General features: G+C 43.9%; 50 protein-coding genes, 2 tRNA genes and 1 pseudogene (1 of these 53 running past the window's edge). 10 read left to right on the top strand and 43 right to left on the bottom strand.

The window, feature by feature from the left end:
• From JAO78_RS15305 to JAO78_RS15260, 10 genes are all read right to left on the bottom strand, one after another.
• A protein-coding gene (locus JAO78_RS15305; RefSeq protein ID WP_226752238.1) for a hypothetical protein crosses the window boundary here: on the bottom strand, positions 1-168 show its 5' portion. 105 nt of this gene lie to the left of the window's left edge; 168 of the gene's 273 nt are visible here — the first part of the coding sequence; its start codon is at positions 166-168; the stop codon falls past the left edge of the window.
• Between the two features lie 127 nt (positions 169-295).
• Complete coding sequence (locus JAO78_RS15300; protein ID WP_226752237.1) at positions 296-841, bottom strand: hypothetical protein; 546 nt, start codon at positions 839-841, stop codon at positions 296-298.
• A 116-nt stretch (positions 842-957) separates the two neighbouring features.
• Entirely contained in the window at positions 958-1,257 is a 300-nt protein-coding gene (locus JAO78_RS15295) for a hypothetical protein (RefSeq protein WP_226752236.1), read from the bottom strand.
• A gap of 1,553 nt (positions 1,258-2,810) precedes the next feature.
• Entirely contained in the window at positions 2,811-3,329 is a 519-nt protein-coding gene (locus tag JAO78_RS15290) for a hypothetical protein (RefSeq protein ID WP_226752235.1), read from the bottom strand.
• 19 nt (positions 3,330-3,348) lie between these two features.
• Entirely contained in the window at positions 3,349-3,765 is a 417-nt protein-coding gene (locus JAO78_RS15285; RefSeq protein ID WP_226752234.1) for a hypothetical protein, read from the bottom strand.
• Positions 3,766-3,871: 106 nt separating this feature from the next.
• Complete coding sequence (locus JAO78_RS15280; RefSeq protein WP_226752233.1) at positions 3,872-4,228, bottom strand: hypothetical protein; 357 nt, start codon at positions 4,226-4,228, stop codon at positions 3,872-3,874.
• Positions 4,229-4,304: 76 nt separating this feature from the next.
• Positions 4,305-4,691, bottom strand: coding sequence for a hypothetical protein (locus JAO78_RS15275; RefSeq protein WP_226752232.1), 387 nt, complete (start codon positions 4,689-4,691; stop codon positions 4,305-4,307).
• Between the two features lie 1,218 nt (positions 4,692-5,909).
• Entirely contained in the window at positions 5,910-6,356 is a 447-nt protein-coding gene (locus JAO78_RS15270) for a hypothetical protein (protein ID WP_226752231.1), read from the bottom strand.
• A 194-nt stretch (positions 6,357-6,550) separates the two neighbouring features.
• The gene (locus JAO78_RS15265; RefSeq protein ID WP_226752230.1) at positions 6,551-6,952 is read right to left on the bottom strand and encodes a hypothetical protein; all 402 of its coding nucleotides are present in this window, start codon (positions 6,950-6,952) and stop codon (positions 6,551-6,553) included.
• Positions 6,953-7,434: 482 nt separating this feature from the next.
• Positions 7,435-7,863 carry a hypothetical protein gene (locus JAO78_RS15260; protein ID WP_226752229.1) on the bottom strand — a complete coding sequence of 143 codons (429 nt, stop codon included), beginning with the start codon at positions 7,861-7,863 and terminating at the stop codon, positions 7,435-7,437.
• A 323-nt stretch (positions 7,864-8,186) separates the two neighbouring features.
• Between JAO78_RS15260 and JAO78_RS15255 the strand changes: the two genes are divergently transcribed.
• Complete coding sequence (locus JAO78_RS15255) at positions 8,187-8,804, top strand: DUF938 domain-containing protein (protein WP_226752228.1); 618 nt, start codon at positions 8,187-8,189, stop codon at positions 8,802-8,804.
• On the opposite strand, the gene kynU is transcribed toward JAO78_RS15255, so the two are convergent.
• The 6 genes from kynU to JAO78_RS15225 form a co-directional block, all read right to left on the bottom strand.
• Positions 8,797-10,032, bottom strand: a complete 1,236-nt coding sequence (gene kynU / locus JAO78_RS15250; protein WP_226752227.1) for a kynureninase — start codon at positions 10,030-10,032, stop codon at positions 8,797-8,799. The genes JAO78_RS15255 and kynU overlap by 8 nt on opposite strands.
• Positions 10,029-10,925 carry an alpha/beta hydrolase family protein gene (locus JAO78_RS15245; protein WP_226752226.1) on the bottom strand — a complete coding sequence of 299 codons (897 nt, stop codon included), beginning with the start codon at positions 10,923-10,925 and terminating at the stop codon, positions 10,029-10,031. The genes kynU and JAO78_RS15245 overlap by 4 nt, the downstream gene beginning before the upstream one ends.
• Before the next feature lie 121 nt (positions 10,926-11,046).
• Complete coding sequence (locus JAO78_RS15240) at positions 11,047-12,132, bottom strand: AI-2E family transporter (protein WP_226752225.1); 1,086 nt, start codon at positions 12,130-12,132, stop codon at positions 11,047-11,049.
• A 64-nt stretch (positions 12,133-12,196) separates the two neighbouring features.
• Complete coding sequence (locus tag JAO78_RS15235) at positions 12,197-13,927, bottom strand: potassium/proton antiporter (protein ID WP_226752224.1); 1,731 nt, start codon at positions 13,925-13,927, stop codon at positions 12,197-12,199.
• A 6-nt stretch (positions 13,928-13,933) separates the two neighbouring features.
• Positions 13,934-15,106 (bottom strand): GNAT family N-acetyltransferase, encoded by a 1,173-nt coding sequence (locus JAO78_RS15230; RefSeq protein WP_226752223.1) that lies wholly within the window; start codon positions 15,104-15,106, stop codon positions 13,934-13,936.
• 17 nt (positions 15,107-15,123) lie between these two features.
• Positions 15,124-16,173: a phospholipase A gene (locus tag JAO78_RS15225; RefSeq protein ID WP_226752222.1), complete on the bottom strand. Its 1,050-nt coding sequence runs from the start codon at positions 16,171-16,173 to the stop codon at positions 15,124-15,126.
• Between the two features lie 400 nt (positions 16,174-16,573).
• Between JAO78_RS15225 and yghU the strand changes: the two genes are divergently transcribed.
• A complete protein-coding gene (yghU, locus tag JAO78_RS15220) occupies positions 16,574-17,422 on the top strand; it encodes a glutathione-dependent disulfide-bond oxidoreductase (RefSeq protein ID WP_226752221.1) in 849 nt (282 codons plus the stop codon).
• Positions 17,423-17,495: 73 nt separating this feature from the next.
• Here the strand turns inward: yghU and JAO78_RS15215 are convergent, their stop codons facing one another.
• Together JAO78_RS15215 and JAO78_RS15210 are read right to left on the bottom strand one after the other, a co-directional pair.
• Positions 17,496-18,176 carry a tellurite resistance TerB family protein gene (locus tag JAO78_RS15215; protein WP_226752242.1) on the bottom strand — a complete coding sequence of 227 codons (681 nt, stop codon included), beginning with the start codon at positions 18,174-18,176 and terminating at the stop codon, positions 17,496-17,498.
• A 62-nt stretch (positions 18,177-18,238) separates the two neighbouring features.
• Positions 18,239-19,207, bottom strand: a complete 969-nt coding sequence (locus JAO78_RS15210; protein WP_226752220.1) for an endonuclease — start codon at positions 19,205-19,207, stop codon at positions 18,239-18,241.
• 364 nt (positions 19,208-19,571) lie between these two features.
• Here JAO78_RS15210 and JAO78_RS15205 point away from each other — a divergent pair, with 364 nt between their 5' ends.
• Positions 19,572-22,574 (top strand): ligand-binding sensor domain-containing diguanylate cyclase, encoded by a 3,003-nt coding sequence (locus tag JAO78_RS15205; protein WP_226752219.1) that lies wholly within the window; start codon positions 19,572-19,574, stop codon positions 22,572-22,574.
• A 151-nt stretch (positions 22,575-22,725) separates the two neighbouring features.
• Here the strand turns inward: JAO78_RS15205 and JAO78_RS15200 are convergent, their stop codons facing one another.
• From JAO78_RS15200 to zwf, 10 genes are all read right to left on the bottom strand, one after another.
• Positions 22,726-24,423, bottom strand: a complete 1,698-nt coding sequence (locus JAO78_RS15200; protein WP_226752218.1) for an NAD-dependent malic enzyme — start codon at positions 24,421-24,423, stop codon at positions 22,726-22,728.
• Positions 24,424-24,473: 50 nt separating this feature from the next.
• Entirely contained in the window at positions 24,474-25,319 is an 846-nt protein-coding gene (locus JAO78_RS15195; protein WP_226752217.1) for an HDOD domain-containing protein, read from the bottom strand.
• A 190-nt stretch (positions 25,320-25,509) separates the two neighbouring features.
• A complete protein-coding gene (gene nhaD / locus JAO78_RS15190) occupies positions 25,510-26,955 on the bottom strand; it encodes a sodium:proton antiporter NhaD (RefSeq protein ID WP_226752216.1) in 1,446 nt (481 codons plus the stop codon).
• A 207-nt stretch (positions 26,956-27,162) separates the two neighbouring features.
• Positions 27,163-27,630 (bottom strand): Dps family protein, encoded by a 468-nt coding sequence (locus JAO78_RS15185; protein WP_226752215.1) that lies wholly within the window; start codon positions 27,628-27,630, stop codon positions 27,163-27,165.
• A gap of 124 nt (positions 27,631-27,754) precedes the next feature.
• Positions 27,755-29,350 carry an ABC-F family ATPase gene (locus JAO78_RS15180; RefSeq protein ID WP_226752214.1) on the bottom strand — a complete coding sequence of 532 codons (1,596 nt, stop codon included), beginning with the start codon at positions 29,348-29,350 and terminating at the stop codon, positions 27,755-27,757.
• Positions 29,351-29,487: 137 nt separating this feature from the next.
• Positions 29,488-30,132 carry a bifunctional 4-hydroxy-2-oxoglutarate aldolase/2-dehydro-3-deoxy-phosphogluconate aldolase gene (locus JAO78_RS15175; RefSeq protein WP_226752213.1) on the bottom strand — a complete coding sequence of 215 codons (645 nt, stop codon included), beginning with the start codon at positions 30,130-30,132 and terminating at the stop codon, positions 29,488-29,490.
• Positions 30,133-30,135: 3 nt separating this feature from the next.
• Positions 30,136-31,107, bottom strand: a complete 972-nt coding sequence (locus JAO78_RS15170) for a glucokinase (RefSeq protein WP_226752212.1) — start codon at positions 31,105-31,107, stop codon at positions 30,136-30,138.
• Entirely contained in the window at positions 31,100-32,932 is a 1,833-nt protein-coding gene (gene edd, locus JAO78_RS15165; RefSeq protein ID WP_226752211.1) for a phosphogluconate dehydratase, read from the bottom strand. Before edd ends, JAO78_RS15170 begins: the two co-directional genes overlap by 8 nt.
• Before the next feature lie 11 nt (positions 32,933-32,943).
• Positions 32,944-33,633, bottom strand: a complete 690-nt coding sequence (gene pgl, locus JAO78_RS15160) for a 6-phosphogluconolactonase (protein ID WP_226752210.1) — start codon at positions 33,631-33,633, stop codon at positions 32,944-32,946.
• A gap of 2 nt (positions 33,634-33,635) precedes the next feature.
• The gene (gene zwf, locus JAO78_RS15155) at positions 33,636-35,108 is read right to left on the bottom strand and encodes a glucose-6-phosphate dehydrogenase (RefSeq protein ID WP_226752209.1); all 1,473 of its coding nucleotides are present in this window, start codon (positions 35,106-35,108) and stop codon (positions 33,636-33,638) included.
• Between the two features lie 279 nt (positions 35,109-35,387).
• Between zwf and JAO78_RS15150 the strand changes: the two genes are divergently transcribed.
• Together JAO78_RS15150 and pyk are read left to right on the top strand one after the other, a co-directional pair.
• Positions 35,388-36,245, top strand: coding sequence for a MurR/RpiR family transcriptional regulator (locus JAO78_RS15150; RefSeq protein ID WP_226752208.1), 858 nt, complete (start codon positions 35,388-35,390; stop codon positions 36,243-36,245).
• A 115-nt stretch (positions 36,246-36,360) separates the two neighbouring features.
• Positions 36,361-37,797 (top strand): pyruvate kinase, encoded by a 1,437-nt coding sequence (pyk, locus tag JAO78_RS15145; protein WP_226752207.1) that lies wholly within the window; start codon positions 36,361-36,363, stop codon positions 37,795-37,797.
• Between the two features lie 80 nt (positions 37,798-37,877).
• On the opposite strand, the gene JAO78_RS15140 is transcribed toward pyk, so the two are convergent.
• Positions 37,878-38,849 (bottom strand): DMT family transporter, encoded by a 972-nt coding sequence (locus JAO78_RS15140; protein WP_226752206.1) that lies wholly within the window; start codon positions 38,847-38,849, stop codon positions 37,878-37,880.
• Between the two features lie 163 nt (positions 38,850-39,012).
• On the opposite strand from JAO78_RS15140, the gene JAO78_RS15135 reads away from it, so the two are divergent.
• A complete protein-coding gene (locus tag JAO78_RS15135) occupies positions 39,013-40,008 on the top strand; it encodes a 6-phosphofructokinase (RefSeq protein ID WP_226752205.1) in 996 nt (331 codons plus the stop codon).
• An 8-nt stretch (positions 40,009-40,016) separates the two neighbouring features.
• Here JAO78_RS15135 and JAO78_RS15130 read toward each other — a convergent pair whose 3' ends face one another.
• The 4 genes from JAO78_RS15130 to JAO78_RS15115 all read right to left on the bottom strand — a co-directional run bounded on the left by JAO78_RS15130 (position 40,017) and on the right by JAO78_RS15115 (position 42,992).
• Positions 40,017-40,835 (bottom strand): LytR/AlgR family response regulator transcription factor, encoded by an 819-nt coding sequence (locus tag JAO78_RS15130; RefSeq protein ID WP_226752204.1) that lies wholly within the window; start codon positions 40,833-40,835, stop codon positions 40,017-40,019.
• The gene (locus JAO78_RS15125) at positions 40,828-41,919 is read right to left on the bottom strand and encodes a sensor histidine kinase (protein ID WP_226752203.1); all 1,092 of its coding nucleotides are present in this window, start codon (positions 41,917-41,919) and stop codon (positions 40,828-40,830) included. The genes JAO78_RS15130 and JAO78_RS15125 overlap by 8 nt, the downstream gene beginning before the upstream one ends.
• Before the next feature lie 135 nt (positions 41,920-42,054).
• Entirely contained in the window at positions 42,055-42,522 is a 468-nt protein-coding gene (locus JAO78_RS15120; RefSeq protein WP_226752202.1) for an Mpo1 family 2-hydroxy fatty acid dioxygenase, read from the bottom strand.
• Between the two features lie 71 nt (positions 42,523-42,593).
• Positions 42,594-42,992 (bottom strand): acyl-CoA thioesterase, encoded by a 399-nt coding sequence (locus JAO78_RS15115; RefSeq protein ID WP_226752201.1) that lies wholly within the window; start codon positions 42,990-42,992, stop codon positions 42,594-42,596.
• A gap of 144 nt (positions 42,993-43,136) precedes the next feature.
• Here JAO78_RS15115 and JAO78_RS15110 point away from each other — a divergent pair, with 144 nt between their 5' ends.
• Positions 43,137-44,903: a M61 family metallopeptidase gene (locus JAO78_RS15110; protein WP_226752200.1), complete on the top strand. Its 1,767-nt coding sequence runs from the start codon at positions 43,137-43,139 to the stop codon at positions 44,901-44,903.
• A 23-nt stretch (positions 44,904-44,926) separates the two neighbouring features.
• Here the strand turns inward: JAO78_RS15110 and JAO78_RS15105 are convergent, their stop codons facing one another.
• The 3 genes from JAO78_RS15105 to JAO78_RS15095 form a co-directional block, all read right to left on the bottom strand.
• Positions 44,927-45,763, bottom strand: a complete 837-nt coding sequence (locus JAO78_RS15105; RefSeq protein WP_226752199.1) for a M23 family metallopeptidase — start codon at positions 45,761-45,763, stop codon at positions 44,927-44,929.
• Positions 45,723-46,583 carry a 6-pyruvoyl trahydropterin synthase family protein gene (locus JAO78_RS15100; protein WP_226752198.1) on the bottom strand — a complete coding sequence of 287 codons (861 nt, stop codon included), beginning with the start codon at positions 46,581-46,583 and terminating at the stop codon, positions 45,723-45,725. The genes JAO78_RS15105 and JAO78_RS15100 overlap by 41 nt, the downstream gene beginning before the upstream one ends.
• Positions 46,584-46,655: 72 nt before the next feature.
• Complete coding sequence (locus JAO78_RS15095) at positions 46,656-46,913, bottom strand: hypothetical protein (protein WP_226752197.1); 258 nt, start codon at positions 46,911-46,913, stop codon at positions 46,656-46,658.
• Between the two features lie 189 nt (positions 46,914-47,102).
• Between JAO78_RS15095 and fabA the strand changes: the two genes are divergently transcribed.
• Complete coding sequence (fabA, locus tag JAO78_RS15090; protein ID WP_226752196.1) at positions 47,103-47,615, top strand: bifunctional 3-hydroxydecanoyl-ACP dehydratase/trans-2-decenoyl-ACP isomerase; 513 nt, start codon at positions 47,103-47,105, stop codon at positions 47,613-47,615.
• 70 nt (positions 47,616-47,685) lie between these two features.
• On the opposite strand, the gene rmf is transcribed toward fabA, so the two are convergent.
• From rmf to rlmKL, 5 genes are all read right to left on the bottom strand, one after another.
• Complete coding sequence (gene rmf / locus JAO78_RS15085; protein WP_226752195.1) at positions 47,686-47,868, bottom strand: ribosome modulation factor; 183 nt, start codon at positions 47,866-47,868, stop codon at positions 47,686-47,688.
• A gap of 298 nt (positions 47,869-48,166) precedes the next feature.
• Positions 48,167-49,981: a DUF3466 family protein gene (locus tag JAO78_RS15080; RefSeq protein ID WP_226752194.1), complete on the bottom strand. Its 1,815-nt coding sequence runs from the start codon at positions 49,979-49,981 to the stop codon at positions 48,167-48,169.
• A 17-nt stretch (positions 49,982-49,998) separates the two neighbouring features.
• Positions 49,999-51,915, bottom strand: coding sequence for an ATP-binding cassette ATPase Uup (uup, locus tag JAO78_RS15075; protein ID WP_226752193.1), 1,917 nt, complete (start codon positions 51,913-51,915; stop codon positions 49,999-50,001).
• Positions 51,915-52,163, bottom strand: coding sequence for a glutaredoxin family protein (locus JAO78_RS15070; RefSeq protein WP_226752192.1), 249 nt, complete (start codon positions 52,161-52,163; stop codon positions 51,915-51,917). The genes uup and JAO78_RS15070 overlap by 1 nt, the downstream gene beginning before the upstream one ends.
• Entirely contained in the window at positions 52,163-54,277 is a 2,115-nt protein-coding gene (gene rlmKL / locus JAO78_RS15065; protein WP_226752191.1) for a bifunctional 23S rRNA (guanine(2069)-N(7))-methyltransferase RlmK/23S rRNA (guanine(2445)-N(2))-methyltransferase RlmL, read from the bottom strand. Before rlmKL ends, JAO78_RS15070 begins: the two co-directional genes overlap by 1 nt.
• Before the next feature lie 206 nt (positions 54,278-54,483).
• On the opposite strand from rlmKL, the gene JAO78_RS15060 reads away from it, so the two are divergent.
• Both JAO78_RS15060 and JAO78_RS15055 read left to right on the top strand, forming a co-directional pair.
• Positions 54,484-54,560, top strand: a tRNA-Met gene (locus tag JAO78_RS15060).
• Positions 54,561-54,644: 84 nt separating this feature from the next.
• Positions 54,645-54,721 (top strand) — tRNA-Met (locus JAO78_RS15055).
• Between the two features lie 353 nt (positions 54,722-55,074).
• Here JAO78_RS15055 and JAO78_RS15050 read toward each other — a convergent pair.
• Both JAO78_RS15050 and JAO78_RS15045 read right to left on the bottom strand, forming a co-directional pair.
• Positions 55,075-56,244, bottom strand: a complete 1,170-nt coding sequence (locus JAO78_RS15050) for a hypothetical protein (protein ID WP_226752190.1) — start codon at positions 56,242-56,244, stop codon at positions 55,075-55,077.
• A gap of 149 nt (positions 56,245-56,393) precedes the next feature.
• Positions 56,394-57,515: pseudogene (locus JAO78_RS15045) on the bottom strand (EH signature domain-containing protein); the annotation flags it as partial.
• Between the last annotated feature and the right edge of the window lie 156 nt (positions 57,516-57,671).

Raw genomic sequence — 57,671 nt, 5'->3', positions numbered from 1 at the left:
ATAAAGAAACTTCATTGCCTTCTTTTGATGTTGCCAATTAGAACTAAACACAACTCCGTCAAATAGCTCAGTGGCAAGATCTGGATCTGCTTTTTTAACTTGATACAAAACATAAACTTGTAACAGCACTGACCAAAGTGCCAAACCCAGCAGTAGCAATGGATCCATGAATTACACCCTAAAATATCAGTGCATATAACGCTCGGCTCACCGAGCAGATTTTGGATGGCGACTTTTTTGCCACGCAAAAAAGGTGACAGCGGAAATATGTCCGGTGCAGCCGCTTGTTAAGCCTTTATTGCAATAACGAACGTAACAAAGCTGCACGGTAATCATTGTCCTTTTCATTGAACTCTAGCTTTTTAGCTGCAAGATCAATGTTAATGAAAACCTCAGAATACAAACCTTCATCGCCATCGGGACTGAAGAAGAACTTCATCTTGCAGGCTGACACCTCAAGCTGCCCGGGGTTACAGCCTAGCCCAACTACTTGGGCATACACTTTATTTGGGACAGATGCATCAGTTACAGTTGCGCCGTATAGAAGAGCCAGTGCTCTTATAAAAGAGTCTGAATCCGCCCCCGTGTTTTTAAAGAATGCTTCGCCCCAGTAAAAAGCATCATCAGTACCTTCTATAGCTTTCGGGTTCCACGAAGGCAATAACTCGATTGCAAACCCAACTTGATCGCCTTTTAGGTTGCCTTTAACTACAACTTCATGTGCACCAGATTCGAACTTCTTGGAGTTTGAAATTGTAAACGTCAGATCAACAAAACCCTCTTCCTCACCGACAACCACTTCTGGATAGTCTTTTGCGGAAGAAAAAATACTCCAAATCATTATTAGGATTCCTAAAACGTACTTCATATGTGCGCCTAGAGGCTTAACGCCCGCCACAAACGCGAGCAACGTGTTGCGAGTCGAGCGCCCAAAGGGCGCGTTTTTGATGGCGATTGTTAGGCATAATTACGATCCGATTGCTGTTTAACCGTTTGCCATAACCAATTAATTGCCAGAATTAGCCACACAAATATGGCTTTACAAGCAAAAGTCTTTACATAAATATCAGGTAGCGAAACACCTAAAAGCAAAGCAAAACAGAAGCTTAGCAGTAAAAACCCAACAGCTAGTCCAGCAGCAACAGAAAACGCAGAAAGGTATGAATTACGCTGCCTGATTAAGCGATACTTCTTCACCAGCAAATACGCTGAAACAAAGAAAAACACAGTAATTACATTAGCCAGAAATAAATCCATTACTAATTAATTACTCCATTAGGCCTAACGCTCAAAGCAGCTGCGCGGTACGCGTCAGATGCCTTTGCTTGTTAGCAGCCTACACCGGACTTTCGCGGCTTGCCGCACTGGCAAACCCGAGCAATAGCACGGCTGCTTTTATTAAAAACTAAACCAGTCAGATGCGATACGGCGAGCCAACCGGAACCTTTAAAACTGTTGAGCGAAGCCAAAAAGAACAACGCTACCGCCCTCACCGTCAGCGACTAACCCACAAACTGGCGTACTTTATGTTTTGGCTTTGTCGCTAAGAAAACCAGACGCGAGCAAAGCCAGGATAGAAAACCTATACAGCCACAACAACCCGAAAGCTGCTAACGCATTGCTCACCGGAAAATTGGGAGCGCCAGCGAGTAATTTTTCCGGTGCAGTAACTTGTTAGCAGCAAACACCGCACTTTCGCGGCTTGCCGCCACGCGATGTTGACCGAAGCCACTGCACTCATAAATTAAAAAACTAACCAGCCAAGTGCGATACAACGACATAGCTGGAACCTTAAAACTTGCCGCAAGCGGAGCAAATGAACCAAAGGAGCAACGCTACCGCCCTCGCCGCCAGGACTAACACACAAACTGGCGGACTGTACGTTTTGGCTTTACCGCTATGTAAACCGGACGCGAGCAGAGCCGGAAAAGAAAACCTATACAGCCACAACAACCCGAAAGCTGCTAACGCCGCAATAAACGGCTAAGTAATAGTTGGCTAAAATGTGAAGCGAAGCGGAACCGAGCCAACTGTTACGTGTCCGTTATTTAATTGCCTTGTTAGGTGTTTCATACACCACTAGCCCGCAATCTGTACAACACCGTATTTTTACAAATGAAACTTTTTGATTAGCCATAAAAGGTGACGAACACTGCGGACATGGAAATCGCGTAATTCGAAGTGCTAACCAACCTAAAATCAAAGGCCACAATAATAGCGCAGATATCGGAATTATCGCATTTTCCGCAATCAGGTATAGTAAATACGCGACCGTAAAATTTAGCGGCAAGCCAAATAATAGGTACAGCAACGCCACCCAATTCCGTTTTTTATATTCTCTCCATTCCTGCGGTACACTATTAAACACAAGAAGCACCTAACGCATTGCTCACCGGAAAATGACGAGCGCCAGCGAGTTATTTTTCCGGTGCAGTAACTTGTTAGCAGCAAACACCACACGTTCGCGGCTTTGCCGCCACGCGATGTTGACCAAAGCAACTGCATCCATAAATTAAAAACCTAACCAGCCAAGTGCGATACAGAGAAATAGCTGGAACCTTAAAACTTGCTGCAAGCGGAGCAAACGAACCGAAGGAACAACGCTACCGCCCTCGCCGCCAGCGACTAACCAAAGAACTGGCGTACTATACGTTTTGGCTTTACCTATAAGAAAACCAAGCGCGAGCAAAGCCAAAGCAAAAAACCTTAACAGCCCTAAACACACTGAAAGCTGCTAACGCAAAGCTTTGGGGCGGCTGAAGCGCAGCGTAAGCCGTCCCAGCCACGATAGTGGCGACAACAGCGCCTTGTTATGCCTGATTTGCAAGCCAAGCCTCCGCCTCTTCCTTAAGGTGAATTAGAAATTTAACTTCCGCTTCATCTCTAGGTAAATCAGTGTAATAGAGAATTCTTGAACCATCACGACAATCCCATACTTCTCTGAGCCAACAAAATATATGCTCAAAACCGAGATTACTTCCTAGATACTTTCCATCTGGTAGTTCGTCAGTGATTTCGTGGTGAACGTCCCAATACAAGAAATTAGCACCAACCATTAAATCTATCTCTCCCGATACCATTTTTTCTATAGTATCTCTCGCTAACTGTTTTGCAGCTTCAATTTTTGAAGGAACAGTTAAACTCAATTCAACAATTGCTTTTTCGAACATTGGCCCTACGGTTGCCATAACCGGATATAACTCCATTGCAAGGAAGTTTAGTGAGTCCGTAAAAATACCTTGTGTTAGCCACAAGTCAGCAAGCTGGACAATATCTTCGCTTGAAAGTAACCCAAGCTTATATTTCGAAATAGCAATTTCAGGCTTCATAATTCAAAAGGCATAACGCTCAAAGCAGCTGCGCGGTACGCGTCGGCTGGCTTTGCTTGTTATATTTTTTTGAAATTACAGCTGCAAGTGAATAAAACACACCTGACAACGCCAGCCAAAATAGCACTTGCATGGTTAGTGAATCTAAAAGCTCAATCGAAAGCACAAACCAATGTGCTGTTCCGAGTAGCATTGTTACCAACACTGCAAGCACGTTGAGCATGTTAACTTTGGATACCAACTGAACCGTGATTAATGCAACTAGAGATATAAAGCAGTACGCTGAGCCAATTAAAAAGCTAAGTTCGAAGGTGCCCCAACAGCCAAACTTTGGATCGCAGCTACCAATAAGCAATATTTTGTATGCCTGATAAGCGGTTATCGGCAACATAAATAAAAGTAGTGACGTTATTACAGTTCTAATTATTGTGCTCATGACTACTCAAAAAATATAACGCATTACTAATGGGCTGCCGCAGCGCAGCGTAGGCAGTCCCGTGGAGGCCACGCTGTTTGTGGCCGGAACGAAATTTAGTAACTTGTTAGGTATTGTTTGAAACATAGCGGATAAACTTATTTTTGAACAATAGCCATATAAGGCAAGTAAACGCCGCAGCGGCACAGACGGCCTGAACTGCCGTAAAGTGGTTGCCATACGAGCTTATGAAAAACACAATAGGCATCACCGTCAAAAAGCCACCTAACCAATCATTATTCCTACGCCAAAAAAACGGTAATACAAGAGCGGTATAAAGACCATAAGGAATACTTAAAAATAGTAAGAAGTAAATTGGCCTCTCAAAAAAGCTCAAAACCAAAAAAATGACTGTAAATATCGCCAAAAACCACGGTGAATAATCAATCGTTTGGATGAATTCTTTTTTACTAGATGACTGCATTATACTTACCTAACGCCGCCCACAACGGCGAGCGTAGCGAGTCCGGCAGCCAACGGCTGCGAATTGCTGGGCCTTGTTAGGTAACATCCACGAGCCTTGGTTCTGCACTGGTTATTACGTGTACGAATTCGTTTGTTGTCATTAATGAATAGTGCTCAATTAGGCCAACTTCTGTATCGAAAATAACAGTGTCATTTTTTACGTGTTCAAGCAATCGAGACGCACGATATTTAGCTAATACACCTACTTCCCGATCAATATGAAAGTCTTCACGATGATCGCATTCATCATAAACTTGGAAACATATCGCGTTGGTAAAGATGACTAAGTATCTCTTGGGCTCCCGAAGACGTTCTTTATCTGAAAGCATCTCCTCGACTGTTAACGTTAACAGCCGATCCCTGTATTGAAAGTTCTCCAAAGACCATTTTTGGTAATTGTGGATATCGAGTTCCGTCTTCATGGATTTACCTAACGCAAAGCACACGGGTGACGACCGCGCAGCGGTTGGCATCCCAGCGGCTGCAGGCCGTGAGTGCTGCGCCTTGTTAGTTGTTAATTTTAATTAAGAAGAGCTTTTTGGGCTTTTGCGAAATAAACCAAACCAAAATAGCCCCTCAAAAACAAAACCCAAAATTATAAATACAAATACACCCGCTGAACTGCCATAACTGTAGGAGCTAAGAGCAGCAATGACGAGTACAGCGAGAATTAAGAACCTATAAATTTTATTCACAATCTGCCCTTCATGTTTGATAGCAACTAACGCAAAGCACATGGGCGACGGCCGCGCAGCGGTTGGCGTCCCAGCGACCGAAGGGAGCGAATGGTGCGCCTTGTTAGCGGCGACAAACACACTACCCACGCGGCACTGCCGCCAAGCGATGCCGAACAACGGCAACCCTGTGCAAAATTAAAAACGAAACCAGCCAAGTGCGATACAACGAAATGACTGGAACTTGAAAACTTAAAATCTAGCGGAGCAAATGAGTCAAAAGGAACAACGCTACCGCACCATCAGAGATTGCACCTTGCCAACAAACTGGTGAACCTGACGGAATAAATTAATAACTGAGATACAACCTAACGCAAGCAGAACCGAAAAGTAAAACAGATTTTGTACCTAAACCGTCTCGACAGCCGGCTAACGCTTATTCGACGGAAACATCCGTATTTAAACACGGACTTTTCCGTATTTGTAAATTTCATGTTGATAACATTACATTGATTTTGACTTATTTACAATGAGTTATGGGTACAGAAACTTTACTATTAGTGATAAATGCGGAAATATCCGTCTAACAAAACACGATGCACTTTCGATAGTGGCTGTATGTAAATACAGGTGTTAAGGCTTGGTCAATATCACAAAAAATATTGTATTTCGCACAAAGCTAAAAATTAGAAATATCGTTCTTTTATTTCAAGTGAATAATTAATAATTAACCAGTAGGTGTTAACAAGCCGGTTGAAGTGAACAGTATTTAAATTGAAATGGACTAATAAGAAATACTTCACCTATCCTCTCTGAAATTTTGTCTTACTCATCGGTGCATCATCATCCCGCAAAGTATTGAAAAAAAGACAATAATCGGTCTTTTTGAGTATTTCGTGATTTACATCGGAAGATGGCTGAATGCCGAAATCTATCGGCATTCAGTTAGTCGCTAAATGGCCAGCTTTACGCACCGACTTTGACACACACTTGTTTAATCAAATTAAGTGTTAAGCCGGGTTCTGCGAGCTCAAGAACCTGATCCGCATTACCGATAGCATTGAAAAGTTGAACAGAATTCGCACCAGCCCAAGTATGAGTAAGCTCTTTCGGACGATCCGTATTCATATCATAAAAAGTGATTTTAACGAGTTCAGGTACATACTCATCCTGCCCAAACCTTTTTGCATAATATTCTGCAGATGCCTCTTCTACTTTAACTCCAATAGCAAAATGATTATTTAGCGTGAGTTTGTGAATACCGGCACCGGGTTTCCAAGATGAAATTTGCTCACTTGCAGCTGAAGCATAAACAACCTGCTCTCTGCTTCCATCAGACTTGCAATCCAGCGCCGCCATCGCTGTTTGCGTATAGGAAAAAAACACAATTGTTAAGATCATTCTATAAGGCATTTATAATTCCTTTTTAAAAGTCATCCCTTGCTGGACAGAGAAACAGTTCAGTTCGTGCGCTGTTAATTTGTTTGGCTAGCCATAGCCATTAACGGTTAATTTAGAACAAAAAAGGCTTCACTGAAGAATATTACTCCAATAAGGCCTTTATAATTTTTCTCTATGGTTTATGAAACAGACTAAACCAGTGAATTTTATTTAACGAAAATTGCGATACCATTAGCTTTAGTGATGAATCTATCTTCAGTGGTCAAACCGACAATTCCGTTATTCGTTGCGCTTGTTGTAGCGACCCTTTTAGTGGAACCTTCATTATCAAGATACGTTATGATAACGCCGTTTGCACCTAAGGCTGCAGCTTCAGATTTTAACAGATCCACTACTTCTTCTTTGCTTGAGGGATCATAAGGTACGTTGTATTCTCGACTACTGGCACTGACCGTGGCTATTTCTGTGTAGGCCTGTGGCGCGTCGTCATAAACAACAACATTTGAGGATGCAATAACAGGTTTAACTTGGCCAGTAATATTATGAGACGATTTTGCACAACCCATAATTAGCATAGAAAATATGATAGCAGCTGATAATTTGATCATTTTTAACACGCTCCAATTGCTTAAACAATTTACAATAATTGCTGGGGTTGAATGTTAATGTTGCATATTTTTGTAAATATATTGTTTTTAAAACTACACTGTTTTTTGCTCAAAAACAATTCAAATTAGTCAATAAAGCAACCTAAATACGTAATTTGTTCAGCATATTGCTACATTAATAGGGCTAAAAGCGCTGGAGTTACGTGCGCCGAGTTCTTGATTATCGCCAAGTAAATATAAAATTCTTCTCTGCTAATCTAGGTTTTAACCAGAGGTGCTTATTAGAGCTTGTCGCTGAAGAATCGTTGGCAATAACGGTGAAGATTAAACGTGAGTTAACTATGCTGGGGCAGCTAAAAAGCTATAGCAAATGGTGTGATTGAACGGAATAGTCATTAACATTATTTATCATGTCAGTTTGAGAGAGCATTTTCAAACAACAAGCAATACATCCCTGTATCTGTTTAATAGGTATTTCGCTATTAGTTACAATGCTTGTTATCTGCAGGTCTGATGCCAGGGATCTGTAGAAACTCATGAAACTGTTTTAACTTCTGTTTTTTAATATCGTTATCCGCCACTAATAAGTACAGTGTACCCATATGTCTGTTGAATTGATTTTGGTCGGTCACTTGTAAAAAACAGGTGGTATTCATTTCTAACTCAACTAATAGCGCTAAGGCGGCCTCGCGGTCAGTGCCGTTAAAGTAAATAACCTTCTCTAACGATTCCGCAGACTGTTCAAACCAGTGCTTTTCTTCAGCAGAAAAGGTCATATGATTCAAAAAAGTGGCTAATGTTGCTCTTGCTTGATGAAAAGAAGCGCTCGCGGTGGGTGCTGAGCCTACTTCCACAGCTTGAGTCATAGGTATCATGAACAACAATGGTACTAACAATTTTGATAATTTCATAATGGCGACCCTCTTTAACGACTTGCTACAAACTCATAATAGCAGCTAATAATTTATCAACCTGCTACTGTTTTTTCTTAAAAAAATGAAATTATTTTAAGGTTATGATTTTATTCAATATAAAGACTATTTTTTAGGGTTTTTTATAGCGAGTTCAGCACTCAGTATAACCCATTTGGGTTATATAGGATGCTTAACATTTACGCGATACTTATGCTCATTCGCCGTAGTATGGCCTAACATAAAAACCTCTGTTGCATTAAAACCGCTAGGGTTTTAATGATATGCTTTGTTTTATTGCACACAGAGTATGACTTTACGTTATGAGCCGAGATAATAAATACACCGATTTACCTTTTTCACAGGCCTGTGAAAACAATAAAGCCCCTATTCTCAGTCATTTACAGCAATTGTTTGCAAAACATCAGCGAGTTTTGGAAATTGGTAGTGGTACGGGCCAACATGCGCTTTACTTTGCCGAACATTTACCCCATTTAGTTTGGCAAGCATCCGATCAATCGCAGTATTTACCCACATTAACTGAGCGTATTCGTCGTGCTAACTTGGCTAATTTACCCTTGCCTTTAGCATTAGATATCTGTGCAGATGCTGCGCCGGTCACGCGGGCCGATGCGCTCTTTACCGCAAATACTTTACATATTATGCCTTGGCCTGTGGTGCAGCATTTTTTTAGTCGTCTTAATGAATTAACCCAGCCAGAAGCCATCTTGTGTATCTATGGCCCTTTTAATTACCAAGGGCACTTTACCAGCACAAGCAATCAGGCCTTTGATCTAAGTTTAAAAACTCGGGATCCAGCAATGGGTATTCGTGACCACGAGCAGGTTTTAGTGCTGGCACAACAACAAGGTTTTCACCTAACGCATGATCACGCCATGCCAGCAAATAATCGTTTATTATGCTTTAGCAAAGTTAGGTAACTTTTTGCTTTACAGCATATTCTGCTTTTAAATATTCGGCTGTTTTTACCACGTCACTTAATATTTCTACGGCGATCCACATATCGATATAACGTAAATATAACGGGGTAAAACCTAATCTTAAAATATCGGGAGCGCGAAAATCAGCGATTACGCCGCGCTTGATTAACGCCTGACATAACGCATATGCCTGAGGATGACGATAAGCTAACTGACTGCCCCGCTCGGCTTCTGTTAATGGCGTTAACAGGGTTAATTCGTGAAGTTCAGCATGACTTGTCAATAATTGATGAAAGGTATTTGCCAATGCTAAGGATTTAGCACGCACAGTCTGCATATTAACGTTAGCAAACACATCAAGTGCGGCATCAAGTACACTCATGGAAATGACGGGCGGTGTGCCTGTTAAAAAATGCTCGATGCCGGCAGGTTTTTCATATTGAATAGTGAAAGCAAAAGGCGCTTTATGCCCCATCCAGCCACTTAAAGGTTGTGATACTTTAGATAAATGCCGCTTCGCCACGTATAAAAAAGCCGGTGCGCCAGGGCCACCATTCAGATATTTATAACCGCATCCCACTGCGAAATCGACCTGGCAGTCATCTAAGGCGACGGGTAAAGCTCCGGCACTGTGGGCTAAATCCCAGATCACTAAAATGCCTTGTTGCTGCGCAAGTTTTGTCATGCGCGCCATATCAAGCAATTTGCCAGAACGAAAATCGACATGCGACAGTAATAACACCGCAATTTGGTCAGTTAATGCTTGCTCAAGTTCCGCTTCTTCCACTAATTGCATTTCACAGCGATCTTCGCCAATTAAGCTGCTTAAGCCTTGAACCATATAAAGATCGGTTGGAAAGTTGCCATTAAGTGACAACACAATACGGCGTTTGGGTTGCAACAGTAAGGCACTGCTTAGTACCTTAAATAAATTAATAGAGGTAGAGTCGCAACACATCACTTGCTCTGGTGCCGCACCAATTAAGGCGGCAATTTTGCTACCTACTTTGCTGGGCAGTTCAATCCATTGATGCGTGTTCCAGCTTTTAATTAAGTCTTGTGACCATTGCTGATGTAACACCTCTTGCGCACGTTCAGCACACACTTTCGGCATTGGACCAAGAGAATTACCATCGAGATAAATGGTGTCGTCTGGTAACACAAAAGCTTCACGCAGTTTGTGTAACGGGTCTTGTTGATCTAATTGCAGCAGTTCTTGATAATTCACGGCGAAATCAGCTCATTTAAAGAAAGTAAAAATTGGTTATACGCAGCGCTTTGTGGATGGATCCAATCAAAATGCCCCGCGTCGTGTACCAACAACATCGGTAAACCACTGTCACTGGCCTGCTCAATCGGAACGATACTGTCTGCACTGCCGTGTAACAGTAAGGTTGATTGAGGTAGCGGTTGTTCTACCGGGTTAGCTTGTTGGTAAGCCTCTGCTTGGCTTTGTAGATCACCGGCAAAGAAGCCTTGCGTCGCTTTTTGACAGCCATTTTCACCTTGGCTGTAGCGTTTTACATCGGTAATCGCGGCCAGCCCAATGACGCCTTTTAATGCAGGTGTCATAGTGACTTCACTGGCGGCCAAGAGCGCCAAATGCCCGCCAGCGGAATGCCCGGCTAGCACAACACGACTAAGATCCAGTTGCTTGCGGGGCAAGTAAGGAATGTAGCGTAAAGCTTGCATAATATCTTGATAACTGCCTGGCCAACCGCCGCCGTCATCTCCGGTTCGCCGATACTCAATAGACCAAACCGCATATCCTTGTTGGGCTAAGGCATAGCTAAAGGCCTGGCTGTGTGTAATATCATAGGCATTTAACCAACAACCACCATGCACAAAGACTAGCAGCGGTGCCGGCGTGTTCGAGCCATTAGCCGGTAAAAACAACTGGCCATATTGCAGCGCGCCTGTACCGTAGTTAATGCGTTGGCTGGCCGATTCTGGAACAGCCGCGGCGAGGGGTAATAAGCTGCTATAAGAAACTTGTGATAACAGCGCAGGCTGAGTTAACGACCTGTCATCAACAACAGTGGCTAGGTCAGGTTCTAAGTCAGGTTGCTGTGCACAGGCACTGAGTAGCAATGTTAAGCTAATAGGAATAAGTAGGCGCATTTAAACAAATATTAAAGAATAATTGCCGCAGTTATAACATAAAGTCGCGCAGATGTAAGGCCTAAACTCGCCAAAAAAAGTGTAGTTTAAGCCTAGGTACAAACCACGCGAGTTAGCGCTGTTAGCTATTGTCTTGTTTTTCTAAAAAGGATTTAAACTCAATGGTATAAAGCCGCAACAACACCAAGGTTAACGCAAAAATAATCGGCCCATAAATGACGCCTATTAAGCCAAACAATTGGATCCCACCAATCAATGACAAGAAAATCAATAAGGTGCTCATGTTTGAGCTACCTTGCATCAAGATCGGCCGTAGCACATTATCAATAGAGCCCACCACGATAATCCCCCAAGCGGCTAAAAAAATAGCCCAAGGCCAGTCACCGGTGAGTAGCAAATAAAGCGTTGCCGGCAACCAGATCAGCGCCGTACCAATGGCAGGAATAAACGACGCAAAAGCCATCATGGTTCCCCAAAATAAACCGGGAAAGCCGACAATGGCCATGGCAATGCCCCCTGCAATACCTTGAGCAATGGCAGTTAAGACCGATCCTAAAACAGCTGAGCGAGCCACCGTTTTTGCTTCAGTTAATAACGCTTCTTCTTGTGAGCGTGATAGCGGGATCACCCAATGCAAGGTATCGACAATTTTGTCGTGATCACGTAACAAGAAAAACAGAATAAAAAGCATTAACACAAAACCAAATAAGAAACCGGTGATATCGCCTACCAATTTTGTGCTGAGATCTAACAATTCACGACTAAAACCAGAAGCAAACTCAGTCATTTTTTCAACTATTGATTTGGCAGTAAAGCCATCGCCTGGTAAGTATTCAGCCGCCAGGGTTTGTGCTTGTAATAAATATGGATGTTGCAGCAATTGCTCTGCCCCGCCGCCATTTAACCAAGAGTAGCTTTGCTTGGTAAACATGACGCCCTGTTGCACTATTGCCATAAACACAATCGTAATAGGCACGATGATCACCACCACTAACAATAAGCAGGACAAGCTTGCAGCCAAATTGGGTTTACCGGGACATTTTTGTTCAATCCATTGATGCAGCGGGAAACACAGTAACGATAAAACAAAAGCTAACACCAAAGCACCCACATAGGGCGCAATCAGCAAATAACTGCCATAAAGCGCCAATAACAGCGCGGCAATTAAAATATAGTGCCGCGATTCGGCGTTAAACTTTTTAGCCATGACGGTTGTTCCTATAACAAGTAAAAGCGCTGCACCTTAAGTGCTTCGCAAAGGCAAAATACGATTATTCAGCGCTGCTAACGCTAGGTAAAGGTTTAATCCGCACCGTGACAATACGATCGCCGACCATTTCAACGATCTGAAAATGACGCTCGGCAAACTCAAATTCGGCTTGATCGGCAACATTGTCGCCAAGCTGAGCAATACACAAGGCTTCTAAGGTTAGATCGTCACGGCCTTGATTTAAAGCAACGCCATAGCCATAACACCAATCAATATCACTCAGCTTAGTCGCCCCTTTCATGCGCAGCTCACCTATAGGCCTAGCTAACTGAAAGCCTTTGTCGGCAAAGGCTTGCTCAACAAAATGTTTGTAATCAACATGCAGTACGACAAACAAATGATCACCCGGGTGTAAAATCGTGGAGCCCCGTGGTGGTATCACTTTATCACCTCGGCTAATCATCGCAACGACCACGCTTTCAGGTAATGCCATGCGGGATAAGCGTCGATAAGCGGCTCGCGAGTTTTCAGACAAACTGTACTCTACAATCTCGGCATCAACATCACCTAAAGCGGTAATTTCTAACGTAACGGGCGCTTGAGCCGTGGGTTGCTCAATCAGTTTTAAGCGCCGTGCCACCCAAGCTAAGGTTGAACCTTGTAAGGTGGCAGAGATTAGTACCACGAAAAACACCACGTTAAAGATCAATTCTGCATCGGCTAAACCAAACATCAACGGAAAAATAGCTAAAATAATCGGTACTGAACCGCGTAAACCTACCCAAGAGACTAAGGTCATTTCACGCCGATTAAAGCCAAATAAGGTTAAAATAGGCACTATGGTAATGGGCCTTGCCAGAAACACTAATACCGCAGCAATTAAAATACCTTGCCACCAAACGTCTAATAACGAGCTGGGGTTAATTAACAAACCCAGTACAACGAACATGGTAATTTGACTAAGCCAGGCTAACCCGTCATGGAATAAAAAGGTCGTTCGTTGAAAAGCGAATTGGGTATTACCAATTAACACACCACAAATAAAGATGGCTAAAAACCCACTGCCGCCGGTGTTTGCTGCAACGCCAAAAGATAATAAACCTGCTGCGGTAACCAGCACAGGATACAAACCGCTGGCTTGTAAGTGAATACGATTAATGACCTTTAATACCGCATAACCTACTGCTATGCCGACAAGCGCACCTACACCCATTTGCATGACAAACAGTTGCAGTAAAGGCCAACCCGGTTGCATATCATTCACTAAAATTTCTAGCAACCCTACGGTTAAAAATATCGCCATTGGATCGTTCGAGGCGCTTTCAATTTCCAGTGTAGATTTTAAACGTGGATTTAAATGAATACCGGCATTACGCAATAAAGAAAAAACGGCCGCGGCATCGGTAGAGCCCACAATAGCCCCCAATAACATACCGGTAAGTAAACTGATATCTAAGATATAACTGGCGGCTGCGCCGGTGATCACGGCCGTGCCCAATACGCCAAAGGTGGCTAACATGGACGCCGGTTTCCAGACTTGCTTAATCGACTTCAGGGGTGTTTGTAAGCCGCCGTCAAATAAGATCAATGCCAAGGCTAAGGTGCCTAAGGCATGCGCGGCCTGCGGGTTGTCAAACGCAATACGACCAATGCCGTCTTCGCCAGCCAACATGCCAACCAGTAAAAACAGTACCAGCATAGGTAAACCTAAGCGGGCAGAGATTTTACTGGAGAAAATACCCAACAAAATTAATACGGCGGCCAAAAGGATCAGCTGATCAATCAAAAACATAAGGTATTATTTTCCTGAAAAAGCCGCGAGGCTATTAGCCTGACTATATGGCAACAACTCACTGGCTGCAGCTAACATATGTTGGCAATGTTGTTGTTCTTTTTGGCAATATTGCTCAATAGCCGAACTTAATATATTGGGTCGATACCAGCATGCACCGTAACGTAAAACCGGGCTAAACCCCCTTCTGAGTTTTTGCTCCCCTTGCGCGCCACCATCAAAGTAGCGTAAACCGTGTTCAATACAATACTGGATACCTTGATAATAACAGCATTCAAAGTGCAGTAATGCATAATCCGCTAACGCACCCCAATAACGGCCATACAAGGTATCGCCGAGCTGAAAACACAAAGCTGCAGCAACCAATTGCGCAGGTTCATCCTGCGTGAAAGCCGCAAATACCACGATCTGCGCTCGCATACTGCTGAGTAATTGCCACCAACTTTCGGCGCTAATGTAGCCATTATGCCCTGAGCGCTCTTGGTAGGTTTGCTGATAACAGGCGATCACGCTTTGCCATTGTGCTGGGGTAATATCGATGCCTTGCAACGTTTTAAACTGCAGCGGTAATTGCTGCGTTTTTTTTCGTTCTTGTCGAATTTGTTTCCGCTTACGTGAAGACAATGCCGCTAAAAAATCTGAAAAGTCAGCATATTGCTGGTTCTGCCATAAAAATTGCACCTCGTGTCGAGGTAAGCATTGTTGGCCGAGTAAAAGCTGTTGCAGTGGCAAATGGCAATAAAACCAATGCGCGCTATGCCAGCCCTGCTGCGCAATGTCAGCTAAAACGGTTTGTATTAATAGACTGGCAATACTTTGCCAATCTAAACAGGGTAATACCGCCAGCCGCGAGCCAGTAACGGGCGTAAAGGGAATGGCTGATACCCATTTAGGATAATAAGGCAATTGATAATGCTCATAGGCACGCACCATGGGCCAATCAAATAGATACTCACCGTAAGAATGAGTTTTTAGATAACCAGGGATCACCGCTATCAGCTGATCGTCTTGCCATAAACTAGCATGACGGCTAAACCAGCCGCTGTTGCCATCCACACTGCCCCCCTTCTCTAAAGCAAGCAAAAAGGCATGTTTAGCAAACAACTCGGTTGGCTCAAATAAGGCATCCCAAGCACCCGCCGGGATACTGTTAAGTGATGTTAGCCAACGAAACTGCATAATGGCTGAGGGCTTCGTTAAAAGTTAAACAGCATAAAGCCTAAACCGATGCTATTTTGCCGATGATTATAATCCAGTAAGGTTTCGGCATAACCTGAAAACAACTGCAAGTGTACCCGTAAACCATCGGCTTTTGATTTATCAATTGGGTAAGTTAAGTCTAATTGCCATGAGCCATTCGAAAAGTCATTCCAACTCATTTTGCGCGTTAAAGAAGCGGTCGCGCTGCCCGGTAACCAGCTGAGTTGTAATTCAGTAGTCCCCAAAAAAGAGGTCAGATCAGGGTTGTCATCATCATCGGCTTGCTCTGGAATACGCCGATTCACTTTAACGCTAAAACCCACTTGGTCACGTTCGAAAGCCGCTGCAGCATAAATACGATTCCAACTGCGCGACATGGGTTCGCTTTGTCCGTTAGATTGGTGTACAAAGCCAAGTTGGAGCATTTGCATACTCCAACCTAGCGGCAGATTACCCAGATATTTTGCAGTAGGAATAACGTAAATGACTTCAGGCTGATAATCGGTGCTACGAAAGGGGGCGGAGTCTTGCGAGTTCCAAAGTTGCCACATCGACGTTTGAGTGTAAGCAAACCATAAATCTGCATTAGGCAATAATACATCTTCTAACATCTTCGCGCGTAAAGACACCTGCAATTTTGCTTCAATTGGTTTGTAATTCTCTTGTAAATCAGCCAAACCTAAAGTTGGGCTTTGCGGTTGCCGATTAATCGACGACGTGTAATGTGCGGGTAATAAGAAGTTTGGCTGATAAGTACGCACCACAAAAGGCCCGCGTTTTTCATTATCACCCAGCTCCCAAAGGCTTTGCAAAATAGTCGCTACCGGAATGGGTGCTGCCTCTTCAACTTGAGTCACCTTTATCGAAGGCGTGGTTTCAATTTTAGCTTCAGCAACTAAGCGAGCTTTTTGTTGCGCTTCCACTAAGCGGTCGTAACAAGCCAACCTTTGTAGATCATCTTGACCAAGACATTGTTCCATCGGCGAAATATCTGCCGACGCTGCACTTGAGCTTAATAATAAAATTCCGGTTAATGGTGTGAGCACGGCCTATTTCCTTTAGCGTCAATCTACTTATATTAATAGCTTAACATGACAAAACGCTGAACATGACAAATTTGTTAGCTCATGTTATCTAATTAGCTGATTAACATAGCGAAGCGCTATTTGTCACTGGCTTATTCCTTGGTTATTCAGCAGCGTAAACCGCTAATTTTTACTTTGCTAAGACGTTTAGTTATTTTGGCCAGTTATAGGGTGTTGGTGTTTAACTTTGTCGATATCAAGCCCATTTAGCTGATTTCGTTAAACCCGCACTTTAAATTTTTTAGCCGCACCCTCAGATAGACCGTTATATGAAAACCCGAGCATAAGATATTTCATGGCAATGCCCTGTTTTATTTTATGCAGCAAGGCAGAGCCATTATCACCCAATAAGGAAAGCTTTATGAGTCAATCCACTTATCAACCCCCCAAAGTTTGGCAATGGCAGCAAGCTAATGGAGGCGCCTTTGCTAATGTCAATCGCCCTATCGCGGGGGCGACGCATGATAAAGCTTTGCCCAAGGGAGAACATGCTTTACAGCTATATTCACTGGCCACACCGAATGGGGTTAAAGTCAGTATTTTATTAGAAGAGTTGTTGGCCGCAGGCTTTGAACAAGCAGATTATGATGCTTGGTTAGTGAATATTCGCGAGGGCGATCAATTTAGCAGTGGCTTTGTTGACGTTAACCCCAATTCTAAAATCCCTGCGCTGATGGATTATTCAACTACTCCGCCAACACGATTGTTTGAATCTGCATCCATCATGCTGTATTTGGCAGAAAAATTTCAGGCATTTATACCAAAAGACACCGCTGCCCGTGCGCAAATGTTTAATTGGTTATTTTGGCAAATGGGCAGTACGCCCTTCTTAGGAGGTGGCTTTGGGCATTTTTATGTTTATGCTCCCGAGAAAATTGAATATGCCATAGATCGCTATGCTATGGAGACAAAACGGCAATTAGACGTGTTAGATAAGCAGTTGGCCAACAATCAGTTTATTGCCGGTGAAGAATACACGATTGCGGATATGGCCATTTGGCCATGGTACGGTGCTTTAGTGTTAGGCCGTTTGTATGATGCGGCAGAGTTTTTAAGTGTTGATAGCTACACTCATGTACGACGCTGGGCCAAGCAGATTGACGCGCGACCTGCAGTAAAGCGTGGTTATATTGTTAATCGTACTTTTGGACCTGAGCCGCATTTGGCTGAAAGACACAGCCAAGAAGATTTTAAAGTTTTTGGTTTGTAACAATAAGGCGCGTTAAGCGTGAAACCCTCTAGGTTTAGCGTTTAGCGCCTTTTTTAGGTTGCTTGATACCTTATTAAGTTTGAGCCGCGGTCAGCTGCTGCGCTTGTCTTGCTTGGTGCTGCAATTCATTTTGTAAACTTTCGGGTAAGGCTAACTGTTTGGCAAGTTCATTTAGGTAACTGCGCTCCATAAAGCTTTCTTCGTCAATTACCAATACGCTGGCAAGATACATTTCTACGGCGATGTCTCTGTTGGTCGCATATTTCGCCACATTGGCAGGATCTAAAGGTTGTTGTAATTGCTGATCAATAAAAGACAGTAACGCCTGATCGGCGGTTAGTTTAGCCACTTCGGTATCAATGATGTGTCGTTCACGATCATCAATATGACCATCTGCTTTGGCCGCGGCAATTAACGCAATTAAAATAGCTTTGCTGTGCTCATCGGCTTCTGCAGCACTCAGATTTTCTAACGATTGTGCCGCAGGTGCTGTTTGCGTCGGCTCCGATTGCTGCCAATTTGTATAAGCTTTGTAAGCGAGTACACCAACCGCGGCTAAACCACCGTAAGTTAACACTTTACCGCCAAGCTTTCGGCCTTTTTTATTCCCTAATAGCAACCCTAAAGCACCACCAGCCAAGGCGGCACCGCCCTTACCTTTTAGCATGTCACTCACACCACCACTTGTTGCAGAACGGCTGTTATTACCAAGCCCAGATTGCAGCAGCTTTTCTAAAAAGTTTTTATTAATCATCACAACATTCCCCCTCTATGAGACACTTATTAGAGTGTTTAATGGTTAAAAGTTCCAGTGGGTTACTTTGGGCAATTGTTTGCTTGTCGATAGCCTTGCGCTTCAGCTTCCGAGGCCGTGTCAAAACTCACGCGATTGCTTACCGCCATACTTAAATAATTAGGACAATCAGGTCGGTGATAGATTTTTGAGCGACGATTACCATAAATCGGCGTAACTGCCATGCTGGCACTAGGTGCTGCTGCAGCGACTTGTTCTTTGACTACTAAACCATCCCCTCTCGTTTTATAACCCAGCGACCATTGCTCTGCCCCCGAAATAAAGGGATTGCTTCTGCCGGTTAACGCAGCGGTACGAGCATGTCGCTGTTGTTCAATTGCCGATACCGGATCTTGTAAATGCCACGCCATATACAATTGTTGATCCTGGCGACTGAGTGTCAGGTTGTAACGGTCTGCCATATAAAATGCGACTCTGGCAATATCGCCACGAATAGTCATTTTCGGTTGAACTTTACGGTTTTGGGTATCGATTTTAATGTCGCATTGGCCAAATTGCGCGGTTAGTGTTGTGCTAACCATACCAAATGGTAGATCCGAGCGCAGACCATTAATTTGGCCAACCGCATAAGTTAAATTAAATAAATCCGCTTCAATACGATTAAACAGCGGATCGTTTTGTTGGCAGTTTTTTCTGCCCCCCTTTTGCCAACACTGTAATTGTTTACCCACCCATGAGATTGGGATGATATGTTCTACTTCAGAGCGCGCCGCGCGAGCTAAGGTGGCGGCACTAGGTAAACCTTTTGGTGAATAAACCGCAAAACCACAAGCAGCATGATCAACTCTGCCGCCACTGCGTCCTACCCAGCTGATAGGGCAATCGCAATAAAATGTTTGAGGTTTATCTTGATATACCTGTTTTAATAACACTTTCGCTTGTTCAAAATTGGTCGGTTCTGCGGCAAAGGCGAAAACACTGAGCAACCCGCTTGCTAACAAGCCACTTGCGAAAAACCATCTTGTTCTCATACTGACAACGACTCTACTGCGCGGGCCGAACGCGCAAAGCTGACTACCTATTTTGTGACGGCCAGCACAAAACAGCGTTACGTTGTACTTAGAGAACCCTTCAGAGAGCGAAGACAACTTAGAGAATGTTAACAGTTTTAGTGTTTAAAACGAAGCGAGTTAAATTGCGCGCGAAATATTGCAAATTAGCGTTTGGCTTGCCTTTTAAAACACGATATGCTGATTGAAATTGATACTTAAACACTTACTATCAGTGATAATTTTTGTTTTTTTCAGTCTGGGTTAATTGCTACATTAGAGATCAGTGATGATTCTTAAATTGTCTGAACGGTATACTTATAGTATGAACAACGGGTCGAATTAAATGGATGTATTCCCCTGCATGCAGCATATTTTAAAAAGAGGGTTTCTATGCCTGATGCTGCTCTGCTCCCCAACTGTCTTAAGCCTTGATTATCAATTTAGTCCAATCGATGATCCCCTGTTAGCACGACAAGCTTCTGTTTATGATATTAAAGCGGATAAACAAGGCCTTCTGTGGTTTTCCAGCGATACCGATGGTTTGATTCGCTTTGATGGTTACAGAAGCACCAATTGGTTGGTACCCGATTCAAACGAATATAACCGCCTAAATATCAACCGCATGGTGTTTACTGAACGAGGAGACATGTGGCTGGGTGGCTGGGGTGAAGGTTTACTCTTACTCAAACAGCAATCTAAAGAGCGCATTAATTTTAAAGCCGATAGCACTGATGACAATGCGTTAGCCTCTGATCGTGTTCAAGAAATATTTTCAGATAGCCAAGATCGTATTTGGATTGGCTCCGTAGGTGGTGTCAATATTATTTACCCTGATCAACCTTATCGCCTCACGCGTTTTGCGCTAAACCAGACCAATCATCCCTTAAATGGCCAGCGCATTTGGGGTATTACCGAATTTGATAATGCGATTTGGTTTGCCACTTCCAACGGTATCGTTAAACTCAATTCAGATCTGTCAACTTATACACAGCTCGATTTGCCTGCTTTAAATAAGTTGGTAGCCGATCGCGCTAGAGAAGTGCGAAATATTGCGAATATCAATAATCAGCTATGGGCACTTTCCTCTCAAGGCTTATTTCTTTACCAGGCAGCTTGCCAGTGTTTTACTGAAATAGAAACGCCAGAAGATTTGCCGACCCCTCGCGGTAATGTTTTAGCCGAATTAAGCCCTGGAAGATTGTGGGTGGGTGCCTCAGATGGCTTATATTTACTTGATATCCCATCACTGACTTGGCTAAAAAACAATAACAATTACAACTTTTTACCTAATGCCGATGTACGCAGCTTACATCAGAACAGCATTAAGCAATTATGGGTAGGCACGCGTGATCGCGGAATCTTTGTTGGTTTGGCACAACACTCGGTTTTTAAACCATTAGCTCTCACTATGCCAGCTACCTTGCAAGAAGCGGCGTTAAAACGCATAAGTGCGGTTTACCATGACAAAACGGGTAATCTTTGGCTTGCAACGCCCAATCAATTATTACGCCGTGATCCAAAACTGCAATGGCAAATATTTGATTTTGGCTGGCAAACTGGGATCCGTAAAGTTTTTAAGCTCTACAGCGATGCAAATGATGTGCTTTGGCTCGCTACCGATGTTGGTTTGTTCCATTTCAAAGATGAACAATTGACCCAAGAAACGCGTCCCTTTGATTTAGCTAATATTAATAGTACTGCCGTAACCGACCTCTTTATCAGTACTACCGGTACCTTCTATTTTAGTTTGTGGCAGCAAGGGATGTTAATCTGGCAATCTGATAAACAAGACGTAAAAATGGTTATCCGTGATATTCACGGTATCAATGGGGATTTAATTCATCAAATAAGTGTGCAAGACGGTTTACCACTCTATGCTGCCAGTCGCTACTCAGGCTTATTTGTTAACAATGCTGCGCAGGAGCGTTGGTCTCGGCTTACTCTGCCGATCCAAGATGATATTGATGGCTTTGGCTGTGCCTTACCCGAAGATAACGGCATCTTGTGGTTATGCTCTGAATACGGCTTGTGGCAATTTGATAAAACCAATAACAATTTGCTGCATTACATGCCAGAGCAGGGGTTACCTAGCCCATATATAAATAGTGCCTTTTTTGATGCACACGGCCAGCTTTGGGCTCTTACCAACAATGGTCCAGCTCGTTTTGATTCTCAACTCCAGCGTTTTGTTAGTTATGGTGTAGCCGATGGCTTACCCGATCTTACTATGCAGCGTAATGCCTATTCTATTTCTGCCGATGGCGAAATGGTGCTTGGGACCGCCATTGGTGCTGTGGTGCTGAATAACGAGCAAGAACAAGAAGTGTTTCAACCGCCGCGCCTGGTGCTTACCGAGTTGATTGTTGATGGTGTTGATTTAACGCGTGAGTTTGACGTCCTGAATGAAAATTTAGAATTACCCTATGCGTTTAACGAGCTGATTATTCGTTTTGCGGTATTGGATTATTGGGAGCCTGAGCTGAATAGCGCGCGTAGTCGACTCATTGGCTTATCTGATCAGTGGTCAGCACTGAATAACAGTCGTGAAATTCGCTATGTCAATTTGAAGCCAGGCAAATTTCAATTAGAAATTGAAGGTCAAAACAGCCGTGGTTTTAACACCATAGCGCCATTACGCTTAACATTTAGTGTTGCGGCACCTTGGTACTATTCTGTGTGGATCTGGCTGTTGTTGATTGTGTCTTTACTGGCCTTGTTTGTGCTAATTGTTTGGTTACGCGAAGCCAGTTTACGCCGACAAAATGTTCGCTTACACGACTTAGTTAAACAGCGCACGCAAGAGTTAGAGTCGTTGGCAACACAATTGAAAAATCGGGCCGACCACGATCCATTAACTAATCTCTTAAATCGAGATGGGTTTGCTGAGAATTTCTCTCGCCTTTTAGCCCATGCTGCCCGTGAAAATCAAGCCGTCAGCCTGGTATTAATTGATATTGACTACTTCAAAATGCTCAATGACCAATACGGTCATAATGCGGGCGATGTGGTGCTGCAGCATTTTGCCAAGTTATTAAGCCAGCGAATTCGTGGTACTGATATCGTTGGACGCTGGGGTGGCGAAGAGTTTGTCCTCGCCTTAGCGAATTGTAATGCTATGGATGCTAAGGTTTTTTGCCAGCAGTTTTTACAGCTCTTACAGCATGACGGTTGTAAGTATCAGGGCACACAACTCACCATCAGTGCCACTATGGGTATTGCCAGCTTGCCCTTATCTGTAAACTCGCTGCAGCAATGGGTAAAGTATGCTGATGAGGCATTATATATCGGCAAAAATAATGGTCGCAACCAGGCGGTGATCGCCACTATACCAACTAATTTAACTTAAACCTGACGTGCAGCATTATGCGATCAGTTCGGATAAAGCGTAACTTTTACCTACGTAAACCTGCAAAACGCGCTTTCGTAGCCAATTAACACTGTCTTTAGCTCACCATCACACCGCTAACGTTAACTTTAACGGCGTGATGGTGAGCAGATTAGTTACTTACACGACGGTAGGAACGATACTGTGGCTGCCAAAAATTTTGTTCAATTTTTTGCTGTAGCACGTTATCGTCTATCTCTAGCGCTAAACCCTGCTGGATCGCCACTTTGGCAACCGCAAAAGCAATTTTCTTACTTAATTCTGCCAGCGCAGTGAAATTTGGTAATAACCCGCCCTGCCCGGTATTGGCCAGCGGTGAGTTCGCCGCTAAGGTTTCGCTGGCCGCTCGTAGCATGTCATCACTGATCAAACGGGCTTTTACAGCCAGCACGCCTAAGCCAATACCAGGGAAAATATAGCTGTTATTACATTGGGTGATCAGATGTTGCTTACCCTGATAAGTCACGGGAGCAAAAGGACTCCCCGTAGCAATAATCACGTCGCCGTCAGTCCAATGAATCACTTGCTCTGGTGTGGCTTCGACCTGACGTGACGGATTACTCAATGGGAAAATAATCGGTGTGTCACAGCCTTTTTTCATGGCGCGGATCACTTGCTCGGTAAATAAGCCCGCTTGGCCAGACACCCCAATCAGGATAGTGGGCTTTGCACAGTGCATGACATCCAGTAAGCTTGGGTAATCGCCACTGAAGCTCCAATCACTGATCGCTTCGCTGCGTTGTACTAAGGCTTGTTGAAAATCACGTAAATCGGGCATCGTTTCGGTTAATAAACCAAAACGGTCGACCATGTAAATCTGGCTACGCGCTTGTGGCTCCGTTGCACCTTCTGCAACCATTTGGCTAATAATTTGTTCTGCAATACCACAACCCGCAGAGCCCGCACCGACAAACACCACTTTTTGCTGATGCAACGACACGCCTTTAGAGCGGCAAGCGGCAAGTAAGGTTCCCACGGTAACGGCTGCTGTACCTTGAATATCATCATTAAAACAACATACCTGATCACGGTAACGCTGCAAAATCGGCATGGCATTAGGCTGCGCAAAATCTTCAAATTGAATAATCGCATCAGGCCAACGTCGATTAACGGCAGTCATAAATAAATCAATAAATTCGTTATACTGTTCTTGCGCAACCCGTTTTTGCCGCAGGCCCATGTACATCGGATCATTTAACAGCTTTTCGTTATTGGTCCCGACATCCAGCATCACCGGCAACGTATAAGCCGGGCTAATACCACCACAAGCGGTATACAGCGATAGCTTACCGATGGAAATACCCATGCCGCCGATACCTTGGTCACCTAAACCTAGCACTCGCTCACCATCCGTTACGACAATAACTTTAACTTTCGCTTTAGTGGCATTGCGCAGCACATCGTCCAAATTGTAGCGATCGTCATAACTGATAAATAAGCCGCGCGAGCTGCGATAAATATCAGAGAATTGCTCACAAGCATCACCGACTGTGGGGGTATAGATAATGGGTAACATTTCTTCTAAATGCTGCTGCACTAAACGATAAAACAAGGTTTCATTGTTATCTTGGATCGCCCGTAAATAAATGTGCTTGTTGATGGCATCATCAAAACTGCGATACTGCAAATAACAACGACTGACCTGCTCTTCAATCGTTTCATAACGTGGTGGCAGTAAACCGGTTAAATTAAAGGTGGAGCGCTCTTCTCGGGTAAAAGCGCTGCCTTTGTTTAATAATGGCGTTTCAAGTAATGCTGAGCCTGCGTAGCCTGTGTAAAGAGGACGCTTGTTTGATGGTGTTACAGACATGATTTAATCCGAAAATGACCACTGCCACCTGTCGATGGCAGTAAATTGATTTAATAAATGGTGCTGATCCTAGGGTTTAAAATGGACAACACGAACAAGCCTTCGGTATTACAAAAATCGATCGCTTTAATCAAATCCGCCTGCGCCAGTTGCAGTACTTCCAATAAGTAGGGATCGACCAGCGTTTGCATATTATAAAGCTCAGGGTGCTGATTAGCTAAGGCTAAACGTACAGCAAGATGCACTACAAGCACATCAAGTGATCGCGCTTCATAATGGGTATTATTTTGCAGAGCAAGTGGCTCTACGATTGAATCAGGCAGCTGCCACATATTCAGTAATTCTGCACCGCAAGCGGCATAGCTAAAGCCAAGCAGTTTTTGTTGTAGTTGCCAGGGTTTCATTTCATCGGTGTATTCTTGACAAGCTGCAGCCACGTCAGCGTTTTGCTGCACAACGACTAACTCACCAATATTATGTAATAAACCAGAAACATAAGCGCGATCGGGATGTTTTAAGCCAATACGCTGTGCTAAATATTTAGCAATTAATGCCGCATTAACGCTTTGTTCCCAAAAACGTTCGGTGTCAATCGCTTGCGTGTTTAATTTACTGCAGGCGGTACTGATACCAATACTGAGGATCAAGTTATAGACTTGGGTTTTACCCAATACCAATAACGCTTTATTGATGGTTTCAACTTGGTAAGGCAGACGATAAACCGCACTATTAGCCAGTTTTAGAATTTTTGACGTTAATACCGGATCAAGCAGAATGACATCGGCAATATCATCAAGATTTGCGGTGTCTGAATCCATAAGCTCTTTAACCCGGAAATAACTATCCGGTAAAGAAAACAGCTCTTGCACATTTTGCGCATACTGTAACGCATTCATTCGACCTTCTCCGTTTTAACCTACGCTTAGACACTACATAACCTACATTAAGGTAAGTATAAGTGTTACTTCAAGTTTTGATTTTACAAGGTTTTAGCTAAAATACTTAGAAATTTTAGCTCAGAAAGGCAAAAAGAGTGATAAAAACCGCCAACTGTGTATGTTTTACCCACAGTTAGCGGCCAAAATCTTAACCATAAATCTCAAATAAACCGGCATTAATCCATTGATGCGTGACAATGGACGCGGCATAACCAAGAGCAATAACCGGCGCCCACTTTAGATGCCCAGAAAAGGTATAGTAACCTCGGGCTTGGCCCATTAAGGCCACCCCTGCCGCAGAGCCTACCGACAGTAAACTACCGCCGACCCCGGCGGTTAAGGTAATTAATAGCCATTGACCGTGTGACATCTCAGGTTGCATGGTCAGTACCGCAAACATCACCGGAATGTTATCGATCACGGCCGAGATCACGCCCAAAGCGATATTGGCATGGGTCGCGCCCCATTGGGTATACAGAATATCAGACATCAAGCCAAGATAACCTAAAAAGCCCAAGCCCCCCACACACATCACGACACCGTAAAAAAACAATAAGGTATCCCACTCAGCGCGTTGTACTCGACTAAACACATCAAACGGCACAACGCCGCCTAAACGTTTTAAACGTTCCACATCACCGGTACGTTCAGCCATTGCTCTTTTGCGCGCCAATGAACCCGGTAATGTTTGCCGTAAAAAGTAGCCAAAAAATTGTAAATAACCCAAGCCCATCATCATGCCCAGTACCGGGGGCAAATGCAGGAAGGTATGACAACTTACCGCAGTAGCAATGGTGATGAGAAATAAACTCACGATACGCAGTGCACCGCGCTTTAATTCCACTTCTTCTAATAACGCACTGGGTTGACGTTTTTCGACAAAAAAACTCATCACTATGGCCGGGACTAAGAAATTAACTAAAGATGGGATGAAGAGTGCAAAAAATTCTTGAAAATGTAATAAACCAGCTTGCCACACCATCAGCGTAGTGATGTCACCAAACGGACTAAAAGCGCCCCCGGCATTAGCGGCGACCACAATATTGACACAGCATAAATTGATAAATTTTTTATCGCCTTCAGCCACTTTCATCACCACAGCACACATCAGCAAAGCCGTGGTCAGGTTATCTGCTACCGGTGAGATAAAGAAGGATAAAAAGCCGGTGATCCAGAACAGGTTTTGATAACTGAAGCCTTTTTTTATCATCCAAGAACGTAACGCATCAAATAAACGCCGCTCTTCCATGGCATTGATGTAGGTCATCGCTACTAATAAAAAAAGCATTAACTCAGCAAATTCGAGCAAATTATGCCGAAATGCCACCTGCGTGACTTCGGGTTGCCCCTGCTGAATATAAACCCAACCAATTAACATCCAAATTAAACCGGCCGCAACTAATACGGGCTTGGATTTGCGCATATGCAGTTTTTCTTCGCCCATCACCAGTGCATAAGCGATAACGAAAATACCGATACACACATAGCCAACCATCGATTGTGTCAGTTCTAGTTGACCAGCGGCAGCCGCAAAGGCTGAGGGAGTGAGTAATAACAGTACGGTATAGCAGAAAACAGAAAGGATCTTTTGCATGCGTAAACCTATTCGGGTTGCGTTTTAAAACAGATCCACGGTGGATCAGCCAATTTCAGTCAAAAAAGCATTACACTTCTGGATGGCCAGAGCGCCAGATGAATTAGCTGATTTCCACGATAAAATGCAAAATTAGACCAAAGTTTACTTTTTAGACAGAAAAAAAGGAGCCAAAGGCTCCTCTAATCACAGGTGAAGATGAAGAGATTACGCTACTAAGCTACGTAACATCCACGCATTTTTTTCATGTACTGTCATACGCTGAGTCAGCAGATCCAGCGTCACTTCGTCTGAAGCGCCGTCTGCCACGGGCACAATAGAGCGAGCAGTCTTAGCAATGGCCTCTTGGCCTTTGACTAAGTCTTTAATCATCTCTTCCGCTGTTGGAATACCGTCTGCTTCTTTTAAACTGGTTAAACCGGCATAAGCTTTATAAGAGCCTGGCGCAAATTCACCTAAAGCCCGGATCCGCTCGGCGATATCATCCACGGCAATCGCTAACTCGGTGTACTGGGTTTCAAATAATGTATGCAGGGTTTGAAACATTGGCCCCGTAACATTCCAATGATAATTATGTGTTTTCAGATACAGCGTATAAGTATCTGCCAGTAATACCGATAAACCATGAGCAATGGCTTTACGCTGTTCTTCTTCAATACCTATATTGATCTTCATTTTCTCTCCTTGGTTTAACTGTTAATGCACAAGAAATGTTAGCCTATTAACAATGACATGGAGGCAAAATATTCAATATCAAGGGCTGGCATAATATAAACAGTTTATGCCAGCCGTTAAGTGGTTATTGTAAGGCGAGTTGTTGCGCCAGATATTCTTCGTAACTACCGGCAAAGTTACTCATCCCTTTGTCGGTGATTTCGATAATACGGCTGGCTAACGAAGAAACAAACTCACGGTCATGACTGACAAACAACAAGGTTCCTTTGTAATGCTCTAAGGCTAAGTTAAGTGACTCAATCGACTCCATATCTAAGTGGTTAGTCGGTTCATCCATCACCAAAATATTCGGTCTTAATAACATCAGTTTACCGAACAACATACGGCCTTGCTCACCACCCGATAACACTTTAACGGACTTTTTGATGTCATCTTGTGAGAATAATAAACGTCCTAAAACACCACGAATCGCTTGCTCGTCATCTGAGGGTTGTTTCCATTGGCTCATCCAATCGAACAACGTCATGTCAGTTGCAAATTCATGTGCATGATCTTGCGCATAGTAACCAATACAGACGTTTTCAGACCATTTTACCGTACCGCTATCCAGTTTGAGATCACCCACTAAACACTTTAACAGGGTTGATTTACCGATACCGTTCGGGCCCAGGATGGCGACCTTTTCACCGACTTCGATGGTCATTTTTAACTTGCGTAATAGTTGTAATTCACCAAAGCTTTTGCTTAAGTCTTCCACTTCTAACGCTAAACGATACAATTGTTTTTGCTGTTCAAAACGAATAAACGGATTAACACGGCTAGAGGCTTTCACTTCTTCTAACTGAATTTTATCAATTTGTTTAGCGCGACTGGTGGCTTGTCGTGCTTTTGACGCATTGGCAGAAAAGCGGCTGACGAACGTTTGGAGTTCGGCAATTTGCGCTTTTTTCTTGGCATTATCCGATAACAAACGCTCACGTGTTTGCGTGGCGGCCGTCATGTATTCATCATAGTTGCCTGGGAATACGCGTAACTCGCCGTAGTCTAAATCAGCCATATGCGTACAGACGCTGTTTAAGAAGTGTCTATCGTGCGAGATGATGACCATGGTGGAATTACGCTCAGCCAACACGTTTTCTAACCAACGGATCGTATTAATATCCAAGTTGTTGGTAGGTTCGTCTAGCAACATGATATCGGGATCAGCAAATAACACCTGGGCCAATAACACACGTAATTTGAAGCCTGGCGCGACTGACGACATCAAACCATAATGCTGCTCAATCGGGATCCCCACGCCTAATAATAATTCACTGGCCCGCGATTCAGCAGAGTAGCCATCCATCTCACCAAAAGCGACTTCCAGATCGGCGACTTTCATGCCATCTTCTTCAGTCATTTCAGGCTCGGCATAAATACGATCGCGTTCTGACTTCACCGACCATAGCTCTGCATGCCCCATGATTACCGTATCAATAACGGTGTACTTTTCAAAAGCAAATTGATCTTGGTGCAGTTTTGCTACACGAAAATTAGGCTCAACAAAAACATTACCCGCGCTAGGTTCAAGCTCGCGACTTAAAATCTTCATGAATGTCGACTTGCCGCAGCCGTTCGCGCCGATCAAACCATAACGATTGCCATCGCCAAATTTAATCGAAATATTTTCAAACAACGGCTTAGCGCCGAACTGCATGGTAATGTTATTGGTTGAAATCACAGAAAAGGGTCCGTTACAGGGTTAAAACAGCTAAAAATGGTGCGCTACTATACGCGTTTTGTCGGTAAAACTCAAAAGCACAGTGCTTTTAAATGTGCTTAAAACAAGAAACCGGCCTAAGCCGGTTTGTTGTTACCTTATTTTGCCTCGGCAACGGCTTTGGCCGTTAGCGCGGTAATGGTCGCCCAGTCTTTAGCATCGACTGCGCTATCAGGTACTATCCATGAACCGCCAACACAACTGACATTCGGTAGAGCAAGGTAATCATGATAGTTTTTCTCGTTAATTCCACCGGTAGGACAAAAACGAATATCGGCAAAAGGACCATAAATTGATTTTAGGTTCTTCACGCCCCCAGCAGCTTCTGCAGGGAAAAATTTAAAGTGGGTATAGCCTAAAACAGTGCCTTGCATTAACTCTGAAATGGTGGCGATGCCGGGGATCAGCGGAATACTGGATTCTTTGGCAGCAATTAACAAGTTTTCGGTTAACCCTGGGCTGATTGCAAATTTAGCACCTGCTGCAATGACTTGCTCTAATTGTTCTGCAGTGGTCACCGTACCGGCACCGACAACCGCCTCTGGCACTTCTTCAGCTAAAAGTTTAATGGCCGCTAACGCTTGAGGAGTGCGCAATGTCACTTCTAACACCTTAATACCACCGGCAATTAATGCTTTGGCTAACGGAACAGCGTCATTAATATCTTTAATAACGATTACTGGAACTACAGGACCCATAGCAAACAACACCGATGGTTGTAGTTGCCAATTAGAAAATGCCATAAATTAACCCGCCAATGTTTGTTTTAGATAAACCGCGGCACCCAATAAACCGGGTTGCTCGGCTGTAACAATGAAAACCGGTATTTGCCGGTTGAAGCCACTAAAGCGCCCTTTTGCATCAAATCGTTGACGAAATTCGCTGCGACCTAACAAGGGTAGAAGTTTCGGTACAATGCCTCCGGCCACGTATACGCCACCAAAAGTACTGAGCGTTAATGCTAAATTACCGGCAATGCTGCCAAGACTGGCATAAAATTGTTCAACTGTTGCTACAGCTAACGCTGAGCTGTTGCTGAGCGCTTGTTGGCCAATCTCACCGGCAGTTAAAGGGGGCGTGTCGATTTTTTGATAAGCCGCTAGCGCACGATAAATGGCTTCTAAACCAGGGCCAGATAACAGGCGCTCTGGTGATACATGATCATGCTCAGCAGCTAATTGTTGATAAATAAACCACTCTTGTTCAGTTTGTGGCGCCCAATCAACATGGCCGCCCTCACCCGGTAACGGTATATATTTTTGGCCAAAAGGCACTAAATGCGCCACGCCTAAGCCCGTTCCGGCACCCAGCACGGCCATAGGCTGTTCTGGGTTAGCGGCTTCACCACCAATCTGAATTTTTTGGTCCTCAGCCAACGCCGGTAATGACATGGCAACAGCGGTAAAGTCATTCATTAACAGCAGCGTATCTAACCCCAAGCCGGCTTGCATGGCCTTAATCGAAAATTGCCAATCAAAGTTCGTCATCCGAACTTCATCACCGTTAATGGGGCAAGCAATACCAATAGCAACATCTTTTAACGCAGTTAATCCTTGCTGCTGTTGATAGTGCGATAATGCATCGGCTAAGGTTGCAAAATCTGCACAAGGATAAACTGCGACTTTATCCAGCGCTAAGGTATCTAATGCAACCCGGCTGAAGCGGGCATTTGTGCCACCAATATCGGCGACGATGGCAAATTTACGAGTGTCAGCCATGCAGGTGTTCCTCCGTAATAAATAAGCTGCATGCACCCTGCTCAGCCCCAGTAAGTTGCTGACGCATGGCACCAAACATTTCACGGCCCATGCCGTATAAATTCGGTGCCATGTCTGCTACTGCAACCGGTCTTGCGGCAAACTCTTTGGCATCGACCAACACTTCTAACTTGCCACTTTCGCCATCCACTAACAGCATATCGCCGTTATTAATACGAGCAATGTTGCCGCCATCTAAGGCTTCTGGTGTGACGTGGATGGCTGCTGGTACTTTTCCTGATGCGCCCGACATTCGACCATCCGTTACCAAAGCCACTTTAAAACCTTTATCTTGTAACACCCCTAACGGTGGCGTTAACTTGTGTAGCTCTGGCATACCACAGGCTTTTGGACCTTGGAAACGCACTACAACAACACAGTCTTTGTCTAATTCACCGGCTTTAAACGCCGCGTCTAATTCATGTTGGCTGTGGAAAACGACTGCTGGCGCTTTAACAATTTCGGTGCCTGGACGCAGTGAAGAGGTTTTCATGACGCTGCGACCGACATTACCGGATAACACTTGTAAGCCACCATGAGCTTTAAAGGGTTTGTCCACTGAGGTTAAAACATCATCATCAGATGATTGCTCGGGACCATCAACCCAAACTAATTTGCCGTCTTGTAATACCGGAACTTGGGTATAACGACGTAGCCCTGGGCCCGCAATCGTTTGCACATCTTCGTGTAATAAGCCGGCATCTAATAAAGTGCGCATTAAGTACGCCATACCACCGGCATATTGGAAATGGTTAATATCTGCTTGGCCATTCGGATAAATGCGCGTTAACAACGGCGTCGCATCTGAAAGCTCAGCAAAATCATCCCAATTCACAATAAAACCGGCTGAACGCGCAACGGCAATCAAGTGCATAGTGTGATTAGTTGAACCACCCGTGGCTAACAGACCCACGATACCGTTAACAATGGCTTTTGCATCAACCAATTTACCGATAGGTAAATAGTCATTACCTAGCGCTGTTAAACGCGTTACTTGACGAGCTGCCGCCTTGGTTAATTCATCACGTAACGGGGTGTTGGGGTTAACAAAAGACGAGCCAGGTAAATGCAGGCCCATCATTTCTACCACTAATTGATTCGAGTTGGCCGTGCCGTAGAAAGTACAGGTTCCAGCAGAGTGATAAGACGCGGCTTCCGCTTCTAATAGCTCCTCTTTACCCACTTTTCCTTCAGCATAAAGCTGACGTACGCGCGCTTTTTCTTTATTTGGGATCCCTGATGGCATCGGGCCGGCAGGAACAAACACAAAAGGTAAATGACCAAAACTCAACGCTGCCATTAATAAACCCGGAACGATTTTATCGCAGATCCCGAGCATTAAGCCGCCATCAAACATATTGTGTGATAAGCCTACCGCAGCAGACATCGCAATAATGTCGCGGCTGAGTAAACTTAATTCCATGCCAGGTTGGCCTTGGGTGACACCGTCACACATGGCAGGAACACCGCCAGCAAACTGGGCAACACTGCCAATCTCATTAACGGCTTTTTTAATGATGTCTGGATACGTTTGATAAGGTTGATGCGCCGACAACATATCGTTATAAGACGAGATAATGCCAATATTAGCTTTAGTTAGACTGCGTAAATCCGCTTTATCGCTGGCACTACAGGCAGCAAAACCGTGTGCTAAGTTACCGCAACTCAAGACACCACGGTGTGGGCCCTGTTGACGGGCTTGCTCTAACCGTTCTAAATAAATAGCACGACTTTTACTACTGCGGGCGATAATACGATCGGTAACTTTCTGAATCACTGGATTCATAACTAAAACCTCTATTGCGGTGCGTACATCACATCAATGCTGATGGATGGATGCTGTAAGAATGCTCGAATGGGCATTTCCATTGGATCGGTGTCGGCTAATGCTTGTTGTAAAACCGGATATTTGTTTTCACCCACTAAGTGCAGAAAAATATGCCGACTGTCTAACAAACGCGCTTTGCTTAAACTGATCCGTTGATAAGGAGCACTGGTGGGCTCTGTAGCCAGAACCGCCGGTGCATCATCAGCTAAACCTGCAGCCAACTGTTGACTGCACGGAAACAATGATGCCGTATGACCATCTTCACCCATGCCTAAAATAACGGCATCAAACGTAGGCAAAGCCGCAACACGGGGCAAAATCTGCGGTACAGCAGCAAACGCATCCGCGGCTTCGGCATATAAACTAATAAAGTGTGCTTTAGCCGCATGCTGTTGTAACAAATTAGCCTTAACCAGCCGCTCGTTGCTGTGCTCAGCACTGGTGGGTAAATAACGATCATCGGCCAGTAAAATGGTCACTTTATCCCAAGCTAGCTCCGTATTGGCCAAAGTGCTAAATAACGCTAATGGCGTACGGCCACCCGAAACAACCAGCGTCGCTTGGCCACGTTCGGCAATCGCCGTGCTGAGAATAGTCAATAGTTGCTGAGCAAAGGCTTGGTTTAAAGCGTTGCTATCAGAAAACGTTTGTAAATTCATGCTTATTCGTCCCAATTACGATCGTCACGTGCCATCATCGAGATAGACGAAACGGGGCCCCAAGTACCGGCCTGATAGGCCTTCGGTGGTTCATTGGTGTTTTTCCAAGCGTTTATAATACCGTCAACCCATTGCCAGGCTTGCTCAACCTCATCACGACGCACGAACAAGTACTGGTTACCCAGCATCGCTTCAAGTAACAGCCGCTCGTAGGCATCTGCAATACGCTGTGATTTAAAAGTCTCGTCGAAACTTAAATCTAGCTTACTTTGTTGTAAGCGCATGCTTTCGCCAAGACCTGGGATCTTATTCATTACCTGAATTTCGACCCCTTCATCTGGCTGTAAACGAATAATTAATTTGTTGGCCGGTAAATCGCGGTAAGTGGCTTTGAAAATATTGTGCGGTTGTGGCTTGAAGCAAATCACCACTTCACTGTGTTTCTTCGGCATGCGCTTGCCCGTTCTTAAATAAAACGGCACACCTGCCCAACGCCAGTTATCAATATCCACCCGGATCGCCACAAAAGTCTCGGTTTTACTGTTGGGTCTAGCGCCCTCTTCTTCTAAATAACCGGGTGCGGCTTGACCCGCCGCAAAACCCGCCGAATACTGACCACGTACGGTTTTTTCTTGTACGTTACTATCATCAATACGACGTAAGGCTTTCAATACTTTTAATTTTTCATCTCGAATGCTGTCTGCATCTAAGCGTGCAGGCGGCTCCATGGCAATCAATGACAACACTTGTAATAAGTGGTTTTGCACCATATCGCGCATTTGACCAGCATCATCGTAGTAGCTCCAGCGGCCTTCTACGCCGACCTCTTCAGCCACCGTGATCTGCACATGGTCAATGGCATTGTGATCCCAGTTAGAGGCAAAAATAGCATTCGCAAAACGCAGGGCTAATAAGTTAAGTACCGTTTCTTTACCTAAGTAATGATCGATACGATAAATTTGGCACTCTTTAAAATGCTCAGCCACTTGATCGTTAATCACATAAGACGATTGCAAATCATGACCAATCGGTTTTTCAAGCACCACTCGCGATGGCTCTGCGGCTAAACCTGCTTCTGCTAAACCCCGACACAAATCGCCAAATAAAGAAGGAGGAGTAGCGAAATAACTGACGGGTACACGTTTGGTGATATCCACCACCTCAGCTAACTTTTTATAATCAGCCGTTTCTTTTAAATCGATAGAAACATAATGCAGCTTTTTAGATAAGGTCTCCCAAACGGTTTCATCTAGGGTTTCTTTTTTTAAGAAGCGCGTTAGGTTGCTTTTAACCAGTTCAATATAGGCTGCGTTATCTAAATCATCACGCGCTACCCCAATAATACGGGAGTCTGCGGCTAATAAACCGGCTTTCTCAAGTTGATATAATGCGGGCAACAATTTTCTGCGAGCAAGATCGCCCTTGGTGCCAAATAGAATAAGATCACATGCCTGGTTTTGCTTGGAGGTTGTCATAACTCAGCCTTAAAAGATGTAATTTTACAACACTTACCCCATACTAACGGAGAGAATGTCGCTTGTAAACGCCATATAATGTAATTTAATTACAGAACTGTTCAAAATTTAACTAAAGTAGTATTATAGTGCAGGTTTTATCCTATTCCTCAGGTTTTGTGGTAAATTTAATACTGTTTTGTCGGCACAATTGAAATAAAACAGTATAACCGACAGATCATTAAACTTAAAAAAACTCACCTCGACCTTACGAGGAATGATAAGTGCAGGTAGCAGCTAATGAACGTACTTGAAAAAATTATTAATAGCGTCAATAACTTCAGCAAATCCGAACGCAAAGTTGCAGACGTTATTCTGGCGAATCCTCAAACCACTATTCATAGCAGCATTGCTTCTTTAGCAAAATTAGCAGATGTGAGTGAGCCCACCGTTAATCGCTTTTGCCGTCGACTCGATACCAAAGGTTTTCCTGATTTTAAACTACACTTGGCACAAAGTCTTGCTAATGGTACGCCGTATGTGAACCGGCATGTCGAAGAAGAAGATGGCCCAGAGGCTTACACGGCCAAAATTTTTGAATCGACTATGGCTGCACTGGATACTGCACGGCAACGAGTTGATATTAGCGCCATTAACCGTGCGGTCGATGTCTTAACCCAAGCAAAGAAAATTTCATTTTTTGGCCTGGGGGCTTCTGCCTCGGTAGCCCATGATGCACAAAACAAATTTTTTCGGTTTAACGTTCCGGTGGTTTGCTTTGATGACATCGTCATGCAACGTATGTCGGCAATTAACAGCTGTGATGGAGAGGTGGTCGTGTGTATCAGCCACACGGGTAGAACGAAAAACCTGTGTGATATCGCAGCGATAGCACGTGAAAACGATGCAACGGTTATTGGTATTACGGCTTATGACAGCCCGTTAGCTAAAGAATGTACCTTGGTGCTTTCTCTTGATGTACCCGAAGATACCGACATGTATATGCCAATGGCTTCGCGGGTCGCGCAACTGGTATTAATTGATATTTTAGCGACCGGCTTTACCTTAAGACGTGGCAGTAAGTTTCGAGAAAACTTAAAGAAAGTCAAAGATAGTTTGCGTGGTTCGCGCTTTGATAAAAAAGATCAAATCAGCTAATCGTTGAAATATGATCGTTTTTGTAATTTTAATTCAGTTTTCTGCTAGGTTATGTAATAAAATTACATTAGACTAAGTAGTAAGCTATTCACAGCTTCAACAGCAGGAGTTTTCGATGCTCAGAAGAACAAAAATCGTCGCCACCCTCGGCCCCGCAACTAATACGCAAGCTATCCTAGAAAAATTGATCAGCGCTGGTGCTAGCGTTTTTCGTTTAAACTTTTCTCACGGAACGGCAGAAGATCACAAGCAACGTGCTGAGATGGTCCGAGCTGCCGCGGCTAAGTTAGGCGCCAATGTCGCCATCTTAGGCGATCTACAAGGCCCTAAAATTCGGGTTTCAACCTTTAAAGATGGCGCCATCATGCTAGAAGAAGGTCAAATCTTCGTGCTAGATGCCGCTTTAGGTAAAGGTGAAGGCGATAACACACAAGTGGGTATCGATTACAAGCAACTGCCACAAGATGTCGTTGCCGGCGACTTACTGCTGTTAGATGATGGCCGAATTGTATTAAAAGTAAATGACGTGCAAGGCGAGCGCGTGATCACTGAAGTCACTATCGGTGGTAAATTAAGTAACAATAAAGGGATCAACCGCCAAGGTGGTGGTTTAACCGCCCCTGCCCTGACTGAAAAAGACAAACGCGACATTATTACTGCCGCTGAAATTGATGTTGATTACCTTGCCGTCTCTTTCCCGCGTTCTGGTGATGATTTACGTTATGCCCGTGAACTTGCCGTGGCAGCAGGCTCTGAAGCCCGCATTATGGCAAAAGTAGAACGTGCTGAAGCCGTTGCCGATGATGAAACCCTCGACGACATTATTCGTGCTTCTGACGCCGTGATGGTAGCACGTGGCGATCTGGGTGTTGAGATAGGCGATGCTGAACTGGTTGGCCAACAAAAACGCATTATCGCGCGTTCACGTCAATTAAATCGCATTGTGATCACCGCAACGCAAATGATGGAAAGCATGATCGAAAGCCCGATGCCAACGCGTGCAGAAGTCATGGACGTGGCCAATGCTGTGTTAGATGGTACTGACGGTGTCATGTTATCTGCTGAAACTGCTGCAGGTAAATATCCGATTGAAACCGTCAAAGCCATGGCGCGCGTTTGTATTGGTGCTGAAAAACACCCATCAGTGCAAAGCTCTAAGCATCGAATGAACTTAAACTTCACAGAAGTCAGTGAAACTATTGCATTGTCTGCGATGTATGCGGCAAACCATTTACCAGGTATTAAAGCCATTATTGCGTTAACTGAATCAGGCTATACTGCGAAGTTGATGTCTCGTATCACCTCACCACAGCCTATTTATGCGCTATCGCGCCATACCAAAACCCTGAACAAAATGGCGATGTATCGTGGTGTTTATCCCGTGCATTTTGACAGCACCGAAGTAGAAGCCTTGTCTTTAGCTGATGAAGCCATCAAGGTGATCAGAGAGAAAGCCGGTTTAAAATCAGGTGACTTAGTCATTATGACGCACGGCGATGTGATGTTACAGGTTGGCGCGTCTAATACCTGCCGCATTGTGACCGTTAAATAAGTTTTTGTATCATTAGCAAAGGCCCTGCATTGCAGGGCCTTTTTGTTTAGCGTGTTTAATATTTTGGTCGTTGTCTTGTGTCATAACACATCGCGTTGTAGTTTTCTCACACGGCGTGCTTCGCGATATTGTACGAACTGCGGTGCTAAAGCCGTTAAAGCAGAGCCCATTACCACTAGGATAGCGCCTAACCAAGACCAAATATTCAGTTGCTGTGGCACCAACAACGTCGGCCAAATTGCGGCGACCACATTGGCACTTAAAATGGTAATTAACGGCGTAATCGCCAGTACCGCACTGACCTTCGAGGCTTCCCAATGGTGTAAGGCTTCGGCAAAAGCGCCATAAGCTACCACCGTGTTTAAACAACAAAACAGCAGCAATGACCATTGCAGTACACTTAATTGCCCCAGTGGCGTGAAGTCTGACACCGGAATAAAAGCAATACTCCCGGCAAAGTAAATCAGATACATAATTTGCTTAGAACTGTAACTGACCAACAACTGTTTTTGCGCCAACGCATAGGCGGCCCAGGTAATGGCCGCAAAAATGACTAAGATCACTCCAAGCGTTTCATTGCTGGCCTGCACAATTAAACTGAGCAGCCGCTCGTTAAAAAATAATAACAAGCCACTGACCAACAATATGGCGCCTACGCGTTGCCAGAGTAACAAACGTTCTTTAAAAATAATAATACCGCCAAGCATCATTAAAAATGGCGCTAATTGTATTAAGGTTTGCGCGGTTTCTGCGGTTAAGTTATTCAGACCAGATAAATATAAAATGTAGTTTAGCAGCAAGCCCACCACGGCAATGGCCATTAAGATAAAGATTTTGCGCTGTTTCATTAACGCCAATGACGGCAACTTACCTCTTAGTCCAAGCCAAACCCCTACCATCAAAGCCGCAAACAAAAAACGAATGGCAGTAATGGTATTGGTGGTAAATACCTCCAATAGCACTTTTAATGCGATGGGTAATATCCCCCATAGCACGGCAGTGGTTAAGGCGAGTAAGAAACCGATCAAGGTTTTACCGGTAATTTGATGCATGCCGCAGGTTTTCCTAAACAAAATAACGAATCAACAAGAAGGGTTTATATTGTCGCTTAAAACTCGGCCTACTGTCGCGGTGTTTCTATCAAATTGCGATAAATCAAAGTAAATTAGAGATCTGTCGTTATAATCAAGGCTTATGGCAAAGGAGAATAATTATATGGCTACGATTAAGCGGATTGCATTACTGACCTCAGGCGGAGATGCGCCAGGAATGAACGCCGCCATCCGAGCCGTGGTGCTAACGGCGGCGGCGTGTCGTATCGAAGTGATCGGCTTTGAGCACGGCTACATCGGTTTATTAGAACAAGAATACCGCACCTTACTACCGCAGCATGTGCATAATATTATTCAACGCGGCGGCACCATATTAAAAAGTGCACGTTGCCCTGCTTTGCAAACGCCAGAAGGCCCCAAACTGGCCGCCGATAACCTACAGCAATTGAATATCGATGCCTTAATTGTGATTGGTGGCGATGGTAGTTTTCGAGGTGCCTTGGAAATTGCCCGGTATTATGATGGGCAAATTATTGGCGTGCCCGGCACCATTGATAATGATGTTGATGGCACCACCAACACCATTGGTTATGCCACAGCCATTGATACAGCACTGGATGCTATTGATAAAATTCGCGATACAGCCGATGCCTTTGAACGTATTTTTCTGGTGGAACTGATGGGGCGTCACAGCGGTTATATCAGTTTAGCCGCAGGGATTGCCGGCGGTGCCGAGCAAATTATTTGCCCTGAGTTTAGTCAAATCACGCCCAAAGATTTACGTCAAATCACCACGCCAATACAGCATGCTCAACTGTTAATGGGCAAAGCCAGTTACATTATTGTGGTGGCTGAAAACAGTTACCCTGGCGGCACCACCGCGCTGGCTGAAGCACTCACCAAAGCGATTGGTATTGAATGTCGCGCCTGTATTTTGGGGCATATTCAACGTGGCGGCAGCCCAGTTGGCGCAGATCGCATCTTAGCCACTAAACTGGGTGCTTATGCAGTGGAAGCCTTACAACAAGGAGCGCATTTACAAATGGCCGGTGAAGTACACGGTGAGGTAACCCTGTACCCACTGGCTAAAACCGGCGATCGCACTAAGGCGATTGATCCTTACTTAGTGCGCTGGCAACAGCAAGTGGGCAGTTATTAAAGGGGCAGTTAATGGCTAAACACTTGTTTTACACGGTCTTTGTAACTACGGCTAACCTTAACCGCTTGGCCATTAGTTAACAGTAATTGATGTTCGCCATTGCTAAGCATTTGCAGTTTAGCAATGGTTTGTACATTGACAATAGCCGAACGATGCACTCGCACAAATTGCCTTGGATCTAATTCGCTCTCTAATTCTTTCATGGTACGGCGTAAAATATGGGTTTGGCCATCGCGAGTATGAATACACATATAATCGCCCGCAGCATCTACCCAATCGATTTCGGCTACCGGTACCCGAGTGATCTCACCACTGTCTTTAATACTGATCGCTTCAGGGAAACGACTGTTCACCACGGGCTCTGCTTTATCTAAACGCTCTAAGATGTGATTGGCTTGATCACCGGTTAAACGCGCCACCGCCGCCGCCAGCTGATCTTTATGTTTTTGATTGTCAGACGCCCCATGATAAGTAATCACCTTGTCTACCGCCGCTTTCAGCCGATCCGCTTCAACAGGCTTTAACACATAATCTAATGCATTCACTTCAAAAGCATTAAAGGCATATTGATCATAAGCCGTCACAAAGACGATGTAGGGCAATTTAATTTCTTGCGCCTGTAATTGTTTTAACACTGCAAAACCGTCCATGCCTGGCATTTCGACATCTAGAAACACCAAATCGGGTGACAGCTCAATAATGGCTTTTAATGCATCAGGCCCGTTCGCACATTCTGCAATCACCTTCAATTCAGGAAATGCAGCTAATCGAACTAACATACCTCTGCGCGCTAAGGGTTCGTCATCCACTACGATTACATTAAGCATGTTCAATATCCGTCTTCTCTAGTTGTAATGGAATTCTGATATTCACTTTTACACCTTGCGGTTGATTATGAGTTAATACCAAAGCAAAATCATTGTCGTACAACGCAGCCAGTCTTTCTCGTGTATTCACTAATCCAACGCCACTGTCCGTGTTGTCAGCCGCTTTAACTAAGCCATCAACTAACGGCATGCCTGGGCCATTGTCGGCCACCTCAAGCAATAGATCATGGCCAAAGCGTTTGGCTTTGATGGTGATCTCGCCTCCATCCACTTGACTTGCCACCGCATACTTAATGGCGTTTTCAATTAATGGCTGCAAAATTAAACTGGGCACTAAAGCTTTTTCGGTGCCAGGCTCTAAATCGATCACTATTGCTAGTCGTTCTGAGAATCGCACCTTTTCAATTTCTAAGTACAACCTCGCCGCATAGATCTCTTGCTCAAGCATGACCTTATTAATCGGGTCTTTATACAGCGAATAGCGTAAGAAATCGCTTAAACGGCTGACCATCTTATTGGCAGTATCGTTATCGTTAATTAATACTAAGGTTGAGATGGCATTCAGTGTATTAAATAAAAAATGGGGGTTTAGCTGATACCGTAGCATTTTTAATTGCGCTTCATGCGCTTTATTCATCGCCGTAAGCAGTTTTTGTTTTTCTAGTTGTAAGGTTTGATAGTACTTAATACCAAAATACAAGCCACTCCAACTAAGCATAACGTAAAAGGCCACGGGCGTATCACGGATATATAAAAACCAGTCGGCTGGGCGATAGCCATGTCGATAGATCTCCCAATAGTTAAAATTGCGGATCACCGTCCAAACTAACGCCGTTAATAATGCCGCTGCCAAAATAACCAGCACCATTTTCCACGGTTCCCAGAACCAGACTTTACGATAAAGATAGCGCAGCGGTATGGTTAATAACCAACCAACATAGGCATCGAGGCTAATCACGATCAGAAAAGCATCTCGGGTGTCTAACATCAGAGAGCTGAGATAATTGACTATAGCGAAACCGAGCCAGCCGAGAGAATGCAGGATCCAGAATTGTCGGTTTCTATCTTCGAAAAGTTTATTCAATGTTGACGCCGGTTTCTATCATAATAGAGATGCATTATAACGATAGCTGCGCATAATGCCTCGGCTACCTGCCGTATACAACCAGACATTAATCGCAACTTTGGCCATAAAACCGCGCACACTTCACAAACTAAATTAATAGCGAATGCGAAAACGTTGCAAAATGAAACCGAGTAACCAGGCAGGACCAATCAACAGAAAGGCCAGATCTTGAAAGAATGACGGTTTTTTACCCTCAATTTTGTGGCCAATAAATTGTAAGATCCACATCAATACAAACACCGCAGCGGCAATTTGCCAAATGGCAAACAGGCTTTGTTGCTCCAATGCTCTTAGCGCTGTCACCACGGCAGCGGTAAAGATGGTCATGCCAAGGCCTAAACTAAAAGCGAGTAGAAAGTAAAAAAGTAACGCGGGCATTACCAGTAACAAAGCCCAATTAATGCCCTGCTCTGCCAAGCCTGAAAATGGCATAGGGATCTGCCACAGCAAACCCAACACCGACGCGTAAATAAGCGGCACCGCTACCCAATGGATGGCTTTATTCACCGAGTTTTGATGACTAACGGCGTATTCACTAAACCACTCTGTTGCTGTCTTCATGTGGCTAACTCTCTGGCAGGGCTAATTTTTAATGCAACATAACAAGGTCAGGCCAGTTATACAAGTGCAACTTAGCCTAGCACCGGTGTGGGTTTGCGATCTTCATCTAAAGCGACAAAAGTAAAGCTACCAGAAATGGCTTTGTGTTGATTGTCGTTGTACATGTTTTCAACAAAAATATCGACCTGCACTTTAATACTGGTACGACCGACGTGCGCAACACGGGCAACTAACTCGACAATATCTCCCGCCGCAATGGATTCTTTAAAATCAACGCGATCGGAACACACGGTAACTAATGGCTTACGACAAAAACGCGTCGCCGCAATAAAAGCGGCTTCATCCATCCAAGCTAGGGCTTCACCACCGAATAACGTATTATGATGATTGGTGCGCCCAGGAAATACCGTTTTTGTCACTCGAGTAACCGCATATTCCATGCGCTTTATGATGAGGGCTTCGTTAGACATAAAATTCCTTAACTGATAAATGGTCATATTATACGTGATGTCAGCCCTGTGTGCTGAACACTTGTGGCACATTTGGTAATTTAATAACGAAACGGCATAATAGTGTTCAATTAGCCGTTAGCATAAGCCTTTGGAGATCCCGTTATGTCAGCCGTGCAGTATGAAATAACCTTTGATGATATCAGTGCGCATCTACTCACCCTATCGCTGCATTTTGAGCCTAGCAGCGCAATGCATCAGTTAACCCTGCCGGCTTGGATCCCTGGCAGTTACCTTGTGCGGAATTTTGCGCGGCATATTGTCAACATCAATGCTTATGATGCCGACGGTGAACTTCATCTGGCGCAACGTGATAAACAATCTTGGCAGCTCAGTTGTGGGCAACAACCGGTCACCGTAACTTACCAAGTTTACGCTAATGATTTATCGGTTCGCGCAGCCTATGTTGATGATGAACTGGCAGTGCTTAACCCGGCTTGTCTGTGTTTAAACGTCAGTGAAATGACGGCACAGCCCCATTCACTGACCCTGCACAAACCCACTGATCTTCGCTGCGCGGCATGGCGTGTTGCTACGGCCATGCCCAAAGCAACTCATACCGCCCCGCTCGACTTTGGTTGTTATCAGGCTGATAACTATGATCATCTGATAGATAGCCCCTTACTGGTGGGCATTTTCAATGTGCAGCAATTTAATTTGGATGGTGTGCCGCATTACGTCGTGGTCAGTGGTTATAACCTGTATGATGAAGCGCGCTTAACTGCCGATGTCGCTAAGCTTTGCCAGGTACAGCGCGATGTATTTGGCGAATTGCCGCGAGATTTAGATCAATATTGGTTTTTACTTTGGGTGACCGAGCAAGGCTATGGTGGCTTAGAGCATAAATTTAGTACCTTGTTACTTTGCAATCGCTATGACTTACCTGCAGTACAACAAACAGAATTAACCGAAGCCTATCAGAATCTGTTGGGCTTATTCAGCCATGAATACTTTCATACTTGGTGGGTAAAACGCTTAAAACCACAATGTTTTACGCCCTATGTCTTAGATAAAGAGCAGTACAGTCGGCAATTATGGCTTTATGAAGGTTTTACCTCTTACTTTGATGATTTAGCTTTAGTTAAAAGCGGTATTATCGAGCAAAGCCGTTATTTAACGGTGTTAGAGAAATTAATTACTCGGGTCAGTCGCAACCCCTCAGATAGTCAGCAAAGTTTAACGGATAGCAGCTTTACGGCGTGGACTAAATTTTATTTACAAGATGAGAATGCGGTTAACAGTGTGGTCAGTTATTACGCGAAAGGCGCGTTAGTGGCCTTATTGCTAGAGGCTGAACTGCAATCTAAAGGATTAAATTTGGCTGCTTTTTGCCGACAACTGTATCAGCAGCATGTTGCAACAGGCACCTCGGATAACGCTATATTCGAGCAACTCATCGCATGGCAATTACCCGAACTCGCTGCCCAATTGACGAGCTGGATCAATGAAGCCAAACCCTTACCGCTGGCAGCAACCTTGGGCAAACTAGGCCTAACCTTAACACAGCGCGCGCCCAGCAGTTTTAGCGATCTGGCCGGTGAAAGCAGTAAGGTCGTGCCAGCCAGTTTAGGCTGCAGCCTTAAAACGACAGCGCAAGGCGTGTTTATTCAGCAATTATATCGGGGCTCGGCTGCCCATCAGGCCGGATTAATGAGCGGCGACCAATTAGTGGCCTTGGGCGGTTATAAGATCAGCGAAACGAGTTTAACGGAGCTAATGCTACGTTTACCGCTAGGCTCTGTGCAGCCGTTATTCATTTTTAGAAAAGATCGATTACTCGAGTTGGCACTACCGATACAACAGGCTGCACCAGGAGTTGCCATGTTAAATGTAGCTAACGAAGTAACAGTAAAACACTGGTTGTCGAGTTAAAACTCAACAACCCTTTTTTAGCTTTAAGGGGTAAGCGCTAAACGCTGCGTTTGGTTTGGCGTAAATTCGGGTAACAACAGTTGCGGGTCAAGCCGCTCTTGAAACCAATTGATACGCCAATCTAAATGCGGGCCGGTAACGCGGCCTGTCGCCCCAATATCGGCAATATGTTGGCTTTGTGCTACGGTATCCCCAACCTTTACTTTAATGGCATTTAAATGCATAAAGGTTGAGCTCACCCCAAAGCCATGATCAACAATTACCGTTAACCCTGAAAAATACAGATCTTCAGCCAGTAACACCTTACCTGCCCATGGCGCAAATACCGGTGCACCTATCGGAGCGGCAATATCTAAACCAAAATGTGGATTGCGCGGTTGGCCGTTAAACACACGTTGACTGCCATAAACTCCACTGATACGCCCTGCTGCTGGGCGCACGGGCTCAGCGAAAATGGCTTGAAGTTCAGTTAATGTGCTGCGAACTTGTCGAACTTTAGCACTATCATTGGCAATGCGCGCGCTGACTTCTTTTGGCGGTGCTACATACTTTTGCTCCACGCCGGTGATCCGCTGAATATCGTATTCTCTGGCGGTAAAGCGCAGCGGAAATTGCTGTTGCTTGCCTTGATGTACCACTTTAAGTTGATGTTGTAGTGCAGCATCACGGCCAATACCAAAAACAAACTGGCCTTGCGCACTAACAACAACCGGTTGCTCGTTAAACCATACCTCGGCCCCAACAGGGGCTTGACCGCGAATTAAGCTGCCTTGGGTTAACGTGCCATTTAACACCACTTCCGCGGCGTTAGCCCCAAGACTAATCGCGCAGAGCAATAGCGCCTTTACCCACACCTTCATAAGCTACCACCTTATATTGTTTACTGCCATTGGCCGCTTTTAACTGATCGGCAATAAAATCGGCCAGACATTCTACCGTAGTATCACAAGGCACAAGTTCACAATGACAGGCAGGTATACATAACTCGAACCAACCTTGGGTAGCCTGATAACGGAAGCTGTAATCATCGCTTTCCGGCGTTAAATACGACAAGGCTTCGGCCGAAACGAGATCGTCATTACTACCTAAATAAATATCTTCCCAGCGCTCGCACCACATTTTATTTAAGCGTGGCACTAACATGCCATCTTCAAAGATTTGAATAGTAGAGCGATGTCCATGGGCAATACGTTGACAGTTACCATCGTGTTTTTTCAAACCATGACTGTAATGATAATAAAAACCGCGCATCGCTTCGCTGCGTAATTTTAAAACGAGTTTAGCGACATTATCAGGTAACAAGGGTTTGATTTGTTGCTCAAGATAATGGGCTACCGTTTGCTCGTTAATCTCTGTACCGGGAATAAAAGCAAAAGCAGAAGGCGGACAAGCGAGTTGTATGGTGCCGCGTTCACTTTGATAGTGCAGCACAATCATTTGCTCTGCTTCACTGTAACGAAGCGCAGGACACGCCGCAGCAACGGCTAACTTGTGATCAACTAATTGGTCAATCGCTTGTTTAATCACTTTTTTCACTTTAGCAAAATCGAACACCATAGCGGTGTCATCTAAAGCACCATGTAGCTCGACATCGACAATAAAGCTTTCACCCAACATGCCACGCTGCCGATGCAGATAAGAAAAATCAATTACGGTAAGATCCTGCACAAATAAAATCATGGCGCCTTCCTGAAATAAGCTTCAAGCAAAAAATGAAGCCTATTATACCTTTACCACACGGTGGCGTCACTTTTAGCGTTTATGTTCATTTAACCAGCTATTTAAAATCCCCACTTGGCCAAGTTTATGTGCGGCATACATTAAACGCAGCGCATTGCTCAAAATAGTGCTGTCGTTCCACTGCGTTTTTTGCACAATATCTTCGTAGCACTTTAAGGCTTCTGGTGTTAAATAGCCGCGTAATTCTTTTTTACCGGAGTCTTTTTGCCTATCACGGTAGCGTCGTTGTTTTTCTGCGTTACTTAACGCCGGCTTTTTTTCATTACTCATGGGACACTCCATCATAACGCGTTACCCGCACCTGCTTGGTGTCGGAGTGTGGCTGGTTCAGTTTCAGCGCTGAACAAACCGTTTTAGAATGATTTACCTGCAGAAATCGTTAATACTATAACAAATCGGACTTGTTTAGCGTACAGCTGTTCGCTAAGCTGATGATGCATTTTTATTGGATAAACATACATGACTAAGAATAGCTTTTCAAAAGAAGATTTAATCGCTTGCGGCAACGGTGAATTATTTGGCCCAGGCAACAGCCAACTCCCTTCTGACAACATGCTAATGATGGATCGCATAGTGCACATCTCTGAAGAAGGCGGTTTATATGGTAAAGGCCAAATCATTGCCGAATTAGATATTACCCCTGAGCTGTGGTTCTTTGCTTGCCACTTTAAAGGCGATCCGGTTATGCCAGGTTGTTTAGGCCTTGATGCCATGTGGCAACTGGTTGGTTTTTTCTTAGGTTGGGCCGGTGGCCCGGGTAAAGGGCGTGCTTTAGGTGTTGGTGAAGTGAAATTTACTGGTCAAGTATTGCCAACGGCGAAGAAAGTGACTTACACCATCAATATGAAGCGTGTGATTAAGCGTAAACTGTTTATGGGGATTGGTGACGGTGTAGTGAGTGTTGACGGACGCGATATCTATGCAGCAACCGATCTTAAAGTTGGATTATTCCAAGACACTTCTAGTTTTTAATCTGTTGTAATGACAATAAAAACCACAAAGCCCCGTTAATTTCGGGGCTTTTGCATTTCAATTTAAGACATCAAGCGCCTTTACTGAATAATCCTACGTTACGATCTTCTATGGCCTCCCGCCAGCCACCTAACCACTCAGAACGAGCGTCTAAATTTTGATAAGGACAAAGTTCTTTTGAACGGCCGGTAACACCAGCACGATAACCTTGAGCATGAGCACGTTCCAGACGATCACGTTTTTGTCTTTTCATACGGCAATCTTCCTCACAATTTTTATTTAGAAATAACACTGCGCTGCCATAACAGCTAAATGTTACATTTAATAGATAGTCAAAGACGGCAAAAGGTTCAAGCGAAATTACTATAATAAACAACTTGACTTTGACTAACAGCATGAGAAGTAGTCGGTTTTTGCGGTTGTTTATTTTTAGATGGAAGTGCTATAAGGCAAAGTGAATTTCAAACATAAAAGCATAAAGCGAAGTCGATGAGGTTATGCAAACAAAAAAGCTGCCGAAGCAGCTTTTTTTATGCCGTAAACTTAATAGCTTATCGGTTTAATCGCGCGCGGCTGCGACGACGTAGAAAAGGTAAAGTACCCAGCAACATCAACAATAACGCTGAAAGTGAACCGGCGTTACGTTCATAGGTATTGTCTTCGGCATTACAGTCTTCAACTTGGCCGTTAGCAATAGGCTGTAAAAGTACGGTGGTCGCTTGCTCAGATTCAAACACATCACCGTTTTCATCAAGCACCGGCTCGCCATTATAACCATACACCACTCGATTAATTAGCGCGGTTGCGGTGATCACACCATCATCATTAATTGAACTCGCTTCAACTAAGGTGTAAGGCGCATCACATCCCACTAAACTGTTCAAATTAGTAAAGGTGTTACTGGCGTTATCGTACAGAAAAGCATTAATACGGCGTGAGGTAGTACCGCCTACAATCACTTCAGCTCGGCCAACTACCTGACCTTGGTTATTCATATCCAGCGGTTCAGTACCTGAACTACTGAAAAAACCCTCAGGAAAACGCAAAGTTTGCGTGTTCATATCATAAGTAAAAAAACGTGAGCGAACACTGCTATTAATGTTTTTCAGCGCATAGCCCGCTATTAAATTCTGATTATTAATATCAGTAGCGACACTACCCACCCATTCTTCAGTATCAATAAAGCCTGTCACGCTGTCACCATTAAAAATGGTGGCATGTGGCGCACTGTAAATAATTCGGAATTCACCACCAAAACCATCTAGAAAGGTCGTAACACGGCTGGTGTCTGAATATAACGAACTACCGACAGCAATACCGCTGTCATTAACAGCATTAGCCCGGCTGTAATATACCGGCACGGTATAATCTTCAGAGGCCGTTGCTGCTGAACCAGTACCTTTCTCACCTAAAAAGCCCCAAGTGCGATTTAATACCGCTGTACCCTCTGGTGAATATTGCCAAAGAGCAGCACGCTCTTCATAACCCTCGGTATAAGTGTCTACCGTTCCATATAAACGTACTTTGCTTAACAAGGAAAGCACATTCACGCTTCTAGCAGACAAAACTTGATTTAAACAGTACTGCAATGGCTGACTAAAGCCAGTACAAATTGAATCAATGGTTTCTTGAGTGGTTGTAGTAATACCGGTAGAGGTAAAACCCGCCACCAGATTAGTGTTATTAATATCAAGGGCCGCTGACATGCCGCCACCATAACTTGAAAACTGTGGCGGTAAAGCGGTGCTTTGCTGACCATTAACAACATAGCCGAACAAGTAGCCGGCTTCGGGGATCCAGGCAGTATAAGGATTGGCTGGTTCAACCGGCTCTTCACCTTCAGCTACCGGCGCAGCCGTGGGCGTAAAAGTGCTTTTAAAGGATGGCGCGGTGGCAATACCTGCAATATAACCGCTGTTGTTCGCGGCATAAGCAAATTCATCGTTATTTTTGGTCTGCTGCGTATCACGCAACACCACTTGCGATTGCCCAGCGTTTTGCGTTTGGCGTATGACACGCGTTAAACCAACAGGCTGGATAGTGACAAAAGCTTGTGAACTAAGATAGTTGATTAACGTGGATTTAACCGTGGAACTAAAGATCCCATTATTAATTTCTTCGATCTGCTCATCAGTAAATAGCGCTAAGATGACTTCACTCTCAAAATCGATTTCATCAAGATCAATTTCAAAGTCTAATAAGGTACTGCCATTTAAAATTACTTCACCCTGAGGCGTTGCCGCAACACCCGAGGTGGAACGAACTTTAGTGGTAGTATCTAATTCAACGATCTGATACACCGCGGCTTGCGCCGTAAATACTGTCAGCAACGGCAATAATGCTAAGCTGATCGGTGATAATTTCATGCATGGCCCCTAAAAATTTACGAAATTGCAGCTTCTAATTCTTCCCAGCGCGTGTACGCTTGCGCCAGCTTCGACTCGGTATCTTGTAATAGGTTCAATCTTTGCTGTGTGTGCTCAGCAGAACCTTTGAAAAATTCGGCGTCGTTGACTTCCAACTGTAAGGCTTTGACTTGTTGATCAAGCTCTTCAATTAAGGCAGGTAACAACTTTAGCTCGCGCTTTTCTTTGTATGATAGCTTTTTACCATTGTTAACAGAAGCCTGTATCGGCTTTTCCTCAACTTGGCTGTTGTTTTTATCATTATTTTTTACTGGCGCTTTGCTGTTTTGCGCCGTTTGTTGACGTTTTTGCCAAGCAATGACTTCGTCATAACCACCGGCTAATTCAATAATTTTGCCTTCACCGGCAAATAATAATGAGCTGGTTACGGTATTGTTAACGAATTCACGGTCATGGCTAACTAACAACACGGTACCTTGATACTGCTGTAATATATCTTCTAACAGCTCTAAGGTTTCCACATCTAAATCGTTAGTCGGTTCATCGAGGATCAATAAGTTACTTGGCCGCGCAAACAATTTCGCCAATAACAAACGGTTTTTCTCACCACCCGATAAAGCACGCACGGGTGTTCGCGCGCGCAATGGCGGGAACAAAAAGTCTTGTAAGTAACTTAATACATGCCGCGTTTGACCATTTTGGGTAATTTCTTGTTTACCATCCGCCACGTTATCTTGCACCGTGGCGTTTAAATCTAACGCCATCCGGTGTTGGTCAAAATAAGCCACTTCTAAATTGGTACCGCGCTTAATCTCGCCACTATCTTGCTGGTAATCACCTAACAGTAATTTGATCAAAGTGGATTTACCGACACCGTTTGGCCCTAATAAAGCAATCCGATCTCCGCGCATCACCAACAAATCTAAGTCATTCAATACTGCTTTACCACTAAAGGCATGGCTTAACGCTTTGGTTTCAAATACTAACTTACCAGAGCGCGCCGCTTGTTCGATATTAAAATCGACCTTGCCTAATTGCTCAACCCGAGCCGCGCGTTCTTGCCGTAATGCTTTAAGCGCACGTACGCGGCCTTCATTGCGGGTGCGGCGCGCTTTAATACCTTGGCGGATCCACACTTCCTCTTCGGCTAAACGTTTATCGAATAGTGAATTATGTTGTTGCTCGTCTTCTAGCATTTTTTGCTTACGATCGAGGTATTCTTGATAATTACCGGGGTGCGAAGTGAGCTGACCACGATCTAAATCGATAATGCGGGTTGCTAAGGCGCGAATAAACGCCCTATCGTGCGAGATGAAAATTATCGCGCCGCCAAAGCTTAATAAAAATTGCTCTAACCAGTTAATAGCAGCTACATCTAAGTGGTTAGTAGGTTCATCGAGTAACAAAATATCGGGCTTGGCAATTAACGCGCGGGCTAAAGCCGCTTTACGTAACCAACCTCCTGATAAGGTCGCTAAACTGTTATTGCCGTCCATTTCAAACTGTTGGCAGAGCATTTCAACGCGCGCTTCTAAACCCCAACCATCGCGGGCATCTAAATCAGCTTGCAGGCTTTCAAATAAGCGATATTCGGCATCGCCGGCACCGTCTAAGTTTTCAGATAAGGTATAAAATTGCTGTACTTTATCTGCTAAATCGCCGGCACCTTCCCGAATAAAATCGGCAATTTTCACGTCCATTTTCGCCGGGGGATCTTGCTCTAAACGGCTTAAAATAACGCCGTTAGTCATAACGATTTGGCCATCATCTAAGTTTTGTTGACCGGTCAGCAATTTTAAAAAAGTTGATTTGCCTGCACCGTTGCGGCCCACTAAACACACGCGCTCGCCGCTGAATAAACTAAAATCGACTTGATCTAATACCGGGTTGGTACCAAAAGCCAAGCTCGCCTGTTGAAAACGTAATAACTCCACTACTTTGTATCCTTAAGCCAATGCTGTAACTGTGCCGCTGTAAAAGGCCAATAAATTAAGGTTTCATTACCTTGCTGATCGGTGCCAGCCAGCACCGGGATATGCACCCGAAAACGCGCTAGCAATTGTTCATCGTCGATAATATCCAGAACCTGAGTTTGCTCGGCAATGCCTGCTGTGAATAACAGGCTTTCTGCCTCTTCGCACAGATGGCAACCCCAAGTACTGTAAAGGGTATAAACGGCCATTAACGCGTTAACTCAAAACACACGTGAATGTGCGGATTGCGTTTAAAATCCTCTGGTAAGGTAGCGGCAGAAATATCTTTTACCTGCCAACCAGACTCGACTAGGGCGGCTTGATCAATTTTGAAACGCCGCTTGTTGTTCGAGAAAATTACCTTGCCACCGGGTGCTAACCGCCCTATCAACATATTGATTAATTTCACATGATCGCGCTGTACATCCCAATTGTCTTCCATCCGCTTTGAGTTAGAAAAGGTTGGCGGATCCACAAAGATCAAATCATACAAACTGCGATTACGTGACAGCCACTGTAAACAATCAGCTTGCTCAAACTGATACTGATTACCTTGTAGGCCATTCAGCATAAAGTTGCGTTTTGCCCAATCTAAATAAGTATTCGACATATCGACGGTAGTAACACTCGCCGCACCACCCATACCAGCGTGAACAGACGCGGTGCCGGTATAAGCAAAGAGGTTAAGAACCGTTTTGCCTTTAGCCTGTTGCTGAATAAGCCGACGCGTTAAGCGGTGATCTAAAAATAAACCGGTATCCAGGTAATCACGCAAGTTAACCAAAAAGCGCGCGCCATATTCTGACACTTCTTTATATTGCCCCGCTTTAGCCATGGCTTGATACTGATTGCTACCTTTTTGCTTTTCCCGCACTTTTAAAATCATTTTATCGGATGTAATACCTAGTACCGTAGGCACTTGATTGACCACATCAAACAACCGTTTTTGCGCAATACCTTCATCAACTGTTGCCGGTGCCGCATACTCATGCACCACCACTTCACCGTCGTACCAATCTACCGCGACGTTATATTCAGGAATATCGGCATCATATAAACGATAACAATTCAGGTTTTCGCGTTTTGCCCATTTTTGTAATTGTTTTAAGTTCTTCGCTAAACGATTACCAAAGGAGCTGCTTTCGCTATAAAACAACGACGGCGCACTTGAGCTGACCGCTACTTGTTTTTCAGTTAATTCAAATAAGGTGAATTCACAATCCAATGGGCCGTTGGTAAATTTGTAAGTTTTACTTTTTGATAAACGCAATGAACGCAGTAAATCGGCATTTGAGGTAATAATGGCTAGACGCCAACCTTGATAATGTTGTTTTAACGCTAAAGCAAATTTGCTGTATAACGGAATTAAACTGGGTAAATCGCCTAACCGCTCACCATAAGGCGGGTTAGTGACAATCACACCCGGTTGCTCGCTAACCGCTTTTTGTAATGCCGTGGCATCACCATAATCGACACTGACTAAATGTGCGACACCAGCACGCGCAATATTCTGCCGCGCTTTACCTAATGCGCGCTCGTCGGTGTCCCTGCCATAACAAAGTATCTGATCGGGTAAACTACGCTCTTGCGCCTTCGCGGCGGCTTTAAGTTGCTGCCATATCGCGGCACGATGGCCAGGCCAGCCTTCAAAAGCAAAACGCTCGCGCTGTAAGCCGGGGGCTTTATTCAGCGCAATTAAAGCCGCTTCAATAATAATGGTACCGCTACCGCAAAACGGATCAAATAACGGTTGCTCGGGTGTCCAGCCCGAACGCTTTAATAATGCGGCCGCCAGATGTTCTTTTAATGGCGCTTCCCCCTGCCCGGCGCGATAACCACGCTGATGTAATGATGGGCCAGAGAAATCTTGCAAGAAATGAAAGAAGTTTTTCTCTAAACGTACTTGAAAGCGCATATCGGGGTTTAACCGGTCGACATCTGGACGCTGACCGGTTTCTTCGCGAAATTGATCGACGATGGCATCTTTTAAACGCATACCGCCAAACTGGCTATTATCGATAGTGGCGTGTTTACCTACGCAATCTACGGCAAGCGTTTGTCGAATGGTCATGAGCTGTGGCCAATCGATTTTTCGGGCCACTTGGTAAAGATCGGTTTCTGCTGTTACCGGCTCTGACTGGATCAGCCGCATAATACGGGTAGCTAAGCGCGACCATAAGCACAACTGATAAGCGCTGCTTAGCTCGGCTTTAAAGCGCACCACACCCATAGAAACTTTTAATACTTCGCCTTGATGTGAACGTATCTCATCGGCTAACAGCTCTTCGACGCCTTTTGACGTTAAAGCCCAGAATTCCAGCATAACACCCAACCTTCAAATAAAATGGCCAGTAGTATAACAGAATGTGCTTTAAAGACGTTTGAAGAATTATCGTTAGCAACGATATTGATGTTAAAAACAACAAGCCGCTGCTTAAAGCAGCAGTTGACTGCCATTCGCTAAAATTTTGCAATTAACCGCTTGCATCGCTTATCTAAAAACACTAAGATGCGCCCCGCAATGACGGACGCGGGATGGAGCAGCCTGGTAGCTCGTCGGGCTCATAACCCGAAGGTCGTCGGTTCAAATCCGGCTCCCGCAACCAATTGTGACCAAGTTATTCTAAAGGTCATCAATTAACGTCTTGCAAATCAACCCATTATCTCTACTGCTCGGGGATAATATCGGACGCGGGATGGAGCAGCCTGGTAGCTCGTCGGGCTCATAACCCGAAGGTCGTCGGTTCAAATCCGGCTCCCGCAACCACTTTACACTTCTTAATAACTCACTGATAAATATAAATTTCCCTTAAATGGGGTTTCTAGCATTTAACTTTCGCACACTGTTGTGACGGATCTGTGACAAAATTTTCATTAAGCTCAAAATCAAATACCCTGCCTGTACCTAAAATCACTTATTTTTGACCTTTACCTTAAAATCCTTAGTCACAAAAGCCATGCACAGCTTTATGTGACAAAATAATACTTTAATTGTTCTTAATTAATATTAAAGACAGCGGCATTTATTAAGCAATACTCATAATATTTAACCACTTAACCTATTGAGGGGATTTTAAAGTAGTAATTAGTATGGGTGTGGTTTTGTGACAAATAGAGCAATTATGATTGCTCTCCGTCTATAGCATTTTCTGGTAACTTAACGCAACTTTTCTTGATAACTGGACTAGATCGACTTTTAATCAAATTAAATATTCTGGCTACAATAAACTTGATGAGTTTAACTAAGTACCATAATACACTTACAAGCCAAACTATTGATCCAAATAGAAATGCTATTGCTTCTATTAGCACTCGCAAAATTTTAGATATAGGTTTTGCCAGTTTTGGTGCCAACTTTATTACGCCAGCAAACTTAGCCTTGGTGACCGCTGATAACTTTGACAATCTTGATAAGTCAGTAAGGTCATCTGCTACTGTTAGCCCCCTAGACAGGCCAACAAAACCAGAATTACCTCTGATGACTCTGATATCATTTAATGCACCAGCTAACGGTTTAATCGCTTTAACATTCACCGTTTTTTTTGCAAGGACATATAGCTCATTAAGCTCTTTAGTATCTGCCGTCTTCAAGTCAATACTTTTGATTTTTTCAGACAAGCCTTCAATCACCTGCTTGTTAATAATCTTATCTGTATGCCCTTTTAAAACCGTCTCAAGTTTTTTTGATAACTTACCTGAAGTCCGAATAACTTTCAGACTGGTTGTACCTACCCTAGCAGTTATACCGGCTAATGCCGAAGCCCCAGCATTTGTAAAAGAAGAGACTGTTAATGCCGTTGCAGTGATACCTACCAAAGATAGACCAACCGTAAATGAGTCATAATTAGGGTAGGCATCAAGTTCAATGGCCAGATCACGAAAGTCACTAATACCGGTAAAGTCTGATGCTACTGCTCCCGCAAAACCTGCACCCGATGAAACATCACCCGTAATAGCGCCTTGCCAAGCTTGCCGGCTATTTCTGCTAAATGTTGACCAGGTAGAATTCTTATCCTCAAGCGACTTTATCAATCCCTCATTAAACGTCACGTTTTGATCTGTACCTATTTCATAAATTTGATTTGCTAACTCAATGTCATCTTCTTCGATTGCAATGCTCAACTCCTGGTTATATTTTTCATCTGGAATAAAGCGCATATGCATGCGTACAATTGCTTCACTTGTGTGCTGGTAAATGAAAAATGAGGCAGAATCGTAGGCCAGTGGCAGCAATACAAACCCTGAACCCGAGAAAAGGGCAAGTAAAAAGAAAAAACGAATAACTTTCATAGATATCCCTATATATAGCTTTCCATAATGATAGTTCTTCAACCTTAACATCTTCTGGTTGACCAGATGCTTTTTTTTGAAGTTTATTCTTAAGCATTATGCTCTTTATTTCGCATCTGACTGCTTAGTAAAGACAAATTGGCCGAACGTTAGATGGTGTAGTTATATTTCGTAAATAAAAAAATGTTAATGTATTTATAGTTTTTAGAAGGCAGTTGCTTTTTTGAGTAAACTAACGGTGATTTTCGATTTTTTTCAAACCCATAAAATTTCAGCATTTTTTCTAGCTCTTCGTTTTTTTGTTTAAGTCGAACACCTACTATACCCCATGTAACACTTTCATCGATGAATACACCACCATCTTTTATTGCTAGTTTTATAACCTCAGATTCATCAATAAGAAGATTTTTACTTGCACTTAAATGTGATGCCATTGATTCATAATTATTAATCGTAGAAGGGCTAATAACTTGAACATTATTTGAATTTTTTGAACTTATCAGAATACCTGGTTCGAAATTACTTAACTTAATTTTAGAAAAAGTTGCTGCTTCAAATTCAACGTCAGCAGTTAATTCGTCGTACATAAACGAAATGTAACCACTTCCTAACTCTTGTCTTACTTTATGAATAACCATTTGCCCTTGATGAAATTTATTAGAACCACGATTTAATTGTTTATTATGCAAACTAATTATCTCAGCTCTTTCCATTTGATGTGCATGGGATAATGGGGGGAGACCCTCTTTTTGTGAATAATCTTTTTTAAGAAAGTCATTAATAATAAATTTTCGTAAAGAGATAGCAGGTGTAATACCAAATTTTTTCCTTAACATCATTTCACATGAATTTTGCCAGAACTTCATGTGGTCGTGCTCTGCTAATATTGGCAAAGAATCAAGCTGCTTCTGAGAGGTTACCCTCAAATTACCTCTTAACAATTCAATATTATTATTTTTTTTATCTACAACTCGAACACCTGAAAAACCACCTCGGAGAAATTCTAAAACAAAATGATTTTCAAATTCCAAAGCGCAAACTTCACAGTTTGCGTCATCTATTTTTTGCAATGCCATATCATCAGTATTAAAACCGAGTTGAGTTAATATGGCATAAGTTAAACTGGGTACAAAAACAGAAAACCCTAAAAATTTATCAGAGTAATTAGACCAAAAGGTAACTCTACTGTTTAATTGTCTAATATCTCTCTCGTTTAAAGATAATCTAGACGCGACGTCGGTTTCAGTAAGTTGGGTGATTAGTTTTTTAAAATCTGAAAAAGACCGCCTTCAATTCATTTCCGCTGCAGCGCTGGCTTTAAAGCTATGAAAGTTAGCGTGCACCGCATCGTCGTTATAAAAAATTATTACTTCTTCATATGCATAGACAGCGGAAATGGCTTCCTACTCAAAAAGACTATTAACACT

The organism is Alishewanella maricola (assembly GCF_016343785.1).
GTDB lineage: Bacteria > Pseudomonadota > Gammaproteobacteria > Enterobacterales > Alteromonadaceae > Alishewanella > Alishewanella maricola.
The sequence above is the reverse complement of the archived record's forward strand: the minus strand, read 5'-3'. Positions and strand labels throughout refer to the sequence as shown.

Bases quoted from the DNA above. Each gene is read 5' to 3' on its own strand.
- JAO78_RS15300 (WP_226752237.1), bottom strand. From the start codon at position 841: ATGATTTGGAGTATTTTTTCTTCCGCAAAAGACTATCCAGAAGTGGTT.
- JAO78_RS15295 (WP_226752236.1), bottom strand. From the start codon at position 1,257: ATGGATTTATTTCTGGCTAATGTAATTACTGTGTTTTTCTTTGTTTCA.
- JAO78_RS15290 (WP_226752235.1), bottom strand. From the start codon at position 3,329: ATGAAGCCTGAAATTGCTATTTCGAAATATAAGCTTGGGTTACTTTCA.
- JAO78_RS15285 (WP_226752234.1), bottom strand. From the start codon at position 3,765: ATGAGCACAATAATTAGAACTGTAATAACGTCACTACTTTTATTTATG.
- JAO78_RS15280 (WP_226752233.1), bottom strand. From the start codon at position 4,228: ATGCAGTCATCTAGTAAAAAAGAATTCATCCAAACGATTGATTATTCA.
- JAO78_RS15275 (WP_226752232.1), bottom strand. From the start codon at position 4,691: ATGAAGACGGAACTCGATATCCACAATTACCAAAAATGGTCTTTGGAG.
- JAO78_RS15270 (WP_226752231.1), bottom strand. From the start codon at position 6,356: ATGCCTTATAGAATGATCTTAACAATTGTGTTTTTTTCCTATACGCAA.
- JAO78_RS15265 (WP_226752230.1), bottom strand. From the start codon at position 6,952: ATGATCAAATTATCAGCTGCTATCATATTTTCTATGCTAATTATGGGT.
- JAO78_RS15260 (WP_226752229.1), bottom strand. From the start codon at position 7,863: ATGAAATTATCAAAATTGTTAGTACCATTGTTGTTCATGATACCTATG.
- JAO78_RS15255 (WP_226752228.1), top strand. From the start codon at position 8,187: ATGAGCCGAGATAATAAATACACCGATTTACCTTTTTCACAGGCCTGT.
- JAO78_RS15245 (WP_226752226.1), bottom strand. From the start codon at position 10,925: ATGCGCCTACTTATTCCTATTAGCTTAACATTGCTACTCAGTGCCTGT.
- JAO78_RS15240 (WP_226752225.1), bottom strand. From the start codon at position 12,132: ATGGCTAAAAAGTTTAACGCCGAATCGCGGCACTATATTTTAATTGCC.
- JAO78_RS15235 (WP_226752224.1), bottom strand. From the start codon at position 13,927: ATGTTTTTGATTGATCAGCTGATCCTTTTGGCCGCCGTATTAATTTTG.
- JAO78_RS15230 (WP_226752223.1), bottom strand. From the start codon at position 15,106: ATGCAGTTTCGTTGGCTAACATCACTTAACAGTATCCCGGCGGGTGCT.
- yghU (WP_226752221.1), top strand. From the start codon at position 16,574: ATGAGTCAATCCACTTATCAACCCCCCAAAGTTTGGCAATGGCAGCAA.
- JAO78_RS15215 (WP_226752242.1), bottom strand. From the start codon at position 18,176: ATGATTAATAAAAACTTTTTAGAAAAGCTGCTGCAATCTGGGCTTGGT.
- JAO78_RS15210 (WP_226752220.1), bottom strand. From the start codon at position 19,207: ATGAGAACAAGATGGTTTTTCGCAAGTGGCTTGTTAGCAAGCGGGTTG.
- JAO78_RS15205 (WP_226752219.1), top strand. From the start codon at position 19,572: ATGGATGTATTCCCCTGCATGCAGCATATTTTAAAAAGAGGGTTTCTA.
- JAO78_RS15200 (WP_226752218.1), bottom strand. From the start codon at position 24,423: ATGTCTGTAACACCATCAAACAAGCGTCCTCTTTACACAGGCTACGCA.
- JAO78_RS15195 (WP_226752217.1), bottom strand. From the start codon at position 25,319: ATGAATGCGTTACAGTATGCGCAAAATGTGCAAGAGCTGTTTTCTTTA.
- nhaD (WP_226752216.1), bottom strand. From the start codon at position 26,955: ATGCAAAAGATCCTTTCTGTTTTCTGCTATACCGTACTGTTATTACTC.
- JAO78_RS15185 (WP_226752215.1), bottom strand. From the start codon at position 27,630: ATGAAGATCAATATAGGTATTGAAGAAGAACAGCGTAAAGCCATTGCT.
- JAO78_RS15175 (WP_226752213.1), bottom strand. From the start codon at position 30,132: ATGGCATTTTCTAATTGGCAACTACAACCATCGGTGTTGTTTGCTATG.
- JAO78_RS15170 (WP_226752212.1), bottom strand. From the start codon at position 31,107: ATGGCTGACACTCGTAAATTTGCCATCGTCGCCGATATTGGTGGCACA.
- edd (WP_226752211.1), bottom strand. From the start codon at position 32,932: ATGAATCCAGTGATTCAGAAAGTTACCGATCGTATTATCGCCCGCAGT.
- pgl (WP_226752210.1), bottom strand. From the start codon at position 33,633: ATGAATTTACAAACGTTTTCTGATAGCAACGCTTTAAACCAAGCCTTT.
- zwf (WP_226752209.1), bottom strand. From the start codon at position 35,108: ATGACAACCTCCAAGCAAAACCAGGCATGTGATCTTATTCTATTTGGC.
- JAO78_RS15150 (WP_226752208.1), top strand. From the start codon at position 35,388: ATGAACGTACTTGAAAAAATTATTAATAGCGTCAATAACTTCAGCAAA.
- pyk (WP_226752207.1), top strand. From the start codon at position 36,361: ATGCTCAGAAGAACAAAAATCGTCGCCACCCTCGGCCCCGCAACTAAT.
- JAO78_RS15140 (WP_226752206.1), bottom strand. From the start codon at position 38,849: ATGCATCAAATTACCGGTAAAACCTTGATCGGTTTCTTACTCGCCTTA.
- JAO78_RS15135 (WP_226752205.1), top strand. From the start codon at position 39,013: ATGGCTACGATTAAGCGGATTGCATTACTGACCTCAGGCGGAGATGCG.
- JAO78_RS15130 (WP_226752204.1), bottom strand. From the start codon at position 40,835: ATGCTTAATGTAATCGTAGTGGATGACGAACCCTTAGCGCGCAGAGGT.
- JAO78_RS15120 (WP_226752202.1), bottom strand. From the start codon at position 42,522: ATGAAGACAGCAACAGAGTGGTTTAGTGAATACGCCGTTAGTCATCAA.
- JAO78_RS15115 (WP_226752201.1), bottom strand. From the start codon at position 42,992: ATGTCTAACGAAGCCCTCATCATAAAGCGCATGGAATATGCGGTTACT.
- JAO78_RS15110 (WP_226752200.1), top strand. From the start codon at position 43,137: ATGTCAGCCGTGCAGTATGAAATAACCTTTGATGATATCAGTGCGCAT.
- JAO78_RS15105 (WP_226752199.1), bottom strand. From the start codon at position 45,763: ATGAAGGTGTGGGTAAAGGCGCTATTGCTCTGCGCGATTAGTCTTGGG.
- JAO78_RS15100 (WP_226752198.1), bottom strand. From the start codon at position 46,583: ATGATTTTATTTGTGCAGGATCTTACCGTAATTGATTTTTCTTATCTG.
- JAO78_RS15095 (WP_226752197.1), bottom strand. From the start codon at position 46,913: ATGAGTAATGAAAAAAAGCCGGCGTTAAGTAACGCAGAAAAACAACGA.
- fabA (WP_226752196.1), top strand. From the start codon at position 47,103: ATGACTAAGAATAGCTTTTCAAAAGAAGATTTAATCGCTTGCGGCAAC.
- rmf (WP_226752195.1), bottom strand. From the start codon at position 47,868: ATGAAAAGACAAAAACGTGATCGTCTGGAACGTGCTCATGCTCAAGGT.
- JAO78_RS15080 (WP_226752194.1), bottom strand. From the start codon at position 49,981: ATGAAATTATCACCGATCAGCTTAGCATTATTGCCGTTGCTGACAGTA.
- JAO78_RS15070 (WP_226752192.1), bottom strand. From the start codon at position 52,163: ATGGCCGTTTATACCCTTTACAGTACTTGGGGTTGCCATCTGTGCGAA.
- rlmKL (WP_226752191.1), bottom strand. From the start codon at position 54,277: ATGCTGGAATTCTGGGCTTTAACGTCAAAAGGCGTCGAAGAGCTGTTA.
- JAO78_RS15050 (WP_226752190.1), bottom strand. From the start codon at position 56,244: ATGAAAGTTATTCGTTTTTTCTTTTTACTTGCCCTTTTCTCGGGTTCA.